The following is a 56,083-nucleotide window of genomic DNA, read 5'->3' on the forward strand; positions in this document are numbered from 1 at the left end:
CCTTGCCCGGGGATTATCAGGGTGCGCAAGTTGAACCTAATCATATGATTTATAATATTTAATTCTGATATCGTTCTATCACCGCACGCAATGGCAAAGATGTATCGAAAATACCGATTTATGCGATAGCAGCAGACCACCTTCCTGATTAACCTTGTCGTAGAAACCAAAAAAGTGACGGCGTCACTGAGCAGCCATGCGCGCTGAACAGGCGCTGGCCTGCGGAATGAGAAAGCGTAAACAGAAAGCGTCAAGGCGCAACGCTTTCGGCAGGGGCGGTCGCGGCCTGGCGGGGGACGTGGCCGCGATCGGGGGGAGATAAACCGCGATAAAGCGGGTAGCCAGGAAGGCTATCGGTTGGCTAAGTTCCTTTTCTCACCAGGCGGGCGGCCTGGACAAAAACTTCATCCTCCACCCCATCCCCCTTCTGTCTGCCCAGCCGCACCAGCTCATCCACGATACTCCCCTGATTAATCTGCTTTTGGGTCGCCACTAAGCTAATGACCGCCGCGCCGATAGCCATGCCAATCAATGCCGTTTGTTCATCTTTATCTTTCATGGTGTCGCTCCGTCTGTCCTCCTCAGAAAGGCTAGCAAAAGATAGCATCTGCTCAATTTCAAAATCACCTTCTTTACACCTCCCGGAAAACGCAGGCGCCGAGCTGACCACGCTTCCTTGCTATGGCGATAGCGCAAAACGCTGTCGCACCACATCGGGTCTTTTATTTGGCCCGAATTCACGCTTTGCGGAAATAAATAAAAATAACGCGCGTGCCCAAGGCAAAAAAAAGAAATAACCATTTAAGCGACAAATCCAGTTTATTCCGTTAGGGAATGGCTTGGATGCTAATATTTCATTTCCCCACCGCCTTTTAGAAGCCTATAGTTTTTTTGCCTGCAGAACATCCACTTAGGTTAAAAGACATAAGGATATAATCATGATTGTTTCAGCCCCCAGCGATTATCGCGAAGCCGCTCGTCGCCGTCTGCCACGTTTCCTTTTTGACTATATTGACGGTGGCGCGGTGGCGGAAAATACCATGAACGCTAATGCCGCCGAGCTCGCCTCGGTAGCCCTTCGCCAGCGCGTGCTGTGCGGAGCGGGTGAGCCGACGCTGGCCACCACCATCCTTGATGCCCCATGGGCGATGCCCGTGGCGCTGGGGCCGGTCGGGGCCACCGGAATGTACGCCCGCCGCGGCGAAGTCCAGGCGGCCCGCGCCGCCTCCCACGCCGGGATCCCTTACACTCTGTCCACCGTGTCGGTCTGCTCCATTGAGGAGGTGGCGAGCCACGCCAGCGGCGCGCTCTGGTCCCAGCTGTACGTACTGAAAGATCGCGGCTATATGCGTAATGCCCTGGAACGCGCCTGGGCTGCCGGCATGAAAACCCTGGTATTCACTGTCGATATGCCGATCCCCGGCTCACGGTATCGCGATAACCGTTCAGGGATGTCCGGGCCGCACGCCACCTTGCGACAGTATCTTCAGGCCTGCACCCACCCGCGCTGGGCAATGAACGTCGGCCTGGCGGGCAGACCCCTGTCGTTCGGTAACATCGAAGCCTATACCGGCCACAAAATGACCATGGATGACTATATGGGGTTCATCAGCAACAACTTCGACCCGTCCATCGCCTGGCACGATCTGGAGTGGATCCGCGACAGCTGGCCAGGAAAGCTGATCATCAAAGGGATCCTCGATGCCGACGATGCGCGCAATGCCGTGCGGCTGGGCGCCGATGGCATTGTGGTCTCCAATCACGGCGGCAGACAGCTCGATGGCGCCATCCCCACCGCCCGGGCGCTGCCGCGGGTGGCGGATGCGGTCGGCGACGATCTGACGGTCCTTGCCGACTCCGGAGTGCGCTCCGGCGTGGACGTTATTCGCCTGCTGGCTCTCGGCGCGAAGGGAGTCCTGCTTGGTCGGGCCTATATTTATGCCCTCGCCGCCGCAGGCGAAGCGGGGGTGGCACACCTGCTGCGCTTATTTGCCGAGGATATGAAGGTCACCATGACCCTCACCGGCGCCACCTCGCCCTCCGCCATCAGCCTCGATTGCCTCGACCGGCTGGAAAAAGATCAACAGCGCAGCCGTGCGGTCCCGGTATCCTTATCTGCCTGACGCAGCCCGGGGCCGGGCCTGACCGCGTGTCCTGGCCCGGTCCGGCAAGGGGGAATTACCCCTGAGGGTCCAGCGCCGGACGTTGCGCTGCGTCAGCCGGTCGCTCGGGGCAGATGCGGAACCAGATCGCATACATGGCCGGCAGGAAGATAAGGGTCATGATGGTTCCCCCCAGCGTCCCGCCAATCAGCGTATAGGCGAGCGTCCCCCAGAAAACCGAATGCGTCAGCGGAATGAACGCCAGGATCGCCGCCAGCGCGGTCAGCAGAACCGGACGGGCTCGCTGCACCGTCGCCTCCACCACCGCGTGGAACGGATCGAGCCCCGCCTGCTGGTTATGGTGGATTTGACCAATCAGGATCAGCGTATTTCGCATCAGGATCCCTGACAGGGCGATCAGGCCCACTAGGGCATTGATGCCAAACGGCTGATTGAACAACAGCAGCGTCGGCACCACGCCAATCAGCCCCAGCGGCGCGGTCAGGAAAACCATGACCATCGCCGACAGGGAACGTACCTGCAGGATAATGATCAGCAGCGTGAGGGCGATCATGATCGGAAATAACGGTACCATTGCCCGGGTGGCTTTGCCTGACTCCTCGATCGACCCCGCCGTCTCGATGCGATACCCCGGCGGCAGGGAGTCGATAATGGGCTGCAGCGGCTTCATCAGCGCGCTGGAGACATCCGGCGGCTGCAGGTTATCTGCGACATCTCCCCGGACGGTAATGGTCGGCGTGCGGTCGCGACGACGGAGCAGGGGTTCTTCCATCCTGACGTCGACTTCACCGATCTGCGACAAAGGAACCCGCTGCCCGCCGCTGCCTACGAGAGTGAAGTCGGCGATTTTCGCCGGGTCCAGACGGATATCGCCCGCCGCGCGGCCGATGACCTGCACCGCGCGAATATCCTCCCGGACGGTGGTGATGGGGATCCCTGACAGCAGGAACTGCAGCTGCTGGGCGACGGCCTGGGAGCTGAGCCCACTCGCCTGCAGCCGGTCCTGATTGAGGCTGAAATGCATCACCGGTACCCGCGACCCCCAGTCGCTATTGACGGTGCGCATCAGCGGACTGGCCTGCAGCACGGCTTTCACCCGATCGGCGATGTCGCGCAGGGTGTGCGGATCGGGCCCCATCACCCGCCAGGCGACTGGATAAGGCGAATAAGGGCCAAAGACCAACTGCGTGACGCGCACCCGCGCCTGCGGCGCAAGGCCATTGGCCACCGCCTCCCGCAGCCGCAGCTTAAGCGCCTCGCGCGAGGCCGGACCGTCGGTCAATACCACCAGCTTGGCAAATGAGGGATCGGGCAATTCCGGAGCCATCGCCAGGTAAAAGCGCGGCGCGCCCTGGCCGATATAGCTGGTGACAATCTTCGCCTCCGGCTGCTGCTGCAGCCAGCGCTCAATATTCGCCGTCGCGGCGCTGGTCTGAATAATCGACGACCCGTAAGGCATCTGCACCTCAACCAGCACCTCCGGGCGATCGGAGGTGGGGAAAAACTGCTTTTTCACCACGCTCATTCCCAGTAACGCCACCATAAACAGCACCACCACCCCGGCGGCCACGCGCCATTTGCCGGCGATAACCCGGGTCAGCAGCCGGCGGAAGCGCTGATAGCGCGGGGTGTCATACAGCGCGGCGTGGCCTGCCGCCGCGGACTTCCTCTCCGGTAACAGGTGTACGCCCAGCCAGGGGGTAAAAATCACCGCCACGATCCAGGAGGCAATCAGCGCGATACCGACGATCCAGAACACGTTGCTGGCATACTCCCCGGCGGTGGATTGCGCAAACCCGTTGGGCATAAAACCCACGGCCGTCACCAGGGTGCCGGCCAGCATGGGCGCCGCGGTGTGGCTCCAGGCATAGGCGGAGGCTTTGAGGCGGTCATACCCCTCCTCCATTTTGACCACCATCATTTCAATGGCGATAATGGCATCATCCACCAGCAGCCCCAGGGCGAGGATCAGCGAGCCGAGGGTGATGCGGTCGAAGTTTTTACCGGTGGCGGCCATCACCACAAACACCACGGCCAGGGTGAGCGGCACCGCCGCCGCGACCACCACACCCACGCGCCAGCCCATGCTGACAAAGCACACCGCCATCACCACCAACAGAGCGACAAAAAATTTGATCATGAACTCATCGACCGCCGCGCTGATATTCACCGACTGATCGGTCACTTTGGCCAACGACATGCCGAGCGGCAGGCTCTGATTGATGCTGTCCGTTTCGGCGTCCAGCGCTTTCCCCAGCGCCAGACCATTCCAGCCCTCGCGCATCACCACCCCCAGCAGCAGCGCCGGTTCCCCCTGATTGCGGATCAGGAAGGTAGCAGGATCTTCATACCCCCGCTCAACCGTGGCGACATCGGCGAGTTTCAGCGTTCTGCCCCCGGCAATAATCGGCGTGTCGCGGATCTGCTGCAGGCGGTCGAACGCCCCGTCGAGGCGGATAAAGATCTGCCCGCCACGGGTCTCAATGGCCCCGGCGGCGGTCAGCACATTCTGATTGTTCAGCGCGGCAAAAATCGCCTCCGGCGAGAGCCCCAGGGTAGCGAGACGGTCATGAGAAAAGGAGAGATAAATGCGCTCCGCCTGTTCGCCGAGAATATTCACTTTTTTCACCCCAGGTACATGCAGCAGCTGCTGGCGCAGGGCTTCAGCGTCACGCACCAGCTGCCGCGGCGGCTCTCCCCGCGCTTTCAGGGCAAAGAGGGCAAAGGTGACATCGGCGAATTCGTCATTCATCATCGGGCCGGAGACGCCGGCAGGCAGGTTATTCGCCTCATCCCCGAGCTTTTTGCGCGCCTGATAAAACTGCTCCGGCACCTCGGAAGGCGGCGTCTGATCCTGCAGCGATAAGGTGATTAACGCCATCCCGGGACGGGTATAGGTCTCGGTGCGATCGTACCACTTCAGCTCCTGGAGCCGTTTTTCCAGCGGCTCGGCGACCTGATCCTGCATCTCCTGCGCGGTGGCACCCGGCCAGACGGTGATGACCGTCATTTGCTTGACCGTGAAGGGCGGATCTTCCGCCCGCCCGAGCCCGAAGAAGGCCACCAGACCGGCGACCGAGATAAGGATAATTAAAAACAGGGTTACCGACCGCTCGCGGACGGCCAGCGCGGAGAGATTAAAACGCCCGCCGCTCATGGCTGACTCCCGTCGGCATCATGCTCGCGTCGTTCCGCCAGCCGCACCGTCTCGCCCTGGTGCAGAAGATGGGCGCCCAGGGCGACGATGGGCTCCCCGGGCTTCAGCGGGCCGGTCACCCGCGCCGTTTCATCATTCAGGCCGATCACCGTCACCGGTTGCCAGGAGACGGTGGCCGGGCGCGATGCAATGCGCCAGACGCCAGGGCCGTTGCCCGGATCGTAGACCGACGCCAGGGGCACCTCCAGCACCTCGCCTGGCCCCTGGTCGCTGCTGATACGCAGGGTCACGGTTGACCCCAGCGGCGCATTCGCCAGCGCGCCGTTCAGCACATAGCGCGCTTCAAAGGTGCGGGTGGCGGCGTCAGCCGCGTCCGAAAGCAGCCGCAGGGTCGCGGTGACCGGCTGAGATTCGCTGCCATAGCGTGTCGCCAGCGCCTCGCTGCCGACCGCTGGGCGCAGCGTCTCCGGAAGCTGCACCCGCGCTTCGCGCTGCCCTGCCCGCGCCAGGCGGATCACCACCTGCCCGGCGCTGACCACCTGTCCCGGCTCGGCGAGCGTTTCCACCACCACGCCGTCGGCATCCGCCAGCAGTCCGGCATAGTTGGTGGCGTTTTGCGCCACGTTTGCCTGCGCCTGGGCCGCGCTGAGGTCGGCTCTCGCCGCCTCTGCCGTCGCGTTGATCTGGTCGAACTCCGCCGCCGAGACGGCGCCGCTGGCCACCAGGCCGCGATAGCGGGCCAGATCGTTGGCCGCCTTTTTGGCTCGCGCCCGCGCGGCGTCGACCGCCCGCTGTTGGGACTGCGCCTGCAAGGTTAGATCAGCCGGATCCAGGCGCAGCAGCAGTTGACCGCGCCGGACGCTCTGCCCGGTCTCCACCAGCCGGGCAAGGATTTTTCCCGATACCCGGAAGCCGAGATCGCTTTGGGTACGAGCGACCACCACGCCGGTAAAGGCCCGCGAGCTGGCCTCCGCGCGCTCGACGGTCGCCACCCGCACCAGCGGCGGCCGGGTGCGGGGATCGTCATGATCGGCAGGTTCGCCGCAGCCCGTGAGGGCCAGCGGCAGGAGGCAGACGGCAAGATGGACGGCGTTGGGCCTGAGCATGGGTCACCTTAATGAAAAGACCGGTTGGTGACTGCATTCTCAGACTAGTGACCAATAAAGTCAATGGTCACAAATCAGGGGGAGAGACTTCTCAGGATCAGGGAGGCAAGCAGCACCGCCGCGGTGGGCGCGGTGTCGAGATTGTATTGCAGCTGCACCGGGTTGATGAAAGGACACATCACCATATAGACCGCCAGGGTCGCCTCATCCAGCGGGGTTTTGCGCTCGAACTCACCCGCCTGGCGGCCTTCGACCAGGATTTGACCAATCAGCTGCTGCAGATGACCGGCATACTGCTCCGTTGAGGGCCATTTATCGCGCGCCGCGACGGCGGCGATATCGTACAGTTTGCGATCCTCGAAAAACAGTTCACTGCCGGCCTCGGTCAGCGCCCGGAACAGGCGGCGCAGCTTCTCGCTGGCGGAGGGTGCATCGGCGATGGCCTCGCTGACGGCCACCATGATCTTCTCCAGCCGGCTGGCGCAGATTGCCTCGCCAATCGCCTGCTTGGAGTCAAAAAACTTGTAGATATAGGCTTTGGAAAAGCCTATTGCTTTGGCGAGATCGGTGACCGTGGTCTTTTCATAGCCATAGCGACTGAAGTGCGCCATGGCCGCGTCAAGAATCTGGTCCCGAACGCTGTGGTCAACGGGGCCACGGCTTGCTGGGGTGGGGGTAATTTTCGTCATCCGTTTAGCTTAATGCGATCGCTATCGTTTGACAACGAGTGACGTTATCATGATTTGGTCACAATAACGCCCCACCCTGCTCACCTCTCTCGCCGCGTTATGCCTCACGCGCCTCATGGTTAATCGCGCCGGCGGGCAGACAGCCCAGGCCTTGCAGCGTCAGATGCACGGCACGATCGAGTGGGGTATGCGGCTCCGCGCCTAAAAAAGCCACCAGCTTATCGTTGCGCAGGCGTACCGGTAGACGCCAGAGATAGTGCATCTCGACCATTTCGCGCAGGGTGGCGTTGAAGGGCGCCGCCAGCTTCACCAGCCACCAGGGAAAGGACTTCACTACCGCCCTGCCGCCATAGCGGGCGACCACCCGCTGGATCGCCTGGCTCATTTCGCTGCCGTCCGGGTCCCAGTGGCCCTGCATATGAAAGCGGGCAAACGGCTCAAGCTCATGCCTGCGGGCCAGCAGCGCGGCGATGGTGGCGGCAACGTCGGGCAGCCAGGCCCACTGATGCCCCACGCCGATCGCCCCTGGTAGGCTGATAGTCCGGGGAAGCTGACCTGGCTTGACCAGCCCCTGGGAAAACCAGTTATTTCCGGCGCGCGGACCAAAATAATCGCCCGCCCGGACAATCAACGCCCTGCCGCCGCGCTGTACGTAATCCTCCAGCGCCTGCTCCATTTCCACCCGGATGGCGCCTTTGCGGGTCACCGGCCGTTGCGCGGCCGCTTCGTCAATCAGCGGAAAGGCATCCGGTCCATAGTTGTAGACCGTGCCGGGCAGGACAACTAACGCCCGCTGCTGGGCGGCGGCCTGCAGGGTGTTGCGCAGCATAGGTAATACCTGCTGCCGCCAGTGCCGGTAGCCCGGCGGATTGACCGCATGGACGATCACGTCGCAACCGGCAGCCGCCGCCGCCACCTGCCCGGCATCCAGCGCGTCCCCGACAATCCATTGCATGCCCTCTTCGGGCGCACGAAGCTGAACGCCGCGCTTCAGCGCCCGAACCTGCCAGTTGTCCGCCGCCAGCCGACGCGCCACTTCCCCGCCTATGCCCCCGCTTGCTCCCAAAATCAGGACTTTGCCGCTGCTGTTCATCGTCTTTCCCCGTTCGCTAATGGATGCTTGACAGCCTACCTGCGGCTCATATCAAATGAAATTGCATACCATCATCGAGCGGCTATACATTTTTGTATGAATACCTCTATTCCCTGGGAGTGGTACCGAACCTTTCTCGCCGTCCTGCAGGAAGGCTCTTTATCGGGCGCATCGCGCACCCTGAACATCACTCAGCCGACGGCGGGTCGCCATATCGCCGGCCTGGAGGCCGCCCTCGGCCAGGCCTTATTTACCCGCTCGCAAACCGGCCTGCTGGCGACCGACGCGGCGCTGGCGCTGCAGGCGCACGCTGAGACAATGGCCAACACCGCCCGGGCGCTGGAACGCACGGCGGCTAACTTTAGTCGCGACAGCACCGATCTGCGTGGCGTGGTGCGGGTGGCCGCCAGCGAGGTGGTCGGCGCTGAGGTGCTGCCGCCGCTGATTGCCCGGCTCAGGCAAGCGTGCCCGAGTATCGTCATCGAATTAATGCTCTCCAATCGGTTTCAGGATCTGCTTCACCGGGAGGCGGACATCGCAGTGCGGATGGTCGCTCCGCAGCAGGAGCAGCTTATCGCGCGGCGTCTCGGCAGGATCGAGCTTGGGCTGCATGCTACCGATGCCTATCTGACCCGCCAGGGTCGGCCCGCTACGCCTGAGGAGCTTGACGGCCACGCGCTGATTGGTTTCGACAGCGCCACGCCCCTCGTTCGCCGGGCTCTTGAGCGCTATCCCCGTTTTCAGCGCGAGGCCTTCGCGATGCGCACCGATAGCGACCTCGCCCAGCTGAACCTGATCCGCGCCGGGGCAGGGATCGGCATCTGCCAGGTGCCCCTCGCCGACGGCATTATTCCCCTGCAGCGAGTGCTGGCGGCCGACTTTTCTCTGTATCTCGATACCTGGCTGGTGATGCATGAGGACCTGCGCCATAGCCCCGCCTGTAAGCGGGTATTTAATTTCCTCGCCGAGGGGTTGCAGACGTATATTCGCGGCCCTCTGGCGCGCTGACCCACCCGCCTCGCGGGTAATCCCTTCCCTGCTGAAATAGTCACTCATTGACACTGTAAATACGGCATTGTATAAAACCCCGCCCCAATAATGAGTTTCATTTGCATTCCTCCCATTTACTGGTCATTTACTCGCCTGTTTACAAGGATAGCGTTTAATGAAGAAGGTCCTCTGCGCGTTAGGCTTGATGTTCACCGCCGTCAGTTCCGGGCTGGCAACAACCTACCCCCTGACGATTGAAAACTGTGGCTATCAGGAGACATTTACCCGGCCGCCGGAGCGCGTGGTCGCGCTGGGGCAAAATACGGTCGAAATCCTGCTGCTGCTTGGGCTGCAAAAGCAGGTGGTGGCCAGCGCCTTCTGGCCGACTACGGTATTACCGCAGCTGGCTGAGCAAAACGCGAAGATTAAAACCCTGACGGTGGAAATCCCGAGTCTGGAATCCGTGCTGGCGCAAAATCCCGATTTCGTTCCCGCCCAGTTGCCGCTGCTGCTGGGGCCGGAAAGCAAAGTCGCCAGGCGTGAAGATCTTGCCACCGTTGGCGTGAACAGCTACGTGTCGCCGGGGATGTGCGCCACCAAAAAGGCTACCGGCGATATGTACGGCAGCCGGCAGAAGCTGTGGGACATGACCTGGCTGTATCAGGAAATTAGCGATTTCGCCCGCATTTTCAACGTCGAAGATCGTGGCCAGGCGCTGATCGCCGATTTCAAAAAACGTGAAGCCGACCTGCGTCAGGAGTTCGGTAAAAGCAAAAAAGATCTCTCCTTCGTCTTCTGGTTCTCCAGCGCCTCGCCATCGGCCGATGCCTATGTCGGCGGTAAAAACAGCGCCTCCGGCTTTATCGCCAACGTGCTGGGCGGTCATAATGCGATAACCTCCGAGACCGAGTGGCCCACGGTGAGCTGGGAGAGCATCATTGCCGCCAACCCGGATGTGATCGTGGTCTCGAGCCTGGATCGTAACCGCTGGGCGCTGGATAAGGCCGAGGAGAAGATTAAATTCCTCAAAAGCGATCCCGCCGTCAGCCAGCTGGAGGCGGTGAAAAAAGGCCATATCGTGGTGATGGACGGCCAGGCGATGAATCCGACCATCCGCACCCTTTACGGCGCGGAGCAGGTGGGCGAACAGCTGAGAAAAATGGGGCTTAACTGATGAGCGCCGCCGTACTGCAGACGCGCCGCAGCATGCTGCTCACCGGCTGGTGTGTCGTCGCCGTGTGCGTGCTGGCGCTGGTGATTGCGGTGGGCGTCAGCGTCGGCGAACTGCCCATCCCGCTGCAGAACGTCTTTTACGCTATCAGCAATAAAACCGGCTTAACCGCGGTGCCTCTCAATCGTATCTCCGAGAGCGTTATCTGGGATTTCCGCCTCAGCCGCGCGCTGGTCGCCGCCTGCTGCGGCGCCGGCCTCGCTATCTGCGGCGCCGTGCTGCAAAGCCTGCTCAAGAACGCCCTCGCGGAACCTTACGTCCTCGGCGTCTCCGCCGGGGCCTCCACCGGCGCGGTATCGATTGTGGTGCTGGGCCTTGGCGCCGGGGCGATCTCCCTCTCCGTCGGGGCGTTTGCCGGAGCCTTCGCCGCCTTCGCCTTTGTTGCCTTTCTGACCAACGGCGCGCGCGGCGGCAATGAACGCACCATCCTGGCGGGCGTCGCCGCCTCGCAGTTATTTAACGCCCTCACGGCCTACACCATCAGCACCTCCGCCAGCGCGCAGCAGGCGCGCGATGTGATGTTCTGGCTGCTGGGCAGCTTCAGCGGCGTCCGCTGGCCCGAATTCCAGCTGGTTCTGGTGGTGGTCCTCGCGGGCCTGGCGGTCTGCCTGTGGTATGCCCGGGCGCTGGACGCGTTCACCTTCGGCGACGATGCCGCCGCTTCGCTGGGCATTGCCGTGCCGCGCGTGCGCCTGATCCTCTTCACCACCGCGGCGGTGATCACTGCCACCATCGTCAGCATGGCCGGCTCGATCGGCTTTGTCGGCCTGGTGGTGCCGCACGTGATACGCTTCTTCTTTGGCCCGCTGCACCGGACGTTGCTGATCGCCAGCGCGCTGGCGGGGGCGATCCTGATGGTGCTGGCGGACATTGCCTCGCGCCTGCTGATTGCCCCGCAGAGTCTGCCGGTCGGAGTGGTGACCGCCCTGGTTGGGGTGCCTTTCTTTGCCGTGATTATCTACCGCTCAAGGAATAAGTGATGAGTATTTGCGCTGAAAATATCACCTGGAAGGCAGGCAAAAAGGTCATCGTCAATAATGTCTCGCTGCGGGTGTCGCGCGGCGAAACGGTGGGTCTGCTGGGCCCCAACGGCTGCGGCAAATCCTCGCTGCTGCGGGTTCTGGCGGGCCTGCGCCGCCCGGATGCGGGTCGCGTCACCCTCGACGGCCACGACATCGCCCGGATGGCGAAAAAGCAGCTCGCCCGCCGGGTGGCGTTCGTCGAGCAACACGGCATGACCGAGGCCAATATGCGGGTGCGCGACGTCGTGCGGCTGGGACGTATTCCGCACCACTCGCCGTTCTCCAACTGGAGCGCTCAGGATGACGAGGCGGTCACCGCCGCGCTGCAGCGGGTGGCGATGCTGGAGAAAAGCGACCAGGGGTGGCTGAGCCTCTCCGGCGGCGAGCGGCAGCGGGTGCATATCGCCCGCGCACTGGCGCAGAACCCGAGTGAGATCCTGCTGGATGAACCTACCAACCATCTGGATATTCACCATCAGATGCAGCTGATGCAGTTGATCAGCGAGCTGCCGGTGACCAGCATTGTGGCCATTCACGATCTTAACCATGCCGCGATGTTCTGCGATTCGCTGATCGTGATGCAGCAGGGGCAGATCCTCGCCAACGGGACGCCGGAGGAGATTTTGTCCGAAGCGCTGCTGTGGGACGTTTTCCGGGTGAAAACCAAAATCGAGATCTCCCCGTACCACGGTAAAAAGCACATTCATTTCATCGTTTAGGTTGGGCGAGTATGCCTCTCTTCCCCCTGCGCCCTGCGGCGACCCTCTGGCCTCCCGTTTTACTGGGAAGCCAGTTCGTTTTTAATATTGGCTTTTATGCGGTCGTCCCTTTCCTTGCCCTCTTCCTGCGCGACGAGATGCTGCTTTCCGGCGGGCTTATCGGCCTGATCCTCGGGCTGCGCACCTTCTCTCAGCAGGGTATGTTTATCATCGGCGGGACGCTGGCCGACCGCTACGGCGCTAAGGCGATCATCCTCGCCGGCTGCGTGGTTCGCGTCGCCGGCTATCTGCTGCTGGCGTGCGGCACAACGCTGGAGCCGATTATCCTCGGCGCCTGCCTGACGGGCGTCGGCGGGGCGCTGTTCTCCCCGTCGATCGAGGCCCTGCTGGCGCGGACCGGTACCCACAGCCAGGCCAACGGAAAACGCAGCCGCGCCGAGTGGTTTGCGCTGTTTGCGGTGTGCGGTGAGCTGGGGGCGGTTATCGGCCCGGTGGCCGGGGGGCTGCTGAGCGGGATCGGCTTTCGGCATATCGCCCTCGCCGGTGCGGGGCTATTTCTTCTGGCGCTGCTGGTGCTCTTTTTCTGTCTGCCCGCCGACGGGCAGCGGACACAAACGCGCAGCCGGGTTCCGTGGTGGACCCCTTTGCGCCAGCCGCGCTTTGTCGCGTTTATTCTCGCCTACAGTTCATGGCTGTTGAGCTACAACCAGCTGTACCTCGCCCTGCCGGTGGAGATCCAACGCGCAGGCGGCCGTGAGCAGGATCTGGCGCCGCTTTTTATGCTGGCCTCGCTGTTGATTATCACCCTGCAGCTTCCCCTCGCCCGCTTCGCACGACGTATTGGCGCCGTGCGCATTCTGCCGGTGGGCTTTCTGCTGCTGTCGGCTTCCTTCGTCAGCGTGGCGTTATTCGCCGCCTCGCCGCCCGCCGCCGGCTGGCTGCGATTATTGCCGTCGGCCTGCTTTGTCACACTGCTCACCCTCGGCCAGATGCTGCTGGTGCCCTCAGCCAAGGATCTGATCCCGCTGTTTGCCGAGGAGTCGACGCTGGGCGCCCACTACGGGGCGCTCGCCACTGCGGGTGGGTGCGCGGTGTTAGCCGGGAATTTGCTGCTCGGCCATTTGCTTGACCAGGCGCTCACCCCCTCGCCGCAGGCGGTCTATCCCTGGCTTCTGCTGGCGCTGTTTCCGTTGTGCAGTGCCGTGGCCCTGCGGGCGATCTGCCGCCCGCTGGCGGCAACCTGACGCTGAGCGGGTAACGGCCCGCTCAGGAGGTTAACCGGGAGAAGCGCACGAAAGCCAGTCCGCCTTATTTTACCGCCAGCTTGCGGCGAACGATCTCGGCACCGGCGCTTAAGGCGTGCAGTTTGCCGGTCGCGACCTGGCGCGGCAGCGGCGCCATACCGCAGTTGGTGGAGGGGTAGAGCTTGTCGGCATCGACGAACGCCAGCGCCTTGCGCAGGGTAGCAGCCACCTCTTCCGGAGTTTCAATCGCATGGCTGGCGACATCGATCGCCCCGACCATCACCTTTTTACCGCGGATCAACTCCAGCAGATCCATCGGCACCCGCGAGTTGTGGCACTCGAGAGAGATAATATCGAGGGACGATTTCTGCAGCTGCGGGAAGGCCTCCTCATACTGACGCCACTCTGAGCCCAGCGTTTTTTTCCAGTCGGTATTGGCCTTGATGCCGTAGCCGTAGCAGATATGCACTGCCGTCTCGCACTTCAGCCCTTCAGTGGCTCGTTCCAGCGCGGCGATCCCCCAGTCGTTCACCTCATCGAAGAAGACGTTGAAGGCCGGCTCATCGAACTGAATAATATCGACCCCGGCGGCCTCTAACTCTTTCGCTTCCTGATTGAGGATTTTGGCGAACTCCCAGGCCAGCTTTTCCCGGCTTTTATAGTGGTTGTCATACAGTGTGTCGATCATGGTCATTGGGCCCGGCAGCGCCCATTTTATCGGCTGACTGGTGAGCTGACGCAGATAGCGCGCGTCCTCAACGAAGACCGGTTTCTGGCGCTCTACGGCGCCCACCACGGTTGGAACACTGGCCTCATAGCGGTTACGAATTTTCACGATCTCGCGTTTGGCAAAATCAACGCCGCTGAGGTGTTCAATAAAGGTGGTGACAAAGTGCTGCCGCGTTTGCTCGCCGTCGCTGACAATATCGATCCCGGCCCGCAGCTGGTCGTCGAGGGACAAACGCAGGGCGTCGCGCTTGCCGGCCAGTAATTCTTCGCTGGACAGTTTCCAGGGCGACCACAAGGTCTCTGGCTGCGCCAGCCAGGAAGGTTTCGGTAAACTGCCAGCGGTGGAGGTCGGAAGCCATGTTTTCATAATAAGTAGCCTTTTATATTGGTTTAGCAACGCGCGAAGTTAGCAGACCATTGCTCAAGCAACGTCTTGTGCGGGTCGATAAAATGTTGTTGTGTAAATTTACCCTGCTCTATCGCCAACAGGCTGCGCTCTTCCCGGTCATACACAATTTTGGTGACAGAATGATCCAGGTGATTGAGATTGGGCTGATAGTATTGCCCCGCCGCGGAATTCGCGTTGTAAATCTCCGGGCGATATATTTTTTGAAACGTCTCCATCGTGCTGATGGTCGCGATCAGCTCCAGGCTGGTGTAATCGCTGAGCAGATCGCCGGAAAAATAGAAGGCCAACGGCGCGACGCTGTGTTTCGGCATAAAATAGCGCACCTGCAGCCCCATTTTGCTGAAATAGCGCTCGGTCAGCGAGACGCCTTCCTGGGCATATTCAATACCGAGAACCGGATGTTCGTTACCGGTGCGACGATAAACATCTTTGCTGGATACGCTCAGACAAATCACCGGCGCCTTGCTGAAACTGGTCTTATAGGCGCTGGATTGCACGAAATCCTTAAAGATATTGCCGTGCAGCTCGCCAAAGTTTTCGGGCACGCTGAAGCGGCTCTGGTCTTTATTATGCTCCAGCAGCAGCACGCTAAAATCATAATCCCGTACCCAGGAAGAGAAGTTATTGCCGACGATACCGGCATGGCGCTCACCGGTTTTTTTATCGACAATATGCGTTTGCAGGATCTCTATCACCGGAAAACTGGCGGCATCAGCAATATTCATCTCGACAGAAATAATATCCAGTTCCACCGCATAGCGATCGTTGTAGGGATTATCCCAGTGCGCCAGGGTATTAAACCGGTTATTCATCATGTTTAACGTATTGCGCAGATTGTCCTGACGGCTCTCCCCTCTCGCCAAATTGGCAAAATTGGTGGTAATACGCGTATTTTCCGCAGGGTTATAATTTTCATCAAACCGGCTGCGCTTAATCGTATAGGTAAATTCGTTATTCATGGCGATTGTCCATCCTGGTGTCGGGCATAAAGCGGAATAAGCGGAGTACTCTCCACTGGCGACGCAGAGTCAGACCTGGCGCGCTTCAACCGGTAAATGTTGTTGATTCGTTAATGGGTCTATTTTTGCCAGAGTCGGTGATGGAGGGAAAGCGACTTAAATTCATTGCAACATGAGCTATCCTCATGTTGCTCCGCTAAGCGCAAGGTGCGGTTCGGGGTATCATCATGACGCCATGGTCAGGCGCGGCAGTTCAGGCAACGCCAGGCTAATAATCGTTTGTCCAGGGAATGCATGCAGGGTACAATCTTTAACCACTATAATACGTGCTGTGACCTGGCCGCCGTACCCGTTTGCTGGAGCTTTTGTCGTAAAGAATGATTGTTGATATCAGTATTATGTCGATGTGCATGGCCGTGCTGCTGATTATGAGCGTGCTGCTGAATTAAGAGGCTCCCGAACACAATGACACCCGCTCTCATCTGACCTTCACATTCGCGAGGAATAAAGGAGATTCAGAGGATTCGCGCCGCACGGCATTGTCCCGCCTGCCGCCGCCCTCTACTCTTTATGCACTTGCTTATCGAGGATAACCAGATGAAAAAAGCTCTCTTTGCGCTGTTCGCTATTGCTGCCGTGGCCGCCGCCAGCGCTTTTGCGGCTGATAAAACCGACGCTCCGACGCCCGCTGTCGACAACGGCGGCCGTCCTCCACTGGAGATGGGTCATGGTCCCCTGCCGCCGTTCCCGCCACCGTTTCCGCCGCGCAAGCCGGTGCTGTTTTCAGCAACGGTCGCGACCGATACGCCGGCGGAAACCATTAACAAACTAACCGCCCTGATCCCGACCGGTCAGGCGAAGCACTACGAAGTTCACGTGGAGGTGGTGCCGGTTGCGGAGGATGCCGACGGGCAATAGCCCTGGCGTGGGTACGCTGCCTGAGTCCTGCGATAATAAAAAAGCTGCCGCTTATCGCGGCAGCTTTTGTTAACTTGAATAAAACAGAATGCAGAGAATTAGCTGCGCACTTTACGGTAGATAAACAGCACAACCAGCGCACCGATTACCGCCACCACGAAGCTGCCGAAATTAAACCCGTCGACTTTGCCAAAACCAAAGAAGGTACTGATCCAGCCGCCGACCACGGCGCCGATGATCCCCAGAATAATGGTTACAATAAACCCGCCGCCGTCTTTCCCCGGCATAATCCACTTGGCTAAAATACCGGCAATAAGTCCAAAAATGATCCAGGAAAGAATACCCATGGTTAACCGTCCTCTTGTTACCTTTATGCATTTCGTATTGAAAAGAGTAGCATATATAACGAGATTGGATCGGTAATAATCTATTTATTAGATAATTTCTTGCCGCTGCGCGGTAGTGTTCTCACGCCATCTCTCGCGCTGCCAGGCCCTTTGCCGCTTATTACCTTGAAAAAAGGGAGGCTATTCGCCTCCCCCTTACGGTTTATATTACCGCGGTGGTTAGCCGCGATGAACAGCACAATCGCGACTGTTCGTCGAAGATTTCAATTTGCCAGACCTGATGGCGAGTCCCGACGTGCAGCGCTTTGCACACGCCCCGCACCCGGCCCCCACGCGCTGAACGGATGTGGTTGGCGTTAACCTCCAGCCCCACCACCTTCTGTTCGCCTTCGCTGCACAGATAACCCGCCACCGACCCCAGCGTCTCCGCCAGCACCACCGACGCCCCGCCGTGCAGCAGACCAAACGGCTGCTGGGTGCGGCCATCCACCGGCATGGTGGCCTCCAGCGTATCGTCGGTAAACGTCTCAAAGCGAATATCCAACAGCCCTACCATGTTTCCCTCACCGAGCCGGTTGAGCTGCTCCAGCGTGGTCTGACGTTTCCAAATCATCCGATTATCTCCAGTAACGCCTGCAGCGGGTGGCGAACGCCGCTGCCTTCAATGCGCTTCACCTGGCTGCGGCAGGAGTAGCCCGTCACCAGACAGCGGTTACGCGGCAGCCGCTGCATCGCCTGCTGCCAGGAGAGCGCGTAAATGGCCAGCGAGTTGGCATGGTTTTTCACTTCATGACCATAGGTGCCTGCCATCCCGCAGCACCCAACGCTGACGTTTTCCAGCTTCGCGCCGAAGTGGGCAAAAATCTCTGCCCACTGCTTTGTCGCCGCCGGCAGCGCGGTCACTTCCGTACAATGACCGAACAGGTACCAGGGCTCGCCGCCGAGATCGGGACGGGCGTCGGTCGGCAGGGCCTTCGGCAACCACTCATGCACCAGCATGACCTGGAAATCGCCGCGCTTGTCGCCGAGCGTTTGCTTATATTCATCGCGGTAGCAAAGCACCAGCGCCGGATCGACGCCGACCAGCGGCATACCCAGCTGCGCCACGCGGTTAAGGAAGTCTGCCGTTTTCTGCGCGGTGCGCGCGAAGCGGGTCAGGAATCCTTTAATATGCTGCGCCTTGCCGTTCGGCGAGAACGGCAGGAGCACCGGCTGATAGCCTAAGGCCTCGACCAGACGGATAAAGTCAGCCACCACCTGAGCGTCGTAATAGCTGGTGAAGGGATCCTGCACCACCAGCACCATCTTCGCCTTCTGCTCGTCGCTCAGCGCTTCGAGCTGCTCAAGGGTCATATTGGCGGAGCGGTGGCCGGCCATCTGCTGCTTCAGCGACGGCGCCGAGAGCAGCGGCAGATCGACCATCCCGATATGCTTCTCCGACAGCTTTTTCAGCCACGGCTGGTTAATGAAGAAGTTAAAGGTCTTCGGCGCCTGGGCCATCAGCGGCGCATAGGACTCCACCGACGCCACCAGATGATCCCGCACCGGACGCAGATAGCGGCTGTGATACAGTTGCAGGAAGCGCGAGCGGAACTCCGGGACATCGATTTTGATCGGGCACTGGGTCGAACAGGCTTTGCAGGCCAGACAGCCGGACATCGCCTCTTTGACCTCGTGCGAGAAGTCATATTCCCCTTTGCGCGCATGCCAGCTGTTACGGGTGCGCGCCACCAGCGAGCGCAGGCTAACGCCCTGCTCCGGCAGCGCCTTCTCCAGCTGATTGGGATCGACGCCGCGATCCGCCAGCAGGCGCAGCCATTCGCGGACCAGCGTCGCCCGCCCTTTCGGCGAGTGGATGCGCTGGTTGCTGACTTTCATCGACGGACACATCGGACTTTTTACGTCAAAGTTGAAGCACAACCCGTTGCCATTACACTCCATCGCCCCGCGCCAGCTGCTGCGCACCGCGATGGGGATCTGCCGATCCCAGGTGCCACGCTTCACCGCGTCGACTTTCATCATCGGCGCGTCGACTCCTTCCGGAGGACAGATTTTCCCTGGGTTCAGGCGGTTATCGGGATCGAAGACCGCTTTGATCTTCCTAAGTTCGCCGTACAGCGCCTCGCCAAAGAAGGCCGGGCTGTACTCTGCGCGGAAACCTTTGCCATGTTCCCCCCACAGCAGGCCGCCATACTTCGCCGTCAGCGCCACCACATCGTCGGAGATCTGCTTCATCAGCACCTCCTGCTGCGGATCGCACATGTCCAGCGCCGGGCGCACATGCAGCACCCCGGCGTCGACGTGGCCAAACATGCCGTAGCTCAGGCCGTGGCTGTCGAGCAGCGCGCGGAACTCGACGATATAATCCGCCAGGTGTTCGGGCGGGACACAGGTATCCTCGGCAAAGGGGATCGGCTTGGCGGCACCTTTAGCATTACCCAACAGGCCTACCGCCTTCTTGCGCATGGCATAGATGCGCTCCACGCCATCAAGATCGTGACAAACCTGCCAGCCGATGACTCCCGCCTCGCTGAGGGCCATCAGCTCGTCCAGCCGCTGGCACAGGGTGGTGACCTGCTGGTCAATCAGCGCCGCGTCATTCCCGGCGAATTCGACGATATTCAGCCCGAGCATCTCTTTATCCGGTACGTCGGTGATCAGTTCGTTCACCGAGTGCCAGACGATATCCTCGCGCGCCAGATTGAGGACCTTAGAGTCGACGGTCTCCACCGACAGGGCCTTGGCTTCCACCATAAAGGGTGCATTACGCAGCGCAGAGTCAAAGGAGTCATATTTGACGTTGACCAGCCGGCGCACCTTCGGCAGGCGGGTAATATCCAGCCGCGCTTCGGTGATAAACGCCAGCGTCCCTTCCGAACCGGTTAAAATTCGGGTCAGGTCGAACTCGCTCATCTCATCGTTAAAGACGTGGCGCAGATCGTATCCGGTGAGGAAGCGGTTGAGTTTGGGAAACTTATCCATGATCAGCTCGCGCTGCGCCTTGCAGCGCTGGTAGACCGTGTTGTAGATCCGGCCGATCGTCGAGGGCGTATTGCCCAGCGTCTCCGCCAGCGCCACCGGCACCGCCTGGGTATCGAGGATATCACCGCCCATCAGCACCGCCCGCAGGCCAAGCACGTGATCCGACGTCTTACCGTACACCAGCGATCCCTGTCCGGACGCGTCGGTGTTAATCATCCCGCCCAGGGTAGCGCGGTTGCTGGTGGAGAGCTCCGGGGAAAAGAAATAGCCATAGGGCTTGAGAAACTGATTCAGCTGATCTTTGATGACTCCGGCTTCAACGCGCACCCAACCCTCTTCGGGGTTGATTTCGATAATGCGGTTCATATAGCGGGACATATCGACGATAATTCCGCCGTTCAGCGCCTGGCCGTTAGTGCCGGTGCCGCCGCCGCGCGGGGTGAAGATCAGCGATTTAAAGCGTGGTTCGGCAGCGACGCGCGCCAGTAGCGCGACGTCTGCCGTGGAACGTGGAAAAAGGACCGCATCCGGCAGCAGCTGATAGACGCTGTTGTCGGTGGCCATCGTCAGCCTGTCGGCATAGCTGGTGGCGGTATCGCCGGTAAAACCCTGTTGCTCCAGTACCTGCAAAAAATTCAGCACCAGCTGAACTACCCCTGGCGCCTGAGAAATTTGTGGGATCATCACACTTGACCCTGCCTGACTATGTTGTGTTTGAAAATATTGTGTTGGTGCTAACTAAACGTTTGCGTAGCGCATTCAACTTTTTATCACATTTTTTTCATATGCGCCCACGTGTTTTCTGTGCAAAATCAGCCCGGCAAAATTATTGATATTATTATCAGTACATGGATTTACGCGGCGCCAGCTTTTTGGCGCGACTGGAAAGGTAAAATTTATCTATGATTAACCCCCATCAGCCTCGGGACATACCGCAAATACTGCTGTCGGTGCTGTTCCTGGCCCTGATTATCATATCCTGCCTGTGGGTTGTGCAGCCGTTTATTCTGTCCTTCGCCTGGGCCGGCACCGTGGTGATCGCCACCTGGCCGGTGCTGCTGCGTCTGCAGCGTGTGCTGTTCGGCAAACGGATGCTGGCGGTGCTGGCGATGACCCTGCTGCTGTTTTTGCTATTCGTTATTCCTATCGCTCTGCTGGTCAACAGCCTGGTGGATAACAGCGTTCCGCTGATCAAACTCATCAGCAGCGGAAATGTGACGCTGCCGGATTTCACCTGGCTCAACAGCGTGCCGCTGGTGGGCGATAAGCTCTACTCCGCCTGGCATGGCCTGCTGGATATGGGCGGCTCGGCGATTATGGCCAAGGTTCGCCCCTATATTGGCACCACTACCAGCTGGTTTGTCGGTCAGGCGGCGCACATCGGCAAGCTTCTGGTCTACTGCGGTTTGATGCTGCTGTTCAGCGCGTTGCTCTACTGGCGCGGTGAGCAGGTGGCCTACGGTTTCCGCTATTTCGCCACGCGCCTGGCGGCTAAACGCGGTGACGCCGCCGTGCTGCTGGCCGGCCAGGCCGTGCGCGCCGTGGCGCTGGGCGTGGTGGTGACAGCCCTCACCCAGGCGGTGCTGGGCGGTATCGGCCTTGCCATCTCCGGCGTGCCCTACGCCGCTCTGCTGACCGTGGTGATGATCTTTACCTGTCTGGTCCAGCTCGGGCCTTTGCTGGTTCTGGTGCCGTCGATTATCTGGCTTTACTGGAGCGGGGACACCACCTGGGGCACCGTGCTGCTGGTGTGGAGCTGCGTGGTCGGCACCATGGACAACGTTATCCGCCCGGTGCTTATCCGCATGGGCGCCGACCTGCCGATGATCCTCATTCTTACCGGCGTCATTGGCGGCCTGATCGCCTTCGGCATGATCGGTCTGTTTATCGGTCCGGTGCTGCTGGCCGTCTCCTGGCGCCTGTATGACGCCTGGGTGCACGAAGTGCCGCCGCCGCCGAAAGACCCCGACGTCGTGCTCGAAGAGCTCAGCGAGCTGGAGGCCGGGCGCAAGTAATGCATTGTCAGGCGGGGAGACCCGCCTGTTTCCCCGCCAGCACAATTGTTAAGCAAAATTTATTGATCGCCGGCTCAACGCCAGACTTGTAGGCCCCTCACCCGCGTTTCACCTCCCGGACCTTCACAACAATTTAACTATTGAGAGGAATCTGATCGACGGCAAAGGCCCCGCTGCCTACTATTAGCTCACGGTTATAAATCAACACCTTGATTTATAAGCATGGAAATCCCCTGAGTGAAACAACGAATTGCTGTGTGTAGTCTTTGCCCATCTCCCACGATGGGCTTTTTTTTGTCCTGCGCTCACGACACCTGGCGCTCTGACACAGGCAAAAAAAATCCCCGGCATCGCTGCCGGGGATCGGTGTTGTCAGGGCGAACTTATTTATTCAGTTCCGCCAGACCTAACCAGGTTTGCACCACGGTGTCCGGGTTGAGGGACAGGCTATCGATCCCCTCCTCCATCAGCCAGGCGGCAAAATCTTCATGGTCAGACGGCCCCTGGCCGCAGATGCCGACGTATTTACCCTGCTGCTTCGCGGCGCGGATCGCCATCGACAGCAGGGCTTTCACCGCGTCGTTGCGTTCATCAAACAGCTCAGAGACCACGCCGGAGTCGCGGTCCAGACCGAGCGCCAGCTGGGTCATGTCGTTCGAACCGATGGAGAAGCCGTCGAAGTATTCGAGGAACTGCTCCGCCAGCAATGCGTTCGACGGGATCTCGCACATCATGATGATCTTCAGCCCGTTCTCGCCGCGCTTCAGCCCCTGACGCTCCAGCTCTTCGACCACCGCTTTCGCCTGGGCAACGGTACGGACGAACGGCACCATCACTTCAACGTTGGTCAGCCCCATGTCGTTACGCACGCGCTTCATGGCTTCACATTCCAGCGCGAAGCAGTCGCGGAAGCTTTCGGAAACGTAGCGTCCGGCACCGCGGAAGCCGAGCATCGGGTTCTCTTCTTCCGGCTCATAGCGCTCGCCGCCTACCAGGTTGGCGTATTCGTTCGACTTGAAGTCCGACAGACGCACGATCACCCGTTTCGGATAGAAAGCGGCACCGAGGGTGGCGATCCCTTCGGTCAGGCGGCCAACGTAGAACTCTCTCGGCGAATCGTAGCCTTTCATCAGCTCGCGGATTTCGTTCTGCAGGCCCGGCTCCTGGTCGTCAAACTCCAGCAGCGCGCGCGGGTGCACGCCAATCATGCGGTTGATGATAAACTCCAGCCGCGCCAGACCCACGCCTTCGTTCGGCAGGCAGGCGAAGTCGAAGGCGCGATCCGGGTTGCCGACGTTCATCATCACCTTCAGCGGCAGATCCGGCATGTCGCCGACGCTGGAGCTCTTGACGCTGAAGTCGAGCAGCTCGGCGTAGACATAGCCGGTATCGCCTTCGGCGCAGGAGACGGTCACGTTCTGGTTTTCCTGAATGCGATCGGTGGCATCGCCGCAGCCGACCACCGCCGGAATACCCAGCTCACGGGCGATGATAGCCGCGTGGCAGGTACGGCCGCCGCGGTTGGTGACGATCGCCGAGGCTTTCTTCATGATCGGTTCCCAGTCCGGGTCGGTCATATCGGTAACCAGCACGTCGCCCGGCTCAATGCGGTTCATCTCGCTGATATCGTGGATCACCTTCACCGGACCGGCGCCAATGCGATGGCCGATGGCGCGCCCTTCGGCGATGATCTGCCCCTGAGCGTGGAGGGTATAACGCTCCATCACCTGGCCGCGGGAACGCACGGTTTCCGGACGCGCCTGGACGATAAACAGCTTACCGGTGTGGCCATCTTTCGCCCACTCGATATCCATCGGACGGCCGTAGTGCTTCTCGATCTGCACCGCCTGCTTCGCCAGCTCCTGCACCTCCTCGTTGGTTAACGAGAAGATATCGCGCTGCGCCTGCGGCACATCTTCGATACGCACCTGCTTGCCGTGCTCCTGGGTCGGCGCGTAAACCATGCGGATCTTTTTCGAGCCCATGGTGCGGCGCACGATCGCCGGGCGGCCAGCGGCCAGCGTCGGTTTGTGGACGTAGAATTCGTCCGGGTTCACCGCGCCCTGCACCACCATCTCGCCCAGACCCCACGCCGAGGTGATAAACACCACCTGGTCAAAGCCGGATTCGGTATCGATGGAGAACATGACGCCGGAGGAGGCCAGATCGGAGCGGACCATCCTCTGCACCCCGGCGGAGAGCGCCACGCCGCGATGATCGTAACCCTGATGCACGCGATAGGAGATCGCGCGATCGTTAAACAGTGAAGCAAATACGTGCTTCACGGCAACGAGCACGGCGTCAAAGCCCTGCACGTTGAGGAATGTCTCTTGCTGCCCGGCGAAGGAGGCGTCCGGCATATCTTCCGCGGTGGCGGAAGAGCGCACGGCGAATGAGGCCTCGGCGTCATCGGCGGACAGCAGGTCATAAGCATCGCGAATCGCGTTTTCCAGTTCGCTCTGGAAGGGGGTATCGATGATCCACTGTCGGATCTGCGCGCCCGCTTTCGCTAATGCGGAAACGTCGTCAATGTCGGTTTCATCCAGCAGCGCATAGATGCGCTGGTTAACACCGCTTTGGTCCAGGAACTGGTTGAAAGCATCAGCGGTGGTGGCAAACCCGTTAGGTACGGAAACACCCATACCGGACAGATTCGTAATCATTTCACCAAGGGAGGCATTTTTGCCCCCAACTCTGTCTACATCATTCATGCCGAGTTGGTTATACCAAAGCACCAGCGGTGACGAGCCATTGTTGGACATCGAGACAATCCTTTTGTGATTTAATACCAGTGAAAAAAATTTCACGATCGACTGCAAGATTATCCTGACATATTTATGGTGCTGAAAAAAACGGTGAATCGTTCAAGCAAATTATTTTTTCTTTTTTCGGACTGTTCCTCTGATATAGATAACTTGATGATTTTTAGGAATTATGACGAGAAACGCTGGAAATAACGGCAAAAAAAAGAAAATGAACCACCCTTTTCATAAAAAACAAAAATAGTGTTTCAATTTTAACAAGAGACAAATCAAACAGGGATATGCTTAAATTTAATATCCGCTTTCAGGCAATTAAACTCATTATACCGGATGGTCAAAATGGAAAGTGCTGTAGATCGCCACGTATTTTATATTTCTGACGGTACCGCCATTACGGCGGAGGTGCTGGGACATGCCGTCATGTCGCAATTCCCGGTCGCCATCAGCAGCGTGACCCTGCCGTTTGTGGAAAATATCAGCCGTGCGCGGGCGGTGAAAGAGCAGATTGACGCGATTTATCAGCAAACGGGCATCCGCCCGCTGGTGTTCTATTCCATCGTCATTCCGGAGATCCGCGATATCATTCTGCAAAGCGAGGGCTTTTGTCAGGATATCGTTCAGGCGCTGGTGGCCCCGCTGCAGCAGGAGCTCAACCTCGACCCGACCCCGGTGGCGCACCGCACCCACGGCCTGAACCCCGGGAACCTGATCAAATACGATGCGCGTATCGCCGCCATCGATTACACCCTCGCCCATGACGATGGCATCTCGCTGCGCAACCTTGACCAGGCGCAGGTGATCCTCCTCGGCGTGTCGCGCTGCGGCAAGACGCCCACCAGTCTGTACCTCGCCATGCAGTACGGCATTCGCGCCGCCAACTATCCGTTTATCGCCGACGATATGGACAATCTGGTTCTGCCGGCCTCGCTGAAACCCCTGCAGCATAAGATGTTCGGCCTGACCATCAATCCGGAACGTCTGGCGGCGATCCGCGAGGAGCGCCGGGAGAACAGCCGCTACGCCTCGCTGCGCCAGTGTCGGATGGAAGTGACCGAAGTGGAGGCGCTGTATCGCAAGAATAAAATCCCCTGCCTGAACAGCACCAACTATTCCGTTGAGGAAATAGCGACAAAAATCATGGACATCATGGGGCTGAATCGCAGGATGTACTAATACACTAGTACATTATTAAAAATTTGTTTATGCTATCACCCGTGGCCTATACAGGATCATGCCCTGCTCTTGCAATAAGCAGGGATTGGTTTATCGTGATGCGCATCACTTCCCGGCATTTTCGCTGGCGAAGAAACAGATTTTTGAGACCCCAATGAATAAAACAGACGAATTGCGTACCGCGCGCATTGAAAGCCTGGTAACGCCCGCGGAGCTGGCCCAGCGCCATCCCGTTACGGCCGACGTGGCCGCCCACGTCTCGGCCTCCCGTCGCCGAATTGAAAAAATCCTCAACGGCGAAGACCGCCGCCTGCTGGTGATTATCGGCCCCTGCTCCATTCACGACACCGACGCGGCGATGGAGTATGCCCGCCGCCTGCAGACCATGCGCGAGCGCTACCAGCCGCAGCTGGAGATCGTGATGCGCACCTACTTTGAAAAACCCCGTACTGTGGTGGGCTGGAAAGGCTTAATCTCCGATCCGGATCTCAACGGCAGCTACCGGGTCAACCACGGGATTGAGCTGGCACGGCGCCTGCTGCTGCAGGTCAATGAGCTGGGGGTGCCGACGGCCACCGAGTTTCTCGATATGGTGACCGGTCAGTTTATCGCCGATCTCATCAGCTGGGGAGCCATCGGGGCGCGCACCACTGAAAGTCAGATCCACCGTGAAATGGCTTCGGCGCTCTCCTGCCCGGTCGGGTTTAAAAACGGCACCGACGGCAATACGCGCATCGCCGTGGACGCCATCCGCGCCTCCCGCGCCAGCCATATGTTCCTCTCCCCGGACAAGCAGGGGCAGATGACGATTTACCAGACCAGCGGCAACCCGTTCGGGCATATCATTATGCGCGGCGGCAAACGGCCGAACTATCACGCCGAGGACATCGCCGCCGCCGGCGAGGCGCTGCGGGAATTCGATCTGCCGGAGCAGCTGGTGGTCGACTTCAGCCATGGCAACTGCCAGAAGCAGCATCGCCGTCAGCTGGAGGTGTGCGCCGATATCTGTCAGCAAATTCGCGCGGGCTCTACCGCCATCGCCGGCATTATGGCGGAGAGCTTCCTGCAGGAAGGGACCCAGAAAGTGGTTCCCGGCCAGCCGCTGGCCTGGGGCCAGTCGATCACCGATCCCTGCCTGAGCTGGGAAGACAGCGAACGTTTATTGAGTGAGCTGGCGGCCGCCACGGCCACCCGTCTGTGACCGCTCCGCCCGCCGCGCATGCGGTGGGCGCCCCCCTTCTGACATTCCCTACCAAATTCGGTAACACGAGAAATAACGCTTGCCGTCAAAAACAACATTATTGATAATGATTATCATTGTTGCTTTGATTTTTATTTTGAGAGCTATGACGCGTATGGATAACACTGCCACAGCTGAAAAACCAAAAGACAATGCCCCCTATCCCGTGGCGACGGACAGACAGATCAGCAGTCGGGTTCTGTTAGGCAGCGAAGGCCGGGTAGTCATTGAGCATGGCGGCCAGCGCTATCTGCTGCGCCAGACCCACGCCGGGAAGTTAATCCTGACCAAATAGTCGCCCCGCGGTGCGCGGGGCGAGGCGAGTTAGCTCGAGCAGCTGACTTCCAGACGTTTCCCCCAGTCCGGCGGCCGGCGGACGTAGTCGTCCTCGCGATCGGTGAAGGGATCGGCCAGCGCGGCATGCAGACGCTCCAGCTCCCCCATATCGCCAGCCTCAGCCTGCTCGATGGCCCGCTGCGCCAGCCAGTTACGTAATACCAGCGCCGGGTTGACCCCCTGCATCCGCTGCTGGCGCTGGGCATCCCCCACCTGTTCATCACGCAGCCGCGCGCGATATCCGGCGAACCAGCTGTCGAAAGCTGCACGGTCGATAAACTCGTCGCGCAGCGGCGAGGCGGCGCTGAGCTGTTCGCTGTGGCTCAGCAGGCGGAACGTTCGGGTATAGTCGCTTCTCTCGCGGATCATCAGGGCAAACAGACCGTCGAGCAGTTCGTTATCCCCTTTCTGCTGGCTGAACAGGCCAAGCTTGTCGCGCATCCGCTGGCCATAGGCGGTCAGCAAGGCGTGCTGATACTCATCCAGCGTCGCATTCAGCGCTTCGGCGCTGATAAACGGCGACAGCGACTGGGCCAGACGCTGCAGATTCCACAGCCCCACCGCCGGCTGGTTTTCAAAACTGTAGCGCCCCTGATAGTCGGAATGGTTGCAGATGAAGTCCGGCTGAAAATCGTCAAGGAAGCCATACGGGCCGTAGTCGATGGTCAAACCGAGAATCGACATGTTGTCGGTATTCATCACCCCATGGGCAAAGCCCACGGTTTGCCAGCTGGCGATGGTCTGCGCGGTACGCGTGACAACGTCACGGAACCATAACAGGTACTTGTCCGCCTCATCCTGCAGCTGCGGCCAGTGGTGGCGAATGACATAGTCGGCCAGCTGCTGGACCTTCTGCGGCTCGCGACGATAGTAAAAATGTTCGAAATGGCCAAAGCGGACATGGCTCTCGGCCACCCGCATCAGCATCGCGCCAGGCTCCACGCGCTCGCGGTAGACCGGCGTATCGCTGGTCACCATCGCCAGGGCGCGCGTCGTCGGGATCCCCAGGGCGTTCATCGCCTCTGACGCCAGACTCTCCCGGATCGTCGAGCGCAGCACGGCGCGGCCGTCTCCCATCCGCGAATAGGGGGTCAGGCCGGCGCCTTTCAGATGCCAGTCGTAACGACGGCCATCCGCCAGCTGCTGCTCGCCGAGCAGGATCCCGCGGCCGTCGCCCAGCTGGCCGGCCCAGGCGCCAAACTGATGGCCGCTGTATACCTGCGCCAGCGGGGACATGCCCGGGAGCAGCGCTTCCCCGCCCCAGACGCCGGCCCCGCTTTCAGGCGCAAACAGCGCGTCAGGGACGCCCAGCTGTTGCGCCAGCGGGGCGTTGCGCCAGATGAGTCGGGCGTTATCCAGCGGCGTTGGTGACAGGGAAGTGTAAAAGTCCGGCAGTTCATCCCGCCAGTGGGTGGTAAAAGAAAGGGTCATGGTTCCTCCTCTCTCCAGTGTAGTGCCTGGAACAGCGGATTAACACGGGCGGAGTGCAGGGTTATCGGCATAAAAAAGGGAAGCGCTCGCTTCCCTCAGGCCGCTGAATGACGTCAGATACGCCGCGCCTGCCAGAACTTTTTGTTCCAGTAGACGTTATCCAGCGAGGAACGGGTGACGCCCTGACTGGTGGAGGCATGTATAAACTGGTTATCGGTATCGTAGATGCCGACGTGCAGGCCGCTTTCGCCTGAGCCGGTTTTGAAGAACACCAGATCGCCAGGCAGCAGATCGCGCTTATCAATCCGGGTACCGATTTCCGCCTGCTCGCGGGTTTCGCGCGGCAGCTGGAGGGCAAATTTATCGCGAAACGTGCGCACCACAAAGCCGGAGCAGTCGACGCCGCGCGGCGTCATGCCGCCGTAGCGATACGGTGCGCCGCGCCAGCTGCGCAGCTGCTCGTTCAGATTCGCCACCACCGTAATGGAGTCAGCCAGCCGAGGATTCGGCGGCGGTGCCCGATGGCTGCTGCAGCCGGCTAAAATTAACACCGCTGCCAACATGAACCAGAAGCGCATTTCAGATGATCCCTCTGTCCCTAGTCTCTTTATCGCAATAATTTAGCTTGTTTATCAATATAGTGACAAGATAACTGCGTGCTACTGTGACGCGATGAGCATAATATGACCGGCCACCTCCACGCGCTGGAACGGGATCGCATAGGCGGCGGTTAAATTTTCCTCATTCAGCACCTCGGCGGTCTCCCCGCAGGCGATGGCTTCCCCCTGGCAGAGCAGCCAGCTCTGTCCGGCATGGCGCAAAGTGTGGTTGAGATCGTGACTGCTCATCACCACCGCAATTCCCGCCGCGCTTAGCTCGCGTAACAGCCGATCCAGCGCCGCCTGCTGGGCCACATCCAGACTGTTCATCGGCTCATCCAGCAGCAGCAGTTGACCCATGGGATTGCTTAAGGGATCGATCTGCAGGATCACTGCCGCCAGCCGCACGCGCTGCCACTCGCCGCCCGACAGCTGATTGACCGGACGGCCCAGCTTATTGTCCAGACCAAGCCGGGCCGCGATATCGCTCAGACGGGCGCTATCACCCTGCTGCTGCATATGCAGCGCCAGGTAGTGCCACACCGGCATGGCGAACGGCGGAGTCTGGTGTTGACACAGATATCCGCGACGGCGCGCCAGCTCCGTCGCCGGCCACTCGTCAAGCCGTCGTCCGTTAAAATGAATCGTACCGGGGCCGTCGGACAGTCCCGCCATGCGGGCCAGCAGCGTGCTCTTCCCTGCGCCGTTAGGCCCCACCAGGTGGACGATCTCCCCGGCGCGAAAGGCCGCAGAAAACGGGGCCAAACGCCCCGCCGCTTCTACATCCTGTAGCTGCATCAGAAACGACATTATTTCGCCAGCGCTCCTTTAATCGCCGCCACCAGCTGCGGATCGTCCGGCGTCATGTCCGGAGAGAAGCGCTGAATGACGTTGCCCTGGCGATCGACGAGGAATTTTTCGAAATTCCACAGAATGTCGTCCACGTACAGCGGCGCCCGGCCCTTGCTGGCCATCCGCTCATAAAAACCGCTGCCTTCCGGGGCCACCGCCTTCGGCGCGGCGGCAACCAGCTTTTGATAGAGCGGCGCGCGATGTTCGCCGTTGACGTCAATCTTGCTGAACAGCGGGAAGGTGACGCCGTAGGTGGTGCTGCAGAAGGTCTTAATCTCTTCTTCACTGCCCGGCTCCTGGCCGAGGAACTGGTTGCAGGGGAAGCCCAGGACGCTGAAGCCCTCGCCGGCAAACTGCTTTTGCAGGTCCTCCAGTTGCTCGTACTGCGGCGTCAGGCCGCATTTGGAGGCCACATTGACGATCAGCAGTACCTTGCCGGCAAAGGATGCCAGGGTGGTTTTCTCGCCATCAATGGTCGTCACTTCGGTATTCAGAATGTCATGTTGCATAGCCTGTCCTCAATGGATAAACCGGTTTCCGGTGAAGGTGATCCCTATCTACTGTAGCGGATTCAGCGCCCGCCATTCTACTGCCAATCCCCGCGAGTTGTCGCATGATGTAACAGCGCTTCGCTGCCCGTCGGCAACATGAAATCCTCTCAATTGGGCAGGCAACCATTTCCGTGTACAGTGTTCCATGAATGTAATATGGTTTTGTTACTTGTTAATTTAAGAGAGTTTTATTGATGAAGAAGTTGTTTAGCCTGGCGTTAATCGCCGCCTCTGTCGCCCTGCTGAGCGCCTGCTCTCCGGATGAAGATAATAAAGTGAAAGTCGCTATCAATACCGGGCCGGACGAAGCCATCTGGAAAGTAGTGGAGCAGGTAGCGAAGGATAAATATCACCTCGACGTCGAAGTGGTCTCCTTCAATGATTACGTGCTGCCTAACGAAGCGCTGAACAACAAAGATGTGGATGCCAACGCCTTCCAGACCCTGCCTTACCTTGAGGCGCAGTCGAAGGAGCGCGGCTATAAATTCGCGGTGGTGGGTAAAACCTTTGTCTTCCCTATCGCCGCCTATTCACATCGTATCAAAAATATCAGCGAGCTCCCTGAGGGGGCGACAGTGACCATCTCTAATGAAACCACCACCCTGGGCCGCAGCCTGCTGCTGCTGCAGGCGCAGGGACTGCTCAAGCTGAAACCGGGCGTCGGCTATTTACCCACCACGCTGGATATCATCGACAACCCAAAACAGCTGAAAATTGTGGAGGTGGATACCCCGCAGCTGACTCGTACTCTGGATGACCCGAACGTCAGCCTGTCAATCATTAACACCAACTTCTCCGCCCAGGCTGGCCTGTCGGCCGCCCGCGACGGCCTGTTCATGGAGGGACCGGATTCCCCTTACGTGAATGCGATCGTCGCCCGCGAGGATAACAAGGACAGCAAGAAAATTCAGGAACTGAAAGCCGCCTTCCAGACCAGTGAAGTCGCGGAAAAAGCGAAGGAAGTCTACAAAGGCGACGCGATCAAAGGCTGGTAAGCCCGAGCCGGCGCCGTCCCTGCAGACGGCGTCGCGCTATCCCCGTCACCGCGAGCGCAGCAGCAACCAGATAAAGACCGGCGCGCCCAGCGTCGCCGTCACCACGCCAATCGGCAGCTCAGCGGCGGAAAGCGCCAGCCGGGCGATAATATCCGCCCCCAGCAAAGCGCTTGCCCCCGCCAGCATGCAGGCCGGGAGCAACACCCGGTGATCGCTCAAGCCGCATAGCCGCAGAATGTGCGGGATCACCAGGCCGATAAAGCCAATCGCCCCCGCCAGCGCCACGCTCACGCCGACCATCCAGCCGGTCGCCACCACCAGCAGCTTGCGCCACAGCCACAGCGGCAGCCCGAGCTGACGGGCGGAGACTTCGCCCAGCGCCAGTAAATTCAGGGGTTGTGACTGCAGACAGACCCAGCAGAGCACCGGCAGGAGGGCTATCATCAGCCACAGCTGCTGCCAGTCGACGCCGCCAAACCCGCCCATCATCCAGTACATCAGCTGCCGCAGGTCAAAAGAGGTGGAGAAGTACACCGCCCAGGTCATCAGGGCGCTGCAGATGATGCCAAGCGCCACCCCCGCCAGCAGCAGACGGCTGGTGGAAAGATGGCGGCGGGCGAAACGCAGCAGAATAAAGGTGATCAGCAGCGCGCCGAGGATCGCGCACAGCCCAAGCGCCCAGCCTGGTAACAGGCCTTTGCCCAACAGGACGGCGGCAATCAGCCCGACGCCCGCGCCGTTGGAGACGCCCAGCAGACCCGGTTCCGCCAGCGGATTTTCAAACAGCGCCTGCATTATCGCCCCGGAGAGCGCCAGCGCCGCCCCCACCAGCAACACCGCCAGGGTCCGAGGCAGGCGGATCTGCCAGATAAACAGCTGCCCCTTGGCACTGAACCACTCGCCGGGCGGGATCCATTGATCCCCCGCGCACAGACTGATCAGCAGGGTGACCAGCAGCAACAGCGTTAAACCAAAGAGCCAACGCCGGCTGCGGCGCTGTTGGAGATGGGCGAGAGTCAGCATAGATTCCATTACGTACTGGGAACAAGAGGCTGATTTTACGGTGGCTGTCGCGGTGAGAAAAGGAAAACCTCACAGCCAAACGTCGACGCGGAGGAGGCTCCCCCGCGTCGACCATCCCGCTTTACACCAGGATCTGAAACAGCAGCGCGAAGAGAATGATGTTCGCCACCACGATTGCCCAGCCGTTATAGAGCATGTATTTCAGATGAGTAGACTGTGCCAGCCCCATCTGGCCGAACATGTCCGATGAGGGGAACGGCCCGAACCAGTCCACCTGAGACGAGGCCAGCAGCACCGCGGTGGTCCCCTGCGGCGGCACGCCGGCGGCCATCAGCATTGGGCCAAAGATTTTATGAGTAAAGGTCATCTGGGCCACCGCCGCGCCAGGCACATGGCCGATAATATTGAACGCGAAGATGCTAAAGCACAGCCAGGCCGGGGAGATCCCCTCCAGCAACGGCTGGGTATACTCCAGCAGCCCCTGATAGGCGTGCAGGCCATCCATCAGCTCAAGGATCGGGTTGTACAGCCAGTAGAGAATAAACATCCACACCAGACGACCGCAGCCGTGATAGAGGGCCTGCAGGATCTGCGTCGGCCGCAGGCCGCCCACCAGCCCGGTCATCAGCGCCACCAGCAGCATGACGATAATTGCAAAGCTAAAGCCGGCTTTAATCACCACTCCAACTACCGCCATCACGATGATGGTCGCGGCGAAAGCCAGCGCGCTTAATTTACGCCGGCGCTGCTGCGCGGCGTTAAGTTCCTCTTGCGGCTTTTCCGAGAGATCGACCTCATAGCACAGTTTGCCTTCGGTCATCTTCTGGATCCGTCCCGCCATGATCCAACCGGCTAACAGGGTGACGGCGCTCATCGGCAGGCCGACATACAGCAGATAATCCGGATAGCTCAGTCCGCCAAGGCTGAGGATCGTCACGGTGCTGGGGGTGAAAGGCCCGGTAAAGAGTCCAACGGAACCGGCGGTCATCATCAGCGCGGCCACCGTCGGCGGCGTTAAGCGTACCGCCGCCGCTACGGGGATAATCACTGCGACAATAATCGCGTTGCCACCGGCCATGGTGCCCAGCGAACCGCAAATTAAAATCGATGACACCACAATGCCGAACTTGACCCGCGTCTGGCTCGACAGCCCAATACGGTGGACCACGAATTTCACCAGCTCAACCGCCGCGCCGGTGCGGGTGGCTACCTCCCCCACGCCGGCGCCGAGCATAATGATAAGCCCGACGGTGGCAATAAATGACCCGGTGGATTTCGCCAACATCACGCCCATTTCCGGCAGACCGGTTGAGGTCATGATCATGGCGATAATAATCGAGGAGATGACCGCCAGCACAATATCGACGCCGATCAGCGATAATATCGCTAACGCCACCAGCGGCGTAAATCCCAGCAGGCCAAGCTCGCTGCCCGGTCGACCGTGGCACCACAGCGCAATCAACACGAACAGCAGCAATAACAGACCGGTAATAACGTTTTTTCGCGTGATATTTCGTCTGACAGGCGTATTGCCTGCGAGCGTTGAGTCACTCATAACACTCCTTAATGCCAATCAATCCGACCGTAAAGGTCAGGTGGTGTATTGGGGCCTGCTCAGAAAATATCCTCCCTCTTTTTCATTATTGGCCGCGGCCTGAGGGTCTGGTGGGGTACAAAGGAAACGATTCTGAGAGCGTTTTATTCCGCCATCAGGCGGGGCCAGCAGCACAATATGTAACCAATGCGCTGATTGGTGATTAAATTTATGTTAACTTAGTGTTAGTAGAAAATGACTTTTTATCGGTAGGCTATAACCCTGAGTTAACTGTTCATGAAACTGCGTCATCTGGAAATCTTCTATGCCGTCATGACCTGCGGCTCTCTGTCGCGGGCTGCGGAATCGCTCAATATCTCCCAGCCAGCGGCCAGCAAAGCGTTAAAAAGCGCCGAGCTGAAGCTGGGCTTTACCCTCTTTCAGCGGGTGCGCGGCAAGCTGCTGCCGACCAGCGAGGCGATCACACTTTTCGAAAAAGCGCAGACTATTTATCAGGACCTCGATAACCTGCGCCTGCTGGCCGATAACCTGGCCCGCGATCCGCGCGCTAAAATCACCTTAGGCTGCCTGCCGAGCCTGGGGTTAAGCCTGGTACCGGAGCTGGTGACCGATTTTTATCAACAAAACAGCAACCTGGTAATGACGCTCACCACAGAACACACCGAGACGCTGGTTAGAAAACTGGATTTACGCGAGATAGATTTAGCGCTGACGCTGCAGCCGGTGCAGCAGGGAGAGATCCTTACCACCCTGATTGCCGAAGTGCCGCTGGTATATATCGACCGTCATTATCGTCAGGGTGCGGTGGACATCAGCGAGATCGACCAGCAGCGGTGGATCTCGCCGGGGCCGCACTCGCTCTCCGCCGCCATCGCCACCCGTCGCGACTTTTCCACTACCCGGCTAAACGTCCAGACCTACTATATGGCCACCGAGTTCGTGAAGCGCGGCATGGGCTGCAGCATTACCGATATCTTTTCCGCCCAGCACAACCTTTCTCCCGAGATGATCCATCCCATTACGCCGCCGATCGCGATTAACCTCTGCCTGTTACGGCGGGCCGACGTTTCCCTGAGCCCGATGGCGCAAAAGTTCGTCGATTTTCTCTGCCAGCGCCTGCGCCAGCAGCTCAAGGAGATTAACCTGCGGTTATACCCTGACCATAAAAAGTCAATTGCGCCGCTGGGGTAAATGCTTTGACATAACCCGATAAATTGATCAGCGGTGGATATATCGGGTTATGAACAAACGCATTGTCATTATCGGCGGCGGCGTGGTCGGTCTGGCCACGGCCTGGGAACTGATTAAGCGCGGCCATCAGGTGCAATTACTGGAGCGCAATGGCGAACCGGCCAGCGCCACCAGTTTTGCCAACGGTGGACAATTAAGTTACCGCTACGTCGCTCCTCTTGCCGACAGCGGCGTTCCCCTGCAGGGGATGAAATGGATGGGTAAAGCCGATTCGCCGCTCAATATGCGTCTCAATATCTCTTTTCAGCAGTGGCGCTGGCTGCTGCAGTTCCTGCGCGCCTGTAATAGCCAGACCAATAAAATAAACGGCGACCATATATTGCGTCTGTCGCTGCTCAGCCGGCAGGTTATGCAGTCGTGGCGGGAAGAGGATAGGCTTGCCGATTTTCACTGGCGACGCAGCGGAAAATTAATTATCCATCGCCGGGAATACGATTTTACTAAAGCGGCAAGAGGGATAGATCCTCAATATCAGCAGGTGCTGAATGCTGAAGCCTGCCTGCGGCTGGAGCCGGCGCTAAAACATATCAGCCCTTCGCTACAGGGCGGCATTTATTCGCCGGGGGATGAAACGGCGGATTGCCATCAGTTTTGCCTTGCGCTGCTCGACAAGCTCACCGCCAGCAGCCGCTTCAGCCTGCTGACCCACTGTGAGGTGCTGCGGCTCACTAAGCGCGGCGGACGCGTCAGCGCCCTGGAGACCAGCCGCGGGAGCATCACCGGCGATGAGTATGTCGTCGCCGCCGGAAACGGCAGCGGCCCGCTGCTGGGACATCTGGGCGTTCGCGTGCCGCTCTGCGCCCTGAAGGGGTATAGCCTGACCCTTCCCTATCCCCAACAGACGGGCATTGCGCCGGACATCAGCGTTACCGACTATGGGCACAAAATTGTCTATGCCCGCCTTGGCCAGCAGTTGCGCATCGCAGCGATGGTGGACATCGGCTACGACGGCGACGAACTGCGCGAAAGCCGCATTCAGGCGCTGAAGAGCATCGTCGCCCGTAGCTTTCCCGAACTCGAGGGGTTGGACAAGGCCGAAGCCTGGACCGGCATGCGCCCCTCAACGCCAGCCGGCCCACCGCTGCTGGGACGCGCCGGCTACCCCAACCTGTGGATGAACCTCGGCCAGGGAAGCCTCGGCTTTACCCTCGCCGCCGGCAGCGCGGTGGTGCTGGGCGCGTTAATCGACAATCAGATGCCAGACATTTCTTTAGAAGGTCTCACATGGAAACAAACCGCATGACAATTATTCGCAATCATCCACAACCTCGTCTTTCCGCCAGCGTTGAGTATGGCAATCTGCTGTTCCTCTCCGGACAGACGCCGAAAAGCAACGAGGAGGAGATCACCTTGCAGACCCGCGAAGTGCTGGAGAAGATCGACGCCCTGCTGGCGGAGTCCGGGAGCGATAAGCGGCACATTCTCTCCGCGCAGATCTGGCTGAAAAATATCGAACGTGACTTTGCTGCGTTCAATGAGGCGTGGGTGGAGTGGATGCCGGACGGCCATAGCCCGGCGCGAGCGGCCGTGCAGGCGGAGATGGCGCGACCAGAAATCCTGGTGGAGATCATGCTCACTGCCGTTAAAGCGTAAGAGTCGACAGAAAAGAAAAAGGCCGCAATGCGGCCTTTTTAATTAGTTCAGATTATTTGTCTTTAGGCGACGCGTTTTCGACACGGCTTTTCAGCTTCTGACCGGGTCTGAAGGTCACCACGCGCCGGGCTGTAATGGGAATATCCTCCCCCGTCTTCGGGTTACGTCCCGGGCGTTGGTTTTTATCCCGCAAATCGAAGTTGCCGAACCCGGAGAGTTTGACCTGTTCTCCGTTTTCCAGAGCACGACGGATCTCTTCGAAAAACAACTCGACCAGTTCTTTGGCATCCCGCTTGCTAAGCCCAAGCTTATCAAACAGATATTCTGACATTTCAGCTTTTGTAAGCGCCATAGGTTCAATCCCTCAATGATGCCTGGAATCGCTCTTTTAATGCCTCTACACATCTGGCAACGGTAGCGGCAATCTCCTCTTCTTCGAGTGTACGGCTGGTATCCTGCAGGATCAGGCTAATCGCAAGGCTCTTATACCCTTCCGCCACACCTTTACCACGGTACACGTCAAATAAGTTTACGCCAACTACCTGATTTACGCCAACTTTCTTACATTCGGCTAAAACATCGGCGGCAGCCACGTTTTCCGCGACCAGCACCGCGATGTCGCGACGGTTCGCCGGGAAGCGGGAAATATCGCGCGCCTGAGGCACCACGCGGTCTGCGAGCTTGTTCCACTCCAGTTCAAACACCAGAGTGCGACCGTTCAGATCCAGTTTACGTTCCAGCTCAGGATGAACAACCCCAATGAAACCAATGCGTTCACCTTTAAGATAAATCGCTGCGGATTGCCCCGGATGCAGCGCGGTGGTCGCTTCAGCACGGAATTCGATATCCGCTAATTTTCCGGTTAAATCCAGAACGGCTTCCAGATCGCCTTTCAGATCATAGAAATCGACCGTCTCTTTCGCCAGTGTCCAGTGCTCTTCGTAGCGGTTGCCGCAGATGGCCCCGGCCAGCATCACATCCTGACGAATGCCCAGCGGCGCATTGGTGTCCGGCACAAAGCGCAGACCACTCTCAAAGATGCGTACCCGGCTCTGCTGACGGTTCTGGTTGTAGACCACGGTCCCCAGCAGGCCAGTCCACAGCGACAGGCGCATCGCCGACATTTCGCTGGAGATCGGGCTTGGCAGGATCAGCGCCTCTTCACCGGCGTGGATCAGCTGCTGGACTTTCGGGTCGACGAAGCTGTAGGTGATCACTTCCTGATAGCCTTTGTCATTCAGCAGCGTTTTCACGCGCTTCAGCGACAGATCGGCTTCACGGTGGGTACCCATGATCAGACCCGCCTGCACCGGCTCATCAGGAATGTTGTTGTAGCCATAAACGCGAGCCACTTCCTCGACCAGATCCTCTTCGATCTCCATGTCGAAACGCCAGCTCGGGGCCACCGCCTGCCATTCGCCTTCGCCCACCGTCACTTCGCAGCCGAGGCGCTGCAGAATGTCGGTGACCTGCGCGTCGTCGATATGGTGGCCAATCAGGCGATCCAGTTTGCTACGACGCAGAGTGATGGTGGCGCGTTTTGGCAGAGTCTCTTCGTTGGTCACGTCGATCACCGGGCCGGCTTCGCCGCCGCAGAGGTCGATCAGCAGACGCGTGGCGCGCTCCAGCGCTTTATACTGCAGGGCCGGATCGACGCCGCGCTCATAGCGATGAGAGGCATCGGTGTGCAGGCCGTGACGGCGCGCGCGGCCGGTGATAGACAGCGGGCTGAAGAAGGCACACTCCAGCAGCACGTTCTGGGTTTCGTCGTTAACGCCGGAGTGCTCCCCGCCGAAGATCCCGCCCATTGCCAGCGCTTTGTTGTGGTCAGCAATGACCAGGGTATCGCTGTCGAGCTTCGCTTCGGAGCCATCAAGCAGGACCAGGGTTTCGCCCTCTTTCGCCATGCGCACCACGATCCCGCCTTCGATACGGTCGCGGTCAAAGGCGTGCATCGGCTGGCCCAGCTCAAGCAGCACATAGTTGGTCACGTCAACCACCGCGTCGATGGAGCGGATCCCGCAGCGGCGCAGTTTCTCTTTCATCCACAGCGGCGTCGGCGCTTTGACGTTGATGCCTTTCACCACGCGGCCCAGATAGCGCGGGCACGCCTGCGGGGCGTCAACCTGAATCGGCAGCACATCGTCAATGGTGGCGGCAACCGGGGTGATTTCCGGCGCGTTCAGCGGCGCCTTGTTCAGCACGGCCACGTCGCGCGCGACGCCGATGATGCCCAGGCAGTCGGCGCGGTTCGGGGTGACGCTGATCTCGATGGTGTTATCGTCTAGCTTAAGGTATTCGCGAATATCGGTACCGATCGGCGCATCCGCCGGCAGCTCGATAATTCCGCTATGATCGTCGGAAATGCCCAGCTCGGAGAAGGAGCACAGCATCCCCTCTGACGGTTCGCCGCGCAGCTTCGCAGCCTTGATTTTAAAATCGCCCGGCAGCACGGCGCCGATGGTCGCCACGGCGACTTTCAGCCCCTGACGGCAGTTTGGCGCGCCGCAGACGATGTCCAGTAGGCGTTCGCCGCCGACGTTGACTTTAGTGACGCGCAGTTTGTCAGCGTTCGGGTGCTGACCGCACTCCACGACTTCACCAACAACGACGCCGTTGAAGCTGCCGGCAACCGGCTCAACGCCGTCCACTTCAAGGCCCGCCATGGTGATCTGATCGGAAAGCGCTTCGCTGTCGATCGCCGGGTTAACCCACTCGCGTAACCACAGTTCACTGAATTTCATTGTTCTGTCCTGCCCTTATTTAAACTGTTTGAGGAAACGCAGATCGTTTTCGAAGAACGCGCGCAGATCGGTGACGCCATAGCGCAGCATGGTCAGACGCTCCATGCCCATGCCAAAGGCGAAGCCGGAATACACTTCCGGATCGATACCCACGTTGCGCAGCACGTTCGGGTGCACCATCCCGCAGCCCAGCACTTCCAGCCATTTGCCGTTTTTACCCATCACGTCGACTTCCGCGGACGGTTCGGTGAAGGGGAAGTAAGACGGACGGAAGCGTACCTGCAGATCTTCTTCAAAGAAGTTGTTCAGGAAATCGTGCAGGGTTCCTTTCAGGTTGGTGAAGCTGATGTTTTTATCAACGATCAGACCTTCCATCTGGTGGAACATCGGGGTGTGGGTCTGATCGTAGTCGTTACGATAGACGCGTCCCGGCGCGATAATACGGATCGGCGGCTGCTGGTTTTCCATGGTGCGGATCTGCACGCCGGAGGTCTGGGTGCGCAGCAGGCGAGTGGCATCGAACCAGAAAGTGTCGTGGTCAGCGCGCGCCGGATGGTGACCCGGGATATTCAGCGCATCGAAGTTGTGGTAATCATCTTCGATTTCCGGGCCCGTCGCCACGGTAAAGCCGAGCTCACCGAAGAAACTTTCAATACGGTCGATGGTGCGGGTGACCGGATGCAGGCCGCCATTTTCAATGCGGCGACCCGGCAGCGAGACGTCGATGGTCTCTGCAGCCAGACGAGCATTCAGCGCCGCCCCTTCCAGTTCGGCTTTGCGCGCATTCAGCGCCTGCTGTACCTGCTCTTTCGCTTCGTTGATGACCGCACCGGCTGCCGGACGCTCTTCCGGCGGCAACTCACGCAGGGTGGTCATTTGCAGGGTCAGATGCCCTTTCTTACCCAGGTATTCCACGCGGACGTTGTCCAGCGCAGCAACATCTGATGCCTCGTTAATGGCTGCCTTGGCACTGGCAACCAGCTCTGCGAGATGTGACATGGTTTTCCTCATTATGTCGGTGCAGACACCGGTTATAGTGAAATTAATATTCCGAATCCATATACGAAAAAAGCCTCCACAGGGGAGGCTTTCTGGCGCTGTTTTCCGTTTCTTCTTTCACGCGCTAGCCTCCTGAGTTCAGGTGCTAAAGTAAAAAAAGAAGCGGAAAATAGCAGCATTCATGCTTGCATTACCTTGTCTGGTAAGAAACGTCAGACCTGTATTGAAAAGCCTGCGCCGATAAAAGTCAATGTATTGATGGTGTTGAAACGAAAAGAGGGAGACAAGCTCCCTCTTTCAACTGGCTTATGCCAGAGCTGCTTTCGCTTTTTCGACCAGAGCGGTGAACGCTACTTTGTCGAATACGGCGATGTCAGCCAGGATCTTACGGTCGATTTCAACAGAGGCTTTTTTCAGGCCATTGATGAATTTGCTGTAAGAAATACCGTTCTGACGTGCTGCTGCGTTGATACGTGCAATCCACAGTTGACGGAACTGACGTTTACGTTGACGACGGTCACGGTAAGCGTACTGACCAGCTTTGATAACAGCCTGGAAGGCAACGCGGTATACGCGAGAACGCGCACCGTAGTAGCCTTTAGCTTGTTTCAAAATTTTCTTGTGACGTGCACGTGCAATTACACCACGTTTTACGCGAGCCATGTGTGCTCTCCTGTATCTATTCTAAGTTAAAAAAGTTAAACGTTAACGACTTATGCGTACGGCAGGCACGCGATAACCAGGCCCAGATCGCCTTTGGAAACCATGGCTTTCGGACGCAGGTGACGTTTACGCTTGGTAGCTTTTTTAGTCAGAATGTGACGCAGGTTAGCGTGCTTGTGCTTAAAACCACCTTTACCGGTTTTTTTGAAGCGCTTAGCAGCACCGCGTACGGTCTTAATTTTTGGCATTTTAATAACTTCCACTTCGCATTGTTAATAAACGAAACAAAGGCGAACAAAACCAGTGAGCCGAAGCCCACCGGAAATGTTTCTTGATGGCCTTACTGTTTCTTCTTAGGAGCGAGCACCATGATCATCTGGCGGCCTTCGATCTTCGTTGGGAAGGATTCGACTACTGCCAGTTCAACCAGATCGTCTTTCACGCGGTTAAGCACTTCCATACCGATCTGCTGGTGGGCCATCTCACGACCGCGGAAACGCAGCGTGATCTTGGCCTTATCGCCATCTTCGAGAAAGCGAATCAGGCTGCGGAGTTTTACCTGATAGTCACCTTCATCAGTACCAGGGCGGAATTTAATTTCCTTAACCTGGATAACTTTCTGCTTCTTCTTCTGTTCCTTAGAAGACTTACTCTTTTCATAAAGGAACTTGCCGTAGTCCATGATACGACAAACTGGCGGCTCGGCGTTAGGGCTGATTTCAACTAAATCTACTCCAGCCTCTTCAGCCTTTTCGATAGCTTCTCTCAGACTCACAATACCCAGCTGCTCACCTTCCAGACCTGTTAAGCGAACTTCCTGGGCGCGAATCTCGCCATTGATACGATTCGGACGTGCCGTTTGAACTCGTTTTCCGCCTTTAATACCTTATTCCTCCAGTTGTTGAAGACTGCGGCTGCGAATCTCTTGTTGCAGCTTCTCGATCACTTCATTTACGTCCATGCTGCCGAGGTCTTTCCCGCGACGGGTGCGCACGGCCACTTTGCCGGCTTCGACTTCTTTGTCGCCACAGACCAACATATACGGGACACGACGTAAAGTGTGCTCGCGGATTTTAAAGCCAATCTTCTCATTTCTCAAGTCTGCTTTTACACGAATGCCCGCATTTTGTAGTTTACGCGTCAATTCGTTAACGTATTCAGCCTGAGAATCGGTGATATTCATGACCACCACCTGCACTGGCGCAATCCAGGTTGGGAAGAAGCCAGCGAACTCTTCGGTCAGGATGCCAATGAAGCGCTCCAGAGAACCGAGAATCGCACGGTGGATCATGACCGGCACCTGACGCTCGTTGTTTTCGCCCACATAGGAGGCGCTTAAACGCTGCGGCAGAGAGAAGTCCAGCTGTACCGTACCGCACTGCCATGCACGATCGAGGCAGTCATACAGGGTAAATTCAATTTTCGGGCCGTAGAACGCCCCTTCACCCAGTTGATATTCAAATGGGATATTATTTTCTTCCAGCGCCACCGCCAGATCCGCTTCCGCGCGATCCCAGGTCTCGTCGCTGCCGATACGTTTTTCCGGGCGAGTCGACAGTTTGACAACGATCTTCTCGAAGCCAAAGGTGCTGTACATATCATAAACCATACGAATACAGGCGTTCACTTCATCGCGAACCTGATCTTCAGTACAGAAGATATGCGCATCATCCTGGGTAAAGCCGCGAACGCGCATCAGACCGTGCAACGCGCCTGATGGTTCGTTACGGTGGCAGCTACCAAACTCCGCCATACGCAGCGGCAGGTCACGGTAGGATTTCAGCCCCTGGTTGAAGATCTGCACGTGGCCCGGGCAGTTCATCGGCTTAATGCAGTATTCACGGTTCTCAGAAGAGGTGGTGAACATCGCATCTTTGTAGTTGTCCCAGTGGCCGGTTTTTTCCCACAGCACGCGGTCCATCATGAACGGACCTTTCACTTCCTGGTACTGGTACTCTTTGAGCTTGGAGCGCACGAAGGTTTCCAGTTCACGGAAGATAGTCCAGCCGTCGTTATGCCAGAAGACCATACCCGGCGCTTCTTCCTGCATGTGGTACAGGTCGAGCTGCTTGCCGATTTTACGGTGGTCGCGCTTCGCGGCCTCTTCCAGGCGCTGCAGGTAGGCGTTCAGGGCTTTCTTATCGGCCCACGCGGTACCATAAATGCGCTGCAGCATCTTGTTGTTGCTGTCGCCGCGCCAGTACGCGCCTGCGGTTTTCATCAGCTTGAAGTGATGGCAGAAACGCATGTTCGGCACGTGCGGACCGCGGCACATATCGATATATTCTTCATGATGATACAGGCCAGGCTTGTCATCATGAGCAATGTTTTCGTCAAGAATAGAAACTTTATAGCTTTCGCCGCGCTTCACGAAGGTTTCACGCGCTTCGTGCCAGCTCACTTTCTTCTTGATGACATCGTAGTTTTTCTCGGCGAGCTCATGCATACGTTTTTCGAGCGCGTCGATATCTTCCTGAGTCAGGGTGTGGTCGAGGTCTACGTCATAGTAGAAGCCATTATCAACAACCGGACCGATAGCCATTTTGGTGTTGGGCCACAGCTGTTTGATAGCATGGCCTAACAGGTGCGCGCAGGAGTGACGAATGATCTCCAGCCCTTCTTCATCTTTAGCCGTGATAATAGAGAGGGTGGAATCGGTTTCGATCGGGTCGCAGGCGTCTACCAGTTCACCGTTTACCCGCCCGGCGATGGTGGCTTTCGCCAGGCCTGGGCCGATATCCAGCGCGACGTCCATCGGGCTGACGGCGTGATCAAAATGGCGTTGGCTGCCATCAGGAAGCGTAATTACAGGCATTTTATGTCCTTATTTGCAGTGGTGCCCCACACGAAAGAGCACATACAAAACAATATAATCATAATTATCACCAGGTTAAGGCACAGTTCCCGCTTCACTCTGCGAAAAGAGGAGCACGACCGGAGCGATCGTTCCCGCCTGCTGCCGCCTGCTGATAACACCGGGGAGTAGTTTACACATCATTGGTACGTGATTAAAGCCGCAATAGCATAAATGATGGCGGAATGCGGAGAAAACAAGAGCGGCGCGGATAAAAGCAGAATATCCGCCAGGAAGGGGCGATAATAATCACCAGCGAAGCCGGACGATATTATGCGGGCAAACTAAAAGAGACGCGTTGATATTGCCTGCGTGATGTTTAGCGCGGGTCGTTAAACCGGTACCACTTTACCCGGCTTAATAGACTGCCCGTGAAGCAGTAGCCTGCGATATTAAGACCACTCGCCTGCCACCAGCGTATGCACATTAAAGGCATCGCTCATGGATTGTCCGGTGCTACGGGAACCGGGGGCAATATTCGATCCGGCCTCAACGTCGGTAGCTTTGGCGATACCTACCTGCGTATGGTCCTGGTTACCCGACGGCGGAACTGGCGTGGCGGCCGATGCGCCAAAGGAAAGCACGCACAGCGCCAGGGCTGCGATGGTAAATTGGCTTTTTTTCATGATGTTTATTCTCTTATTACGGAAGACGGACCGAACAATGTCTCCATTCGGTCAGTGGCTGTTAGTATAGATCCAGATCACATATTTGTCCGTCGAATATTTAGCTTTTCGTGTCAAATAGAATGAATATTTGTCAGCAAATGGAGAATAATGGAGAAAAAATGGAGGCCAGTTTCTTTTTATAAAAACTAAAACGAATTGCCAGAAAAAATAATGTCACTTATTGCTAAATCTAAAACGATCAGGCCGGGAAACCCGGCCTGAAAATATTACATTTTATACCCGAGGGAGAGCGAGGTCCGGCGATCGGTATGCTCCGGCGCAGACGCCGGCGGCTCCGAGTTCCAGGTGACGTTGTACGCCACTTTCAACGCAAAGTGGGCGTTAATCGCCACGTTTAACGCACTCTCTGAGTTGACCGTGGTGTCCTCGGCGCCAAATACCGATACCCCTTGGGTAAATTTGGCGTTATCGGTCATCTGCCAAGCCCAGGTTCCGGAGGCGTAGCCCAGCGGTTGAGTGTCGGTATCCCCGTCGGTGTATTCGTCATAGCGGACGCCAGGACCAAATTCAAACCGCAGGCTGTGCACCGGTCCGTTGAGGATTTGACGACCATAGCCCGCCGTCAGGACATCGCGCTGCTGATAGCCGTTATAACGGTCGGTTAGCCAACTGCCCTGCCCAAAGACGTAGTTCATATCGGTCAGGTTATAGCGACTACGACCACCGACTGCATATTTCTCTGAGGAGCGCTCATCGTTGGACGAGGTGTTGCTGGCGTTGCCCCACAGCGACCAGGCGGTGGTGTTGCCATACCAGGTCAGGGTGGAATCAGCCGTCATTGAGGAGTTCTTGGTGTTGCCGGACTGCGCCAGGTAACCTGCGTTGACCACCCCTTCGAACGGTTTTTTGGCAGCGGAAGGGTCATCCATGACGGTAAATACAGAATCATCGGCCATTGCGCCAACAGACGCAAAAAGCCCCCCCGCCAGCATGACCGCTGCGGGTACTGTCTTTAAAAGCTTCATTATAACTCTCTAAAATACATTTTTTAGGACAGTACAAATGATGAACAGGCCTAACCATGCCGGCTCATTGAATTTAGCGTCCGTACAACATAAAAGAGACCTGTGGGTCCCGGAAACTTTCGCGAGGATCGCGGAGTGCAGGTCCTAAGAAAGGTAGCAAATTATAAAAAAGCACGAATAACATAGCAATCACTTACTCTTTCGTTTTTTGAATAAGACAGCTCCGGAAACAATCTTTATTTCATAATGAAAATACAGGCTTCTTTGCAAATCTCTCAGGGACAGCACTTTCCCTCCCTGAATCATCGTGCCATGCTTAAATAAAGCACAGTCGCCGTATTAAGGAGGAGAAGGAATGACCAAAATTTATACGCTCACGCTGGCCCCCTCGCTGGATAGCGCCACCCAGACCCCGCAGATCTACCCGGAAGGGAAACTCCGCTGCAACGCGCCGGTATTTGAACCCGGCGGCGGCGGGATCAACGTCGCCCGCGCCGTGACCTTTCTCGGCGGCAAAGCCACCGCCATTTTCCCGATTGGCGGCGCCACCGGCGAGCACCTTGCCGCCTTGCTGGCCGATGAGCAGGTGCCGATCGAGACCGTCGAAACCCGCGACTGGACGCGACAGAACCTGCACGTTCACGTGGCCGCCAGCGGCGAACAGTATCGCTTTGTGATGCCCGGCGCCGCGCTGACAGACGATGAATTCCGCCGCCTGGAAGAAAAAGTCCTGACCATCGACCCCGGCTCACTGCTGGTGATCAGCGGCAGCCTGCCGCCAGGTATCAGCGTCGAAAATCTGATGCAGCTGGTTAAAAATGCGCAACAGCAAGGCCTGCGTTGCATTATCGACAGCTCCGGCGATGCGCTGGCCGCCGCGCTGGACGTCGGCAATATTGAATTAGTGAAGCCAAACCAGAAAGAGCTCAGCGCCCTCGTGCAGCGCGATCTGAGCCAGCCTGATGACGTCCGCCTTGCCGCTCAGTCGTTGATCCAGTCCGGTAAAGTGCGCCGGGTGGTGGTCTCCCTCGGTCCGCAGGGGGCGTTAGGGGTTGACGCCAGCGGCAGCGTTCAGGTGGTGCCGCCGCCAATGAAAAGCCAGAGCACCGTCGGCGCCGGCGACAGCATGGTGGGCGCCATGACCTTGCGTCTGGCGGAAAACGCCAGCCTCGAAGACATGGTACGCTTTGGCGTCGCCGCCGGTAGTGCCGCGACCATCAACCAGGGTACCCGCCTCTGTTCGCAGGCCAATACGCAAAAAATCTACGATTATCTCTGCGGACGTTGATTTCCCCTGCCCCTCCGCGCCGGCGGAGGGGAGCCGCGAGATTTGCAGGATGGTCTATGCTGGAAAGGCCATACATAACAACGGGGTGTCGAGATGAGCAATGAAATTACCGCCTGGGTCGTCAGCGTAACCTTCCATGAGCAGGCGCTGACGGAGATCAATGAGGTCAGCAACCATTTTACCCGTGCCGGGTTTGTACTAACGCTCAATGATGAAGAGGGCACGCCCCATGAGCTGGGCACCAATACCTTTGGCCTGCTGAGCGCCCAAACAGCCGAGGAAGTGAAAGCTCTCAGCGCCGGCCTGGCGGAATCGGCCCTTGGCCGTCCGGCAGAAATCGCCGTCAGCACATTCGCCGAGTGGTTAAAAGCTCAATAAATGCGTTTAGCGCAACGGAAAGCGTCAGTTGTGCGTCAGTTCCAGGTTTACCCGGTAGTAATGCGCTAACCTTATGATATGGTGGAAAACATGGGGAGAGACAGCATGTGGCAAGCAATCAGTACTCTTTTACGCGATTGGCATACCGAAGACGCTGAAATCGAACTGAAAACCGAGCTGCCCGGCGGAGAGATCCATTCCGCCTGGCATTTGCGCTTCGGCGGCAAAGATTACTTCGTGAAATGCGACGAACGGGAACTCCTGCCTATCTTCACCGCCGAGGCCGATCAGCTGGAGCTGCTGTCGCGAAGCAAAACCGTTCGCGTACCGCAGGTCTTTGCCGTCGGCAGCGATCGCGACTACAGCTTCGTGGTCATGGAATACCTCCCTCCCCGTCCGCTGGATGCGCATAACGCTTTCCTGCTTGGCCAGCAGTTAGCCCACCTGCATCGGTGGAGCGATCAGCCGCAGTTCGGTCTGGATTTTGATAACGATCTTTCCACCACGCCGCAGCCCAACGCCTGGCAGCGTCGCTGGTCGGTGTTTTTTGCCGAGCAGCGTATCGGCTGGCAGCTGGAGCTGGCGGCGGAGAAAGGGTTGCACTTTGGCGATATCGATACCTTAGTCGATGTGGTACAGCAGCGGCTGGCCAACCATCAGCCGCAACCTTCGCTGCTGCACGGGGACCTGTGGTCCGGCAACTGCGCCTTAGGGCCGGATGGCCCCTACATCTTCGACCCGGCCTGCTACTGGGGCGACCGCGAGTGTGATTTAGCAATGCTGCCGATGCACCCGGAACAACCCCCGCAGATCTATGACGGCTATCAGTCCGTCTCGCCGCTACCGGCTGGTTTTCTCGAGCGTCAGCCGATTTACCAGCTTTATACCCTGCTGAACCGGGCGATATTGTTCGGTGGCCAGCACCTGGTGACAGTCCAGCAGGCGCTGGACGATGTCCTGATGGAAAAAACGCGTTAGACAAGGTTTACGGCGGACCTCACCGGTCCGCCGCCCTGCATTATCAGTTAATCTCGACGCCGTTGAGGCGGAATTTAATGGTCATCGTCACGCCGGTTCCCGGTCTTGCCTGCTCGTAACGCCATCTGCGCATCGCGCTTTTCACCTCGCGCTCGAACATATTCGCCGGCTGGGCGGAGAGGATCTGCAAATTATCAATTCGGCCATCTGGCGTAACGTCAAACTTCACCCGCACCGTCCCTTCAATGCGCAGCGCCTGAGCGCGCGACGGATAGGTCGGCTGGACACGGCTGATGGCCCGCGGGCCGCTCGGGGCAGTGACGGTGGGTTTGGCCGCTGCGGTGGAGGTGCTCGGCGCGGTGCGCGCTGGCGTCGTATTGTTGTTTTCAAACGGTGAAGCCGGACGCGGCTCCGCTGCCGGCTTGACGTCCCGCTTAGGCTGCTCAACCTTTTTCTCCGGCTTGGGCTTCGGTTTAGGTTTGGGCTTCGGCTTAGGTTCTGGTTTATGGATCACCACCGGCGCCTCTTTCGGCGGCTCAGGGACCACCTCAGGTTCCGGCTCCGGTTCGGGTTCAACAACGGGCTGCACGACGGGTTGCGCCGCCGGGGGCGGCTCAAGATCGGCCGGCGCCACCATGGTGATCTCTATCGGCTGCGTCGGGGAAGGCTGTTCAATAACCTGATGTACCGAGGTATAAAGCAACCCCGCCACAACGGCACCGTGGATAGCCACGGACAGCAGCGTTGGCCACGGGAAGCGGCGAGGTAAATCAAGGGTCATTGCGCTCATAGTCGTTTCTGTTGAAAAATGATGCTCCGATTTTAAATGCAAATAGCAATCATATTCAATAAGCCGTCTTAACCTGAGTCAATTTTTGCTGCCATTTGCGGAAAAAAGCCGCGTCGGCAGGGCATTCGGCGCCGGGGCGCATCTTTGCATTGCAGTCCATCGTCGTTTAACTTAACGTAATTCGCCTGTTTATTGATAAGGAGCTTTGCCGTGCTTTACGTTATCTACGCTGAAGATATCGCCGATTCTCTGGAAAAGCGGCTCTCGGTTCGCCCCGCGCATCTTGCGCGTCTACAACTTTTACATGATGAAGGTCGGTTGCTTACCGCCGGACCAATGCCGGCCGTTGACAGCAACGAACCGGGCGCAGCCGGATTCAGCGGCTCAACGGTAATCGCTGAGTTTGAATCGCTGGAAGCGGCTCAGGCCTGGGCCAATGACGATCCGTACATTGCAGCTGGCGTCTACCGCCAGGTCTCTGTTAAGCCATATAAGAAAGTATTTTGAAAATACCCTTTTCTTTTTCTGGTTAACCGCAAAAATACACCAGGCCATCAGATGAAAGGGCGCATTTTTCTACACAACATTAAAATGCCGCCCTTTTTAACCGCACGAAAGCGCTGGCTGTTATCCGCCTGAGATGCCTGGAAGATGAGCACATCTCTTCCCCAGCGACGACATCATCGACCATCACCTCGCCTTTTGCGGCAACAGAAAATGCCGACCAAACGTCGACGCCGGGCATGATATTGAATGGCTAATATATTGAATAAGTCTGTGACAGAGATCTTGCATGGATCTATCGCTTGCTTTGCATGCCAGCGCATCCCGACATCGTCCGGTAAATCTTAAACACAGTTGAAAGAAGATCGTTAAAGAGAGAGGGATTCTCAGCAACAGATATTAACGCCTGGAGTAAATAAGCATGTATATCCGGTTCAGCTGACATAGGACCAAATATCGCCTATCTTGCTGCATTCAGGATCGCGGTGTCTGGAAAGCAACCGGAAATAAAAAAATGCGCTGATCCAGGCACATCCCATAGGGATGAACGTATAAAGATCACGTGACCAGATTTACGTTACAGAGGATTTTTTTAATGCCTATTAATTTCGTTAGGTAAAATTCACGCGGAGTGATTGTAGGGTTATTATTGGTTGGTTAAAATATTTGAACGGGAATAACAAATGTTTTCAATAAGCCCTGCATTTTTTTGGGCTACCATTTATGCACCTGACGCTTATGAGGATTTTTGTATGAACACCCTGAAAAAAACCGCATTATTTTCTCTGCTTGCCTTATATATTCCTGTATCACAGGCCGCTGCGACAGAATATAGCCTGGATCCACAGCATACTTCGGTTGTTATTGCCTGGAACCATTTTGGTTTCTCTAACCCTACCGCCTATATCTCTGATGTTTCAGGGAAACTCTCTTTTGACAAAGATAACCCAGAGAAATCCTCTGTGCACGTCACGCTGCCAGTCAAAACCATTGATACGCATGTCAAAGCGTTAACGGATGAGTTTTTAGGCAAAGAGTACTTCGATGTCAAAACGTATCCTGAGGCAACCTTTCAGAGCACCCGGGTGGAAAGTAAAGGCGGCAATAAATATGATGTTGAAGGTAACCTGACCATTAAAGGCATCACCAAACCGGTAGTATTGCATGCCACCCTGAACAAGCAGGATATGCATCCGATGGTGAAAAAAGAGGCCATTGGTTTTGATGCCACTGGGGTAATAAAACGTTCAGACTTCAAGCTTGATAAATATGTTCCGGCGGTGAGTGATAACGTGACCATCACGTTATCTACGGAAGCCTATGCCAAATAAATTTACACCCACAAAAGCGGTGCATTTTAATCAGAGTGGTCACCCCGATAGTTAGCATGAAATTGAAAAACGATCGGCAACCCCGCGCCCTGTTCAGGCTTCTGCAGGGCGGTTTATGTCTGTCGCAGAATAAGGAGTTCTGTCGGTAATTCCCCGTCATACCCTGACAGACATCGCATAGATATTTTATTAGGCCACCTGGCGATGTTAAAAGGGAGTTCGGCGCAGGGCTGAGAAAACGACAACGGCACCGCGCACGGTGCCGTTAGCCTGCTCGCTTAACAGTCGGGGAAAATAAACAGCAGAGCATGACGCTGCCGTTTTACCAGCCCCTTTCTGATGGCGAGGATCCGCATATTGCGGCGTGATTGGGCTTCCAGCCAGCGCGCTTTACGGCGATTCACCTGTCTCAGCATGCGCCAGCGCCCTACTTCCGTTCTACTACGCTTCATTGCAACGACTCTACGAGTGAAAACAGCCCCCATTATAAACCTCTGCCTGCGGCTGACCACCGCTTTCGCTGCGTTTTTATTTGCCAGAAAAATACTGATGCGTAAACTCATCACATAACGTCATTCAAAAGGATTTTACATCTATGACAACCTTTTACACGGTGGTGAACTGGCTGGTCATTCTGGGGTACTGGCTGTTGATCGCCGGTGTAACATTACGAATTCTAATGAAACGCCGCGCTGTGCCGTCCGCGATGGCATGGTTATTGATCATTTATATTCTGCCGCTGGTGGGGATCATCGCCTATCTCTCCTTTGGCGAGCTGCATCTTGGCAAGCGGCGGGCAGAACGCGCGAGGGCGATGTGGCCTTCCACGGCCAAATGGTTAAACGACCTCAAAGCCTGCAAACATATCTTCGCGGAAGATAACAGCCCGGTGGCCGAGTCCCTGTTCAAGCTGTGCGAACGGCGCCAGGGCATTGGCGGCGTAAAAGGCAACCAGCTGCAGCTGCTGACGGAATCTGACGACGTCATGCAGGCCCTGATCCGCGATATTCAACTGGCTCGCCATAATATTGAGATGGTCTTCTATATCTGGCAGCCAGGCGGCATGGCCGACAGCGTCGCCGAATCGCTGATGGCCGCCGCCCGTCGCGGGGTTCACTGCCGGTTGATGCTCGACTCCGCGGGCAGTGTGGCTTTTTTCCGCAGCCCATGGGCGGCAATGATGCGTAACGCCGGCATTGAAGTGGTCGAGGCTCTCAAGGTCAATCTGATGCGTGTGTTTCTGCGCCGGATGGACCTGCGTCAGCATCGCAAAATGGTGATGATCGATAACTATATCGCCTACACCGGCAGCATGAATATGGTTGATCCCCGCTACTTTAAACAGGACTCAGGGGTCGGACAGTGGATTGACCTGATGGCGCGCATGGAAGGCCCGGTGGCGACCTCGATGGGCATCGTCTACTCCTGTGACTGGGAGATCGAGACCGGAAAGCGTATTCTGCCGCCGCCGCCGGACGTCAATATCATGCCGTTTGAAGAGGCCAGTGGACATACCATCCACACGATCGCCTCCGGCCCGGGGTTTCCGGAAGATCTTATCCATCAGGCGCTGCTCACCGCCGCATACGCGGCGAAAGAGCATTTGATCATGACCACGCCCTACTTCGTACCCAGCGACGACCTGCTGCACGCGATCTGTACCGCTGCCCAGCGCGGCGTGGACGTGAGTATTATTTTACCGCGCAAGAACGATTCGCTGCTGGTGGGCTGGGCCAGCCGGGCCTTTTTCACCGAGCTGCTGGCAGCAGGGGTGAAGATTTACCAGTTCGAAGGCGGCCTGTTGCATACCAAGAGCGTGCTGGTCGATGGCGAACTGAGTCTGGTGGGTACCGTGAATCTGGATATGCGCAGCCTGTGGCTCAATTTTGAAATCACGCTGGTCATCGATGACGCCGGCTTCGGCAGCGATCTGGCGGCGGTCCAGGATGACTATATCTCGCGCTCGCGCCTGCTGGACGCCCGTCGCTGGTTAAAACGTCCGCTGTGGCAGCGGATCGCCGAGCGACTGTTTTACTTCTTCAGCCCGTTGCTGTAAAACGTGCCCATCAGATACCGAATGAGTAGCAATCATGGATATGGATTTAAACAACCGTCTGACCGAAGACGAAACGCTTGAGCAGGCATACGACATCTTCCTCGAACTGGCGGCCGATAACCTCGACCCGGCGGACATCATTCTGTTTAACCTGCAGTTTGAGGAGCGCGGCGGCGCCGAGCTGTTCGACCCGTCTGCAGACTGGGAAGAGCATGTGGATTACGATCTGAACCCGGATTTCTTCGCCGAAGTGGTGATTGGCCTGGCGGATACCGACGGCGGGGAAATCAATGATATCTTCGCCCGCGTACTGCTGTGCCGCGAGAAAGATCATAAGCTGTGTCATATTCTGTGGCGTGAATAACGCTGACTAGCCAGTGAAAAGCCTGCCGCGTTCCTCCCGGCAGGCTTTTTTTATGCCGAGGGTTTACTGCGGTAACGCATGGCCACAGGCGTGACAAAACCGGGCGTTATCGTCATGGTGGCCCTGCTGGCACTGCGGGCATACCCGCTGCTGACGCCGCCGGTTCAGGGCGCTGGTCATATGGGTGGTGATAAGCCCGGTCGGAATGGCAATAATGGAGTATCCGATCAGGATGAGAATGGAGGCCAGGATGCGGCCCAGCGGTGTATGCGGCGTGATATCCCCGTAGCCGACGGTAGTGATGGTTACAATGGCCCAATAGACCGAAGCGTTGAGCGTGGTAAAACCATACTCTGGCCCTTCTATCAGGTACATTAACGAGCCGAAAATCACCATCACAATGGCGATAAACGAATAGAACAGGATCAGCTGATGGCGCGCGCTGACAATCGCCCGCCAGAACACATTGAGCGAAGGCATAAAGCGCAACAGTTTGAGAATACGCAACGCGCGGATCGCCCTCATTGCCCGCCAGGCAAAGACATAATTGAGGCTAATTTCCGGCCACAGCCACATCACGTACAGCGGCAGGATGGTCGCTAAGTCAATAAACCCCCAGAAGCTGAAAATGTAGTGGAGCGGATTGGGCCATGTCGCAATACGCAGCAGATACTCCAGGGTAAAGACCGCGGTCACCAGCAGCTCCAGCCAGACGAAAATATGCCATTCATCTAATGTCAGATGATATTGCGTGCCCAGCCCCGACTCGACAAATATCACCACCACGCTGAGCAATGCGAAAAGTCCGCACAGACCTTCGAAGCGGCGGCCGGAACGTCGGTTTTGATCGAAAAGCAAATGATAAAGCCGCAGGCGAGCGGCAGAAAGCATACCCACTTCGTTAACCTCGCAAAAAAAAAGGGCTGACCTGCGTCAGCCCCTGAGATTATAACGGGTCTACCTTAAGGCAGGAAACCGCATGGCGGAAGCTGCCTTCCAGCACCGGACGGGTTTTGGCGCACTCCGGTCCAGCGAGCGGACAGCGGGTGCGGAAGACACAGCCCGAAGGCGGATTAATCGGCGAGGGTAATTCGCCCTCCAGCAGTTGGATGGTTTTCGTTTTTTCGAGGTCCGGATCGGGGATCGGCACCGCCGACATCAGCGCTTTGGTATAGGGATGCAGCGGATTATGGTACACCTCATCGTAGGTTCCCAGCTCCACCGCATGGCCCAGATACATCACCAGTACGCGATCGGAGATGTGCTTAACTACCGCCAGATCGTGGGCGATAAATATCAGCGACAGTCCCATTTCACGCTGCAGCTGCTGCAGCAGGTTGACCACCTGGGCCTGGATGGACACGTCAAGTGCGGACACCGGCTCATCGCAGATAATCAGCTTCGGCTCGAGGATCAGCGCCCGGGCGATGCCGATACGCTGGCACTGGCCGCCGGAAAACTCGTGCGGATAGCGGTTGATAAGGTTCGGCAGCAATCCTACCTTCATCATCATCGCCTTCACGCGATCGCGCACTTCCTGACGCGGCATCTTCGGATGATAGGTACGCAGCGGTTCAGCGATGATTTCTCCGATGGTCATACGCGGGTTCAGCGAGGCCAGCGGATCCTGGAAGATCATCTGGATATCGCTGCGCACGTCGCGCCACTCTTCCTGCTTCATGCCCAGCAGATCTTTACCCAACCAGGCCACTTTGCCATCGGTGGCCTTCACCAGGCCAATGATGGCGCGGGCGAAAGTCGATTTACCGCAGCCTGACTCCCCCACCACGCCGAGGGTCTCGCCTTCATAGAGACGCAGCGTCACGCCATCTACGGCTTTCAGCGTTTTCGACGGCTGCCAGAACCACTGTTTGCCATCTTTAATATCGAAATGCACCTTCAGGTCGGCAATTTCGAGCAGGACTTTTCGTTGTTCAGTTACGGCGTTCATAGCAGATCCCCCACCGGTTTAAAGCAGGCGCGCAGGCGACCTGGCGCGAAAGACTCCAGCGGCGGCGCGCTGCTGCACTGTTCCATTGCATGCGGACAGCGCGGCTGGAATGGGCAGCCTTTCGGCAAACGCAGCAGGTTCGGCGGGTTGCCCGGAATGGTCAACAACGCATCGCCTTCGGCATCCAGACGAGGAACCGCATTCAACAGCCCAATAGAGTATGGGTGCGACGGCTGATAGAAGACATCGCGCGCCTGACCGTACTCCATGGTGCGGCCCGCATACATCACCAGCACTTTATCGCAGATCCCCGCCACGACTCCGAGGTCATGGGTGATCATAATGATGGCCGTATTAAATTCGCGTTTCAGCTCATTCAGTAACGTCATGATCTGCGCCTGCACAGTGACGTCCAGGGCGGTGGTCGGCTCATCG

Annotated in this window: 55 protein-coding genes, 1 other RNA gene, 1 pseudogene and 1 other annotated feature (1 of these 58 running past the window's edge); of the genes and pseudogenes, 25 read left to right on the forward strand and 32 right to left on the reverse strand. The window is 57.9% G+C overall.

Annotated elements, in window-relative coordinates:
* Window positions 1-361: 361 nt before the first annotated feature.
* Window positions 362-559: a hypothetical protein gene (locus ABLU73_RS18580; RefSeq protein WP_004203090.1), complete on the reverse strand. Its 198-nt coding sequence runs from the start codon at window positions 557-559 to the stop codon at window positions 362-364.
* Here ABLU73_RS18580 and ABLU73_RS18585 point away from each other — a divergent pair.
* Window positions 558-650, forward strand: a pseudogene (locus ABLU73_RS18585) (hypothetical protein); the annotation flags it as partial. The gene ABLU73_RS18580 and the pseudogene ABLU73_RS18585 overlap by 2 nt on opposite strands.
* A 288-nt stretch (window positions 651-938) precedes the next feature.
* Complete coding sequence (lldD, locus tag ABLU73_RS18590) at window positions 939-2,123, forward strand: FMN-dependent L-lactate dehydrogenase LldD (RefSeq protein ID WP_264924677.1); 1,185 nt, start codon at window positions 939-941, stop codon at window positions 2,121-2,123.
* 55 nt (window positions 2,124-2,178) lie between these two features.
* Here the strand turns inward: lldD and ABLU73_RS18595 are convergent, their stop codons facing one another.
* The 4 genes from ABLU73_RS18595 to ABLU73_RS18610 all read right to left on the reverse strand — a co-directional run bounded on the left by ABLU73_RS18595 (window position 2,179) and on the right by ABLU73_RS18610 (window position 8,168).
* A complete protein-coding gene (locus ABLU73_RS18595; protein ID WP_264924675.1) occupies window positions 2,179-5,280 on the reverse strand; it encodes an efflux RND transporter permease subunit in 3,102 nt (1,033 codons plus the stop codon).
* Window positions 5,277-6,386, reverse strand: coding sequence for an efflux RND transporter periplasmic adaptor subunit (locus tag ABLU73_RS18600; protein WP_065696953.1), 1,110 nt, complete (start codon window positions 6,384-6,386; stop codon window positions 5,277-5,279). Before ABLU73_RS18600 ends, ABLU73_RS18595 begins: the two co-directional genes overlap by 4 nt.
* 74 nt (window positions 6,387-6,460) lie before the next feature.
* Window positions 6,461-7,075, reverse strand: a complete 615-nt coding sequence (locus tag ABLU73_RS18605) for a TetR/AcrR family transcriptional regulator (protein WP_017900853.1) — start codon at window positions 7,073-7,075, stop codon at window positions 6,461-6,463.
* A 97-nt stretch (window positions 7,076-7,172) separates the two neighbouring features.
* Complete coding sequence (locus tag ABLU73_RS18610) at window positions 7,173-8,168, reverse strand: NAD-dependent epimerase/dehydratase family protein (RefSeq protein WP_152651046.1); 996 nt, start codon at window positions 8,166-8,168, stop codon at window positions 7,173-7,175.
* Window positions 8,169-8,264: 96 nt separating this feature from the next.
* On the opposite strand from ABLU73_RS18610, the gene ABLU73_RS18615 reads away from it, so the two are divergent.
* The 5 genes from ABLU73_RS18615 (at window position 8,265) to ABLU73_RS18635 (ending at window position 13,374) form a co-directional block, all read left to right on the forward strand.
* Window positions 8,265-9,176: a LysR family transcriptional regulator gene (locus tag ABLU73_RS18615; RefSeq protein ID WP_043519806.1), complete on the forward strand. Its 912-nt coding sequence runs from the start codon at window positions 8,265-8,267 to the stop codon at window positions 9,174-9,176.
* A 157-nt stretch (window positions 9,177-9,333) separates the two neighbouring features.
* Window positions 9,334-10,332, forward strand: a complete 999-nt coding sequence (locus ABLU73_RS18620) for an ABC transporter substrate-binding protein (RefSeq protein WP_004203100.1) — start codon at window positions 9,334-9,336, stop codon at window positions 10,330-10,332.
* Window positions 10,332-11,369, forward strand: a complete 1,038-nt coding sequence (locus tag ABLU73_RS18625; protein ID WP_200927935.1) for an iron chelate uptake ABC transporter family permease subunit — start codon at window positions 10,332-10,334, stop codon at window positions 11,367-11,369. Before ABLU73_RS18620 ends, ABLU73_RS18625 begins: the two co-directional genes overlap by 1 nt.
* Window positions 11,369-12,130: an ABC transporter ATP-binding protein gene (locus ABLU73_RS18630; protein WP_004203103.1), complete on the forward strand. Its 762-nt coding sequence runs from the start codon at window positions 11,369-11,371 to the stop codon at window positions 12,128-12,130. The genes ABLU73_RS18625 and ABLU73_RS18630 overlap by 1 nt, the downstream gene beginning before the upstream one ends.
* Window positions 12,131-12,141: 11 nt before the next feature.
* Window positions 12,142-13,374: an MFS transporter gene (locus ABLU73_RS18635; RefSeq protein ID WP_064189425.1), complete on the forward strand. Its 1,233-nt coding sequence runs from the start codon at window positions 12,142-12,144 to the stop codon at window positions 13,372-13,374.
* Between the two features lie 64 nt (window positions 13,375-13,438).
* Here the strand turns inward: ABLU73_RS18635 and ABLU73_RS18640 are convergent, their stop codons facing one another.
* Both ABLU73_RS18640 and ABLU73_RS18645 read right to left on the reverse strand, forming a co-directional pair.
* Window positions 13,439-14,470 carry a methionine synthase gene (locus ABLU73_RS18640; RefSeq protein ID WP_348850345.1) on the reverse strand — a complete coding sequence of 344 codons (1,032 nt, stop codon included), beginning with the start codon at window positions 14,468-14,470 and terminating at the stop codon, window positions 13,439-13,441.
* Window positions 14,471-14,493: 23 nt separating this feature from the next.
* A complete protein-coding gene (locus ABLU73_RS18645; RefSeq protein ID WP_049116523.1) occupies window positions 14,494-15,471 on the reverse strand; it encodes a DUF1852 domain-containing protein in 978 nt (325 codons plus the stop codon).
* A gap of 597 nt (window positions 15,472-16,068) precedes the next feature.
* Here ABLU73_RS18645 and ABLU73_RS18650 point away from each other — a divergent pair.
* Window positions 16,069-16,389 (forward strand): hypothetical protein, encoded by a 321-nt coding sequence (locus tag ABLU73_RS18650; RefSeq protein WP_004203108.1) that lies wholly within the window; start codon window positions 16,069-16,071, stop codon window positions 16,387-16,389.
* Between the two features lie 98 nt (window positions 16,390-16,487).
* Here ABLU73_RS18650 and ABLU73_RS18655 read toward each other — a convergent pair whose 3' ends face one another.
* From ABLU73_RS18655 to ABLU73_RS18665, 3 genes are all read right to left on the reverse strand, one after another.
* Entirely contained in the window at window positions 16,488-16,736 is a 249-nt protein-coding gene (locus ABLU73_RS18655) for a GlsB/YeaQ/YmgE family stress response membrane protein (protein WP_004203110.1), read from the reverse strand.
* A 202-nt stretch (window positions 16,737-16,938) separates the two neighbouring features.
* Window positions 16,939-17,349: a 1,4-dihydroxy-2-naphthoyl-CoA hydrolase gene (menI, locus tag ABLU73_RS18660; RefSeq protein ID WP_004203111.1), complete on the reverse strand. Its 411-nt coding sequence runs from the start codon at window positions 17,347-17,349 to the stop codon at window positions 16,939-16,941.
* Window positions 17,346-20,402: an FAD-binding and (Fe-S)-binding domain-containing protein gene (locus tag ABLU73_RS18665; RefSeq protein WP_080841570.1), complete on the reverse strand. Its 3,057-nt coding sequence runs from the start codon at window positions 20,400-20,402 to the stop codon at window positions 17,346-17,348. The genes menI and ABLU73_RS18665 overlap by 4 nt, the downstream gene beginning before the upstream one ends.
* A 218-nt stretch (window positions 20,403-20,620) precedes the next feature.
* Here ABLU73_RS18665 and ydiK point away from each other — a divergent pair, with 218 nt between their 5' ends.
* Together ydiK and rprA are read left to right on the forward strand one after the other, a co-directional pair.
* Entirely contained in the window at window positions 20,621-21,733 is a 1,113-nt protein-coding gene (ydiK, locus tag ABLU73_RS18670; RefSeq protein WP_049092301.1) for an AI-2E family transporter YdiK, read from the forward strand.
* Between the two features lie 190 nt (window positions 21,734-21,923).
* Window positions 21,924-22,031: antisense sRNA RprA (gene rprA, locus ABLU73_RS18675), an RNA gene on the forward strand.
* A gap of 85 nt (window positions 22,032-22,116) precedes the next feature.
* Here rprA and ppsA read toward each other — a convergent pair.
* Window positions 22,117-24,495, reverse strand: coding sequence for a phosphoenolpyruvate synthase (gene ppsA, locus ABLU73_RS18680; protein ID WP_004203115.1), 2,379 nt, complete (start codon window positions 24,493-24,495; stop codon window positions 22,117-22,119).
* 75 nt (window positions 24,496-24,570) lie between these two features.
* Here ppsA and ABLU73_RS18685 point away from each other — a divergent pair, with 75 nt between their 5' ends.
* From ABLU73_RS18685 to hemP, 4 genes are all read left to right on the forward strand, one after another.
* Complete coding sequence (locus ABLU73_RS18685) at window positions 24,571-24,690, forward strand: hypothetical protein (protein ID WP_004203117.1); 120 nt, start codon at window positions 24,571-24,573, stop codon at window positions 24,688-24,690.
* Between the two features lie 144 nt (window positions 24,691-24,834).
* The gene (locus tag ABLU73_RS18690) at window positions 24,835-25,668 is read left to right on the forward strand and encodes a pyruvate, water dikinase regulatory protein (protein ID WP_002909061.1); all 834 of its coding nucleotides are present in this window, start codon (window positions 24,835-24,837) and stop codon (window positions 25,666-25,668) included.
* 154 nt (window positions 25,669-25,822) lie between these two features.
* A complete protein-coding gene (gene aroH / locus ABLU73_RS18695) occupies window positions 25,823-26,869 on the forward strand; it encodes a 3-deoxy-7-phosphoheptulonate synthase AroH (protein WP_004203118.1) in 1,047 nt (348 codons plus the stop codon).
* A gap of 154 nt (window positions 26,870-27,023) precedes the next feature.
* Window positions 27,024-27,203, forward strand: coding sequence for a hemin uptake protein HemP (gene hemP / locus ABLU73_RS18700; RefSeq protein ID WP_023290103.1), 180 nt, complete (start codon window positions 27,024-27,026; stop codon window positions 27,201-27,203).
* Window positions 27,204-27,232: 29 nt separating this feature from the next.
* Here the strand turns inward: hemP and selO are convergent, their stop codons facing one another.
* From selO to ABLU73_RS18720, 4 genes are all read right to left on the reverse strand, one after another.
* Complete coding sequence (gene selO / locus ABLU73_RS18705) at window positions 27,233-28,675, reverse strand: protein adenylyltransferase SelO (RefSeq protein WP_348850346.1); 1,443 nt, start codon at window positions 28,673-28,675, stop codon at window positions 27,233-27,235.
* A 113-nt stretch (window positions 28,676-28,788) separates the two neighbouring features.
* A complete protein-coding gene (locus ABLU73_RS18710) occupies window positions 28,789-29,253 on the reverse strand; it encodes an NlpC/P60 family protein (protein ID WP_044612762.1) in 465 nt (154 codons plus the stop codon).
* 81 nt (window positions 29,254-29,334) lie between these two features.
* The gene (gene btuD / locus ABLU73_RS18715) at window positions 29,335-30,084 is read right to left on the reverse strand and encodes a vitamin B12 ABC transporter ATP-binding protein BtuD (RefSeq protein WP_043519798.1); all 750 of its coding nucleotides are present in this window, start codon (window positions 30,082-30,084) and stop codon (window positions 29,335-29,337) included.
* Window positions 30,084-30,635, reverse strand: a complete 552-nt coding sequence (locus tag ABLU73_RS18720; RefSeq protein ID WP_004203124.1) for a glutathione peroxidase — start codon at window positions 30,633-30,635, stop codon at window positions 30,084-30,086. Before ABLU73_RS18720 ends, btuD begins: the two co-directional genes overlap by 1 nt.
* Before the next feature lie 236 nt (window positions 30,636-30,871).
* Here ABLU73_RS18720 and ABLU73_RS18725 point away from each other — a divergent pair, with 236 nt between their 5' ends.
* Window positions 30,872-31,672, forward strand: a complete 801-nt coding sequence (locus ABLU73_RS18725) for a MetQ/NlpA family lipoprotein (protein WP_004203125.1) — start codon at window positions 30,872-30,874, stop codon at window positions 31,670-31,672.
* 45 nt (window positions 31,673-31,717) lie between these two features.
* On the opposite strand, the gene btuC is transcribed toward ABLU73_RS18725, so the two are convergent.
* Together btuC and ABLU73_RS18735 are read right to left on the reverse strand one after the other, a co-directional pair.
* On the reverse strand, window positions 31,718-32,695 hold the full coding sequence (gene btuC, locus ABLU73_RS18730) for a vitamin B12 ABC transporter permease BtuC (protein ID WP_004203127.1): 978 nt from the start codon (window positions 32,693-32,695) through the stop codon (window positions 31,718-31,720).
* Window positions 32,696-32,816: 121 nt separating this feature from the next.
* Window positions 32,817-34,250: a hypothetical protein gene (locus ABLU73_RS18735; protein WP_004203129.1), complete on the reverse strand. Its 1,434-nt coding sequence runs from the start codon at window positions 34,248-34,250 to the stop codon at window positions 32,817-32,819.
* Between the two features lie 276 nt (window positions 34,251-34,526).
* Between ABLU73_RS18735 and ABLU73_RS18740 the strand changes: the two genes are divergently transcribed.
* The 3 genes from ABLU73_RS18740 to ABLU73_RS18750 are packed head-to-tail and all read left to right on the forward strand — an operon-like array spanning window position 34,527 to window position 37,094.
* Entirely contained in the window at window positions 34,527-35,441 is a 915-nt protein-coding gene (locus tag ABLU73_RS18740) for a LysR family transcriptional regulator (protein WP_004203130.1), read from the forward strand.
* A gap of 37 nt (window positions 35,442-35,478) precedes the next feature.
* Complete coding sequence (locus tag ABLU73_RS18745) at window positions 35,479-36,744, forward strand: D-amino acid dehydrogenase (protein ID WP_323073592.1); 1,266 nt, start codon at window positions 35,479-35,481, stop codon at window positions 36,742-36,744.
* Window positions 36,741-37,094, forward strand: coding sequence for a RidA family protein (locus ABLU73_RS18750; protein ID WP_004203134.1), 354 nt, complete (start codon window positions 36,741-36,743; stop codon window positions 37,092-37,094). Before ABLU73_RS18745 ends, ABLU73_RS18750 begins: the two co-directional genes overlap by 4 nt.
* A gap of 52 nt (window positions 37,095-37,146) precedes the next feature.
* On the opposite strand, the gene ihfA is transcribed toward ABLU73_RS18750, so the two are convergent.
* The 10 genes from ihfA to ABLU73_RS18800 form a co-directional block, all read right to left on the reverse strand.
* A complete protein-coding gene (gene ihfA, locus ABLU73_RS18755; RefSeq protein WP_002909098.1) occupies window positions 37,147-37,446 on the reverse strand; it encodes an integration host factor subunit alpha in 300 nt (99 codons plus the stop codon).
* Between the two features lie 4 nt (window positions 37,447-37,450).
* Window positions 37,451-39,838, reverse strand: a complete 2,388-nt coding sequence (gene pheT, locus ABLU73_RS18760; RefSeq protein WP_017900778.1) for a phenylalanine--tRNA ligase subunit beta — start codon at window positions 39,836-39,838, stop codon at window positions 37,451-37,453.
* Between the two features lie 15 nt (window positions 39,839-39,853).
* Window positions 39,854-40,837 carry a phenylalanine--tRNA ligase subunit alpha gene (gene pheS, locus ABLU73_RS18765; RefSeq protein WP_002909105.1) on the reverse strand — a complete coding sequence of 328 codons (984 nt, stop codon included), beginning with the start codon at window positions 40,835-40,837 and terminating at the stop codon, window positions 39,854-39,856.
* Between the two features lie 63 nt (window positions 40,838-40,900).
* Window positions 40,901-41,025: a sequence feature (Phe leader region), on the reverse strand.
* Complete coding sequence (gene pheM, locus ABLU73_RS18770; RefSeq protein ID WP_001386830.1) at window positions 40,976-41,020, reverse strand: pheST operon leader peptide PheM; 45 nt, start codon at window positions 41,018-41,020, stop codon at window positions 40,976-40,978. (Overlaps the previous feature by 45 nt.)
* 118 nt (window positions 41,026-41,143) lie before the next feature.
* Entirely contained in the window at window positions 41,144-41,500 is a 357-nt protein-coding gene (gene rplT / locus ABLU73_RS18775; RefSeq protein ID WP_000124850.1) for a 50S ribosomal protein L20, read from the reverse strand.
* Between the two features lie 50 nt (window positions 41,501-41,550).
* Window positions 41,551-41,748: a 50S ribosomal protein L35 gene (gene rpmI, locus ABLU73_RS18780; RefSeq protein ID WP_001124225.1), complete on the reverse strand. Its 198-nt coding sequence runs from the start codon at window positions 41,746-41,748 to the stop codon at window positions 41,551-41,553.
* A gap of 92 nt (window positions 41,749-41,840) precedes the next feature.
* On the reverse strand, window positions 41,841-42,383 hold the full coding sequence (gene infC, locus ABLU73_RS18785; RefSeq protein ID WP_004189469.1) for a translation initiation factor IF-3: 543 nt from the start codon (window positions 42,381-42,383) through the stop codon (window positions 41,841-41,843).
* Between the two features lie 3 nt (window positions 42,384-42,386).
* Entirely contained in the window at window positions 42,387-44,315 is a 1,929-nt protein-coding gene (gene thrS, locus ABLU73_RS18790; RefSeq protein WP_017900777.1) for a threonine--tRNA ligase, read from the reverse strand.
* 431 nt (window positions 44,316-44,746) lie between these two features.
* Complete coding sequence (locus tag ABLU73_RS18795) at window positions 44,747-44,980, reverse strand: hypothetical protein (protein WP_004203141.1); 234 nt, start codon at window positions 44,978-44,980, stop codon at window positions 44,747-44,749.
* 269 nt (window positions 44,981-45,249) lie between these two features.
* Window positions 45,250-46,008: a YdiY family protein gene (locus ABLU73_RS18800; RefSeq protein ID WP_004203142.1), complete on the reverse strand. Its 759-nt coding sequence runs from the start codon at window positions 46,006-46,008 to the stop codon at window positions 45,250-45,252.
* 355 nt (window positions 46,009-46,363) lie between these two features.
* On the opposite strand from ABLU73_RS18800, the gene pfkB reads away from it, so the two are divergent.
* The 3 genes from pfkB (at window position 46,364) to ABLU73_RS18815 (ending at window position 48,652) form a co-directional block, all read left to right on the forward strand.
* Window positions 46,364-47,296, forward strand: coding sequence for a 6-phosphofructokinase II (pfkB, locus tag ABLU73_RS18805; RefSeq protein WP_094311886.1), 933 nt, complete (start codon window positions 46,364-46,366; stop codon window positions 47,294-47,296).
* A gap of 93 nt (window positions 47,297-47,389) precedes the next feature.
* The gene (gene ghoS, locus ABLU73_RS18810; RefSeq protein WP_064149766.1) at window positions 47,390-47,674 is read left to right on the forward strand and encodes a type V toxin-antitoxin system endoribonuclease antitoxin GhoS; all 285 of its coding nucleotides are present in this window, start codon (window positions 47,390-47,392) and stop codon (window positions 47,672-47,674) included.
* Between the two features lie 105 nt (window positions 47,675-47,779).
* Window positions 47,780-48,652, forward strand: coding sequence for a fructosamine kinase family protein (locus tag ABLU73_RS18815; RefSeq protein WP_004203150.1), 873 nt, complete (start codon window positions 47,780-47,782; stop codon window positions 48,650-48,652).
* 43 nt (window positions 48,653-48,695) lie between these two features.
* Here ABLU73_RS18815 and tonB read toward each other — a convergent pair whose 3' ends face one another.
* Window positions 48,696-49,442 carry a TonB system transport protein TonB gene (tonB, locus tag ABLU73_RS18820; RefSeq protein WP_264924650.1) on the reverse strand — a complete coding sequence of 249 codons (747 nt, stop codon included), beginning with the start codon at window positions 49,440-49,442 and terminating at the stop codon, window positions 48,696-48,698.
* A 210-nt stretch (window positions 49,443-49,652) separates the two neighbouring features.
* Here tonB and ABLU73_RS18825 point away from each other — a divergent pair, with 210 nt between their 5' ends.
* Both ABLU73_RS18825 and ABLU73_RS18830 read left to right on the forward strand, forming a co-directional pair.
* Complete coding sequence (locus ABLU73_RS18825; protein ID WP_002910042.1) at window positions 49,653-49,949, forward strand: YciI family protein; 297 nt, start codon at window positions 49,653-49,655, stop codon at window positions 49,947-49,949.
* A 680-nt stretch (window positions 49,950-50,629) separates the two neighbouring features.
* Complete coding sequence (locus ABLU73_RS18830; protein WP_072206868.1) at window positions 50,630-51,277, forward strand: YceI family protein; 648 nt, start codon at window positions 50,630-50,632, stop codon at window positions 51,275-51,277.
* A 278-nt stretch (window positions 51,278-51,555) separates the two neighbouring features.
* Here ABLU73_RS18830 and ABLU73_RS18835 read toward each other — a convergent pair whose 3' ends face one another.
* Entirely contained in the window at window positions 51,556-51,729 is a 174-nt protein-coding gene (locus ABLU73_RS18835; RefSeq protein WP_023290120.1) for a YciY family protein, read from the reverse strand.
* A gap of 143 nt (window positions 51,730-51,872) precedes the next feature.
* On the opposite strand from ABLU73_RS18835, the gene cls reads away from it, so the two are divergent.
* Together cls and ABLU73_RS18845 are read left to right on the forward strand one after the other, a co-directional pair.
* A complete protein-coding gene (gene cls, locus ABLU73_RS18840) occupies window positions 51,873-53,333 on the forward strand; it encodes a cardiolipin synthase (protein ID WP_004203158.1) in 1,461 nt (486 codons plus the stop codon).
* Window positions 53,334-53,367: 34 nt separating this feature from the next.
* A complete protein-coding gene (locus tag ABLU73_RS18845) occupies window positions 53,368-53,697 on the forward strand; it encodes an HI1450 family dsDNA-mimic protein (RefSeq protein WP_002910079.1) in 330 nt (109 codons plus the stop codon).
* A gap of 63 nt (window positions 53,698-53,760) precedes the next feature.
* On the opposite strand, the gene ABLU73_RS18850 is transcribed toward ABLU73_RS18845, so the two are convergent.
* The 3 genes in view from ABLU73_RS18850 to ABLU73_RS18860 are tightly spaced (at most 55 nt apart) and all read right to left on the reverse strand, a layout consistent with a single transcriptional unit that may run on beyond the window.
* A complete protein-coding gene (locus ABLU73_RS18850; RefSeq protein WP_004203160.1) occupies window positions 53,761-54,588 on the reverse strand; it encodes an ion transporter in 828 nt (275 codons plus the stop codon).
* Window positions 54,589-54,643: 55 nt separating this feature from the next.
* On the reverse strand, window positions 54,644-55,648 hold the full coding sequence (gene oppF, locus ABLU73_RS18855; RefSeq protein ID WP_002910083.1) for a murein tripeptide/oligopeptide ABC transporter ATP-binding protein OppF: 1,005 nt from the start codon (window positions 55,646-55,648) through the stop codon (window positions 54,644-54,646).
* Window positions 55,645-56,083: the end of an ABC transporter ATP-binding protein gene (locus ABLU73_RS18860; RefSeq protein ID WP_004151853.1), read on the reverse strand. The gene runs 575 nt beyond the window's last position; the window shows 439 of its 1,014 coding nt (coding positions 576-1,014); its start codon lies off the right edge, out of view — the gene reads right to left on this strand; the stop codon is at window positions 55,645-55,647. Before ABLU73_RS18860 ends, oppF begins: the two co-directional genes overlap by 4 nt.

Source organism: Klebsiella sp. GG_Kp175 (genome assembly GCF_040062325.1).
In the GTDB taxonomy this organism is placed as follows: domain Bacteria; phylum Pseudomonadota; class Gammaproteobacteria; order Enterobacterales; family Enterobacteriaceae; genus Klebsiella; species Klebsiella quasipneumoniae.

Coding starts and splice junctions, on each gene's coding strand:
- thrS (WP_017900777.1), bottom strand. CDS start 44,315: ATGCCTGTAATTACGCTTCCTGATGGCAGCCAACGCCATTTTGATCAC.
- oppF (WP_002910083.1), bottom strand. CDS start 55,648: ATGAACGCCGTAACTGAACAACGAAAAGTCCTGCTCGAAATTGCCGAC.
- ABLU73_RS18635 (WP_064189425.1), top strand. CDS start 12,142: ATGCCTCTCTTCCCCCTGCGCCCTGCGGCGACCCTCTGGCCTCCCGTT.
- cls (WP_004203158.1), top strand. CDS start 51,873: ATGACAACCTTTTACACGGTGGTGAACTGGCTGGTCATTCTGGGGTAC.
- ABLU73_RS18800 (WP_004203142.1), bottom strand. CDS start 46,008: ATGAAGCTTTTAAAGACAGTACCCGCAGCGGTCATGCTGGCGGGGGGG.
- ABLU73_RS18655 (WP_004203110.1), bottom strand. CDS start 16,736: ATGGGTATTCTTTCCTGGATCATTTTTGGACTTATTGCCGGTATTTTA.
- ABLU73_RS18595 (WP_264924675.1), bottom strand. CDS start 5,280: ATGAGCGGCGGGCGTTTTAATCTCTCCGCGCTGGCCGTCCGCGAGCGG.
- lldD (WP_264924677.1), top strand. CDS start 939: ATGATTGTTTCAGCCCCCAGCGATTATCGCGAAGCCGCTCGTCGCCGT.
- ABLU73_RS18690 (WP_002909061.1), top strand. CDS start 24,835: ATGGAAAGTGCTGTAGATCGCCACGTATTTTATATTTCTGACGGTACC.
- ABLU73_RS18620 (WP_004203100.1), top strand. CDS start 9,334: ATGAAGAAGGTCCTCTGCGCGTTAGGCTTGATGTTCACCGCCGTCAGT.
- ABLU73_RS18640 (WP_348850345.1), bottom strand. CDS start 14,470: ATGAAAACATGGCTTCCGACCTCCACCGCTGGCAGTTTACCGAAACCT.
- ABLU73_RS18710 (WP_044612762.1), bottom strand. CDS start 29,253: ATGCGCTTCTGGTTCATGTTGGCAGCGGTGTTAATTTTAGCCGGCTGC.
- aroH (WP_004203118.1), top strand. CDS start 25,823: ATGAATAAAACAGACGAATTGCGTACCGCGCGCATTGAAAGCCTGGTA.
- ABLU73_RS18650 (WP_004203108.1), top strand. CDS start 16,069: ATGAAAAAAGCTCTCTTTGCGCTGTTCGCTATTGCTGCCGTGGCCGCC.
- btuD (WP_043519798.1), bottom strand. CDS start 30,084: ATGTCGTTTCTGATGCAGCTACAGGATGTAGAAGCGGCGGGGCGTTTG.
- pfkB (WP_094311886.1), top strand. CDS start 46,364: ATGACCAAAATTTATACGCTCACGCTGGCCCCCTCGCTGGATAGCGCC.
- ABLU73_RS18685 (WP_004203117.1), top strand. CDS start 24,571: ATGGTGCTGAAAAAAACGGTGAATCGTTCAAGCAAATTATTTTTTCTT.
- ihfA (WP_002909098.1), bottom strand. CDS start 37,446: ATGGCGCTTACAAAAGCTGAAATGTCAGAATATCTGTTTGATAAGCTT.
- pheS (WP_002909105.1), bottom strand. CDS start 40,837: ATGTCACATCTCGCAGAGCTGGTTGCCAGTGCCAAGGCAGCCATTAAC.
- ABLU73_RS18725 (WP_004203125.1), top strand. CDS start 30,872: ATGAAGAAGTTGTTTAGCCTGGCGTTAATCGCCGCCTCTGTCGCCCTG.
- ABLU73_RS18630 (WP_004203103.1), top strand. CDS start 11,369: ATGAGTATTTGCGCTGAAAATATCACCTGGAAGGCAGGCAAAAAGGTC.
- hemP (WP_023290103.1), top strand. CDS start 27,024: ATGGATAACACTGCCACAGCTGAAAAACCAAAAGACAATGCCCCCTAT.
- ABLU73_RS18610 (WP_152651046.1), bottom strand. CDS start 8,168: ATGAACAGCAGCGGCAAAGTCCTGATTTTGGGAGCAAGCGGGGGCATA.
- btuC (WP_004203127.1), bottom strand. CDS start 32,695: ATGCTGACTCTCGCCCATCTCCAACAGCGCCGCAGCCGGCGTTGGCTC.
- ABLU73_RS18645 (WP_049116523.1), bottom strand. CDS start 15,471: ATGAATAACGAATTTACCTATACGATTAAGCGCAGCCGGTTTGATGAA.
- selO (WP_348850346.1), bottom strand. CDS start 28,675: ATGACCCTTTCTTTTACCACCCACTGGCGGGATGAACTGCCGGACTTT.
- ABLU73_RS18625 (WP_200927935.1), top strand. CDS start 10,332: ATGAGCGCCGCCGTACTGCAGACGCGCCGCAGCATGCTGCTCACCGGC.
- pheT (WP_017900778.1), bottom strand. CDS start 39,838: ATGAAATTCAGTGAACTGTGGTTACGCGAGTGGGTTAACCCGGCGATC.
- rpmI (WP_001124225.1), bottom strand. CDS start 41,748: ATGCCAAAAATTAAGACCGTACGCGGTGCTGCTAAGCGCTTCAAAAAA.
- ABLU73_RS18735 (WP_004203129.1), bottom strand. CDS start 34,250: ATGAGTGACTCAACGCTCGCAGGCAATACGCCTGTCAGACGAAATATC.
- ABLU73_RS18845 (WP_002910079.1), top strand. CDS start 53,368: ATGGATATGGATTTAAACAACCGTCTGACCGAAGACGAAACGCTTGAG.
- ydiK (WP_049092301.1), top strand. CDS start 20,621: ATGATTAACCCCCATCAGCCTCGGGACATACCGCAAATACTGCTGTCG.
- ABLU73_RS18580 (WP_004203090.1), bottom strand. CDS start 559: ATGAAAGATAAAGATGAACAAACGGCATTGATTGGCATGGCTATCGGC.
- ABLU73_RS18615 (WP_043519806.1), top strand. CDS start 8,265: ATGAATACCTCTATTCCCTGGGAGTGGTACCGAACCTTTCTCGCCGTC.
- ABLU73_RS18815 (WP_004203150.1), top strand. CDS start 47,780: ATGTGGCAAGCAATCAGTACTCTTTTACGCGATTGGCATACCGAAGAC.
- ghoS (WP_064149766.1), top strand. CDS start 47,390: ATGAGCAATGAAATTACCGCCTGGGTCGTCAGCGTAACCTTCCATGAG.
- tonB (WP_264924650.1), bottom strand. CDS start 49,442: ATGAGCGCAATGACCCTTGATTTACCTCGCCGCTTCCCGTGGCCAACG.
- ABLU73_RS18665 (WP_080841570.1), bottom strand. CDS start 20,402: ATGATCCCACAAATTTCTCAGGCGCCAGGGGTAGTTCAGCTGGTGCTG.
- ABLU73_RS18795 (WP_004203141.1), bottom strand. CDS start 44,980: ATGAAAAAAAGCCAATTTACCATCGCAGCCCTGGCGCTGTGCGTGCTT.
- ABLU73_RS18600 (WP_065696953.1), bottom strand. CDS start 6,386: ATGCTCAGGCCCAACGCCGTCCATCTTGCCGTCTGCCTCCTGCCGCTG.
- ABLU73_RS18605 (WP_017900853.1), bottom strand. CDS start 7,075: ATGACGAAAATTACCCCCACCCCAGCAAGCCGTGGCCCCGTTGACCAC.
- menI (WP_004203111.1), bottom strand. CDS start 17,349: ATGATTTGGAAACGTCAGACCACGCTGGAGCAGCTCAACCGGCTCGGT.
- ABLU73_RS18740 (WP_004203130.1), top strand. CDS start 34,527: ATGAAACTGCGTCATCTGGAAATCTTCTATGCCGTCATGACCTGCGGC.
- ABLU73_RS18835 (WP_023290120.1), bottom strand. CDS start 51,729: ATGAAGCGTAGTAGAACGGAAGTAGGGCGCTGGCGCATGCTGAGACAG.
- ABLU73_RS18720 (WP_004203124.1), bottom strand. CDS start 30,635: ATGCAACATGACATTCTGAATACCGAAGTGACGACCATTGATGGCGAG.
- ABLU73_RS18750 (WP_004203134.1), top strand. CDS start 36,741: ATGACAATTATTCGCAATCATCCACAACCTCGTCTTTCCGCCAGCGTT.
- rplT (WP_000124850.1), bottom strand. CDS start 41,500: ATGGCTCGCGTAAAACGTGGTGTAATTGCACGTGCACGTCACAAGAAA.
- ABLU73_RS18830 (WP_072206868.1), top strand. CDS start 50,630: ATGTTTTCAATAAGCCCTGCATTTTTTTGGGCTACCATTTATGCACCT.
- ppsA (WP_004203115.1), bottom strand. CDS start 24,495: ATGTCCAACAATGGCTCGTCACCGCTGGTGCTTTGGTATAACCAACTC.
- ABLU73_RS18850 (WP_004203160.1), bottom strand. CDS start 54,588: ATGCTTTCTGCCGCTCGCCTGCGGCTTTATCATTTGCTTTTCGATCAA.